Source organism: Streptomyces sp. NPDC002309 (assembly GCF_053593375.1).
Window position 1 is genome coordinate 57,672 of record NZ_JBSFCI010000005.1, and the last position, 56,499, is coordinate 114,170.

At 71.2% G+C, this 56,499-nt stretch carries 52 protein-coding genes and 1 riboswitch (1 of these 53 cut by a window edge); of the genes, 18 read left to right on the plus strand and 34 right to left on the minus strand.

Annotation, left to right across the window (positions count from 1 at the left end; all coding sequences use genetic code 11):
• Together ACWCPM_RS06270 and ACWCPM_RS06275 are read right to left on the minus strand one after the other, a co-directional pair.
• Positions 1-1,159, minus strand: the 5' portion of a protein-coding gene (locus ACWCPM_RS06270) for an AAA family ATPase (protein ID WP_450974959.1). Its footprint begins 14 nt before the window's first position; only the first 1,159 of its 1,173 coding nucleotides appear in the window; the start codon lies at positions 1,157-1,159; the stop codon falls past the left edge of the window.
• A 115-nt stretch (positions 1,160-1,274) separates the two neighbouring features.
• Positions 1,275-1,667 carry a cell division protein SepF gene (locus ACWCPM_RS06275; RefSeq protein WP_450974960.1) on the minus strand — a complete coding sequence of 131 codons (393 nt, stop codon included), beginning with the start codon at positions 1,665-1,667 and terminating at the stop codon, positions 1,275-1,277.
• Between the two features lie 253 nt (positions 1,668-1,920).
• Here ACWCPM_RS06275 and ACWCPM_RS06280 point away from each other — a divergent pair, with 253 nt between their 5' ends.
• Positions 1,921-2,337 (plus strand): VOC family protein, encoded by a 417-nt coding sequence (locus ACWCPM_RS06280; protein WP_450974961.1) that lies wholly within the window; start codon positions 1,921-1,923, stop codon positions 2,335-2,337.
• A 399-nt stretch (positions 2,338-2,736) separates the two neighbouring features.
• Here ACWCPM_RS06280 and ACWCPM_RS06285 read toward each other — a convergent pair whose 3' ends face one another.
• From ACWCPM_RS06285 to ACWCPM_RS06305, 5 genes are all read right to left on the minus strand, one after another.
• Positions 2,737-4,011 (minus strand): APC family permease, encoded by a 1,275-nt coding sequence (locus tag ACWCPM_RS06285; RefSeq protein ID WP_450974962.1) that lies wholly within the window; start codon positions 4,009-4,011, stop codon positions 2,737-2,739.
• A 383-nt stretch (positions 4,012-4,394) separates the two neighbouring features.
• Positions 4,395-4,787 (minus strand): type II toxin-antitoxin system death-on-curing family toxin, encoded by a 393-nt coding sequence (locus ACWCPM_RS06290; protein WP_450974963.1) that lies wholly within the window; start codon positions 4,785-4,787, stop codon positions 4,395-4,397.
• The gene (locus ACWCPM_RS06295; protein ID WP_037672007.1) at positions 4,784-4,978 is read right to left on the minus strand and encodes a ribbon-helix-helix protein, CopG family; all 195 of its coding nucleotides are present in this window, start codon (positions 4,976-4,978) and stop codon (positions 4,784-4,786) included. The genes ACWCPM_RS06290 and ACWCPM_RS06295 overlap by 4 nt, the downstream gene beginning before the upstream one ends.
• 98 nt (positions 4,979-5,076) lie before the next feature.
• The gene (locus ACWCPM_RS06300) at positions 5,077-5,985 is read right to left on the minus strand and encodes a TIGR02677 family protein (protein ID WP_450974964.1); all 909 of its coding nucleotides are present in this window, start codon (positions 5,983-5,985) and stop codon (positions 5,077-5,079) included.
• Between the two features lie 58 nt (positions 5,986-6,043).
• Positions 6,044-6,526, minus strand: a complete 483-nt coding sequence (locus ACWCPM_RS06305; protein ID WP_450974965.1) for an ATP-binding protein — start codon at positions 6,524-6,526, stop codon at positions 6,044-6,046.
• A 145-nt stretch (positions 6,527-6,671) separates the two neighbouring features.
• On the opposite strand from ACWCPM_RS06305, the gene ACWCPM_RS06310 reads away from it, so the two are divergent.
• Together ACWCPM_RS06310 and ACWCPM_RS06315 are read left to right on the plus strand one after the other, a co-directional pair.
• A complete protein-coding gene (locus ACWCPM_RS06310; RefSeq protein ID WP_450974966.1) occupies positions 6,672-7,520 on the plus strand; it encodes a helix-turn-helix domain-containing protein in 849 nt (282 codons plus the stop codon).
• The gene (locus tag ACWCPM_RS06315; protein WP_450974967.1) at positions 7,517-7,714 is read left to right on the plus strand and encodes a DUF397 domain-containing protein; all 198 of its coding nucleotides are present in this window, start codon (positions 7,517-7,519) and stop codon (positions 7,712-7,714) included. The genes ACWCPM_RS06310 and ACWCPM_RS06315 overlap by 4 nt, the downstream gene beginning before the upstream one ends.
• Here the strand turns inward: ACWCPM_RS06315 and ACWCPM_RS06320 are convergent.
• Positions 7,711-8,031 carry a 3'-5' exonuclease gene (locus ACWCPM_RS06320; RefSeq protein WP_450974968.1) on the minus strand — a complete coding sequence of 107 codons (321 nt, stop codon included), beginning with the start codon at positions 8,029-8,031 and terminating at the stop codon, positions 7,711-7,713. The genes ACWCPM_RS06315 and ACWCPM_RS06320 overlap by 4 nt on opposite strands.
• Positions 8,032-8,335: 304 nt before the next feature.
• Between ACWCPM_RS06320 and ACWCPM_RS06325 the strand changes: the two genes are divergently transcribed.
• The gene (locus tag ACWCPM_RS06325; protein ID WP_450974969.1) at positions 8,336-9,892 is read left to right on the plus strand and encodes a M28 family metallopeptidase; all 1,557 of its coding nucleotides are present in this window, start codon (positions 8,336-8,338) and stop codon (positions 9,890-9,892) included.
• Between the two features lie 415 nt (positions 9,893-10,307).
• On the opposite strand, the gene ACWCPM_RS06330 is transcribed toward ACWCPM_RS06325, so the two are convergent.
• Positions 10,308-11,648 (minus strand): class I SAM-dependent RNA methyltransferase, encoded by a 1,341-nt coding sequence (locus ACWCPM_RS06330; protein ID WP_450974970.1) that lies wholly within the window; start codon positions 11,646-11,648, stop codon positions 10,308-10,310.
• A 167-nt stretch (positions 11,649-11,815) separates the two neighbouring features.
• The gene (locus ACWCPM_RS06335) at positions 11,816-13,894 is read right to left on the minus strand and encodes an APC family permease (protein WP_450974971.1); all 2,079 of its coding nucleotides are present in this window, start codon (positions 13,892-13,894) and stop codon (positions 11,816-11,818) included.
• 544 nt (positions 13,895-14,438) lie between these two features.
• Here ACWCPM_RS06335 and ACWCPM_RS06340 point away from each other — a divergent pair.
• Together ACWCPM_RS06340 and ACWCPM_RS06345 are read left to right on the plus strand one after the other, a co-directional pair.
• Positions 14,439-15,110: a potassium channel family protein gene (locus ACWCPM_RS06340; RefSeq protein WP_450974972.1), complete on the plus strand. Its 672-nt coding sequence runs from the start codon at positions 14,439-14,441 to the stop codon at positions 15,108-15,110.
• A complete protein-coding gene (locus ACWCPM_RS06345; RefSeq protein ID WP_450974973.1) occupies positions 15,110-15,787 on the plus strand; it encodes a potassium channel family protein in 678 nt (225 codons plus the stop codon). The genes ACWCPM_RS06340 and ACWCPM_RS06345 overlap by 1 nt, the downstream gene beginning before the upstream one ends.
• A 199-nt stretch (positions 15,788-15,986) precedes the next feature.
• Here the strand turns inward: ACWCPM_RS06345 and ACWCPM_RS06350 are convergent, their stop codons facing one another.
• From ACWCPM_RS06350 to ACWCPM_RS06380, 7 genes are all read right to left on the minus strand, one after another.
• Entirely contained in the window at positions 15,987-16,706 is a 720-nt protein-coding gene (locus ACWCPM_RS06350) for a DUF3159 domain-containing protein (RefSeq protein WP_450974974.1), read from the minus strand.
• Positions 16,707-16,709: 3 nt separating this feature from the next.
• On the minus strand, positions 16,710-17,108 hold the full coding sequence (locus ACWCPM_RS06355; RefSeq protein ID WP_450974975.1) for an OB-fold nucleic acid binding domain-containing protein: 399 nt from the start codon (positions 17,106-17,108) through the stop codon (positions 16,710-16,712).
• Positions 17,109-17,232: 124 nt separating this feature from the next.
• Entirely contained in the window at positions 17,233-17,946 is a 714-nt protein-coding gene (locus ACWCPM_RS06360) for a response regulator (RefSeq protein WP_450974976.1), read from the minus strand.
• Entirely contained in the window at positions 17,940-20,480 is a 2,541-nt protein-coding gene (locus ACWCPM_RS06365) for an ATP-binding protein (protein WP_450974977.1), read from the minus strand. The genes ACWCPM_RS06360 and ACWCPM_RS06365 overlap by 7 nt, the downstream gene beginning before the upstream one ends.
• Positions 20,481-20,699: 219 nt before the next feature.
• Complete coding sequence (locus tag ACWCPM_RS06370; protein WP_450974978.1) at positions 20,700-21,464, minus strand: DUF3710 domain-containing protein; 765 nt, start codon at positions 21,462-21,464, stop codon at positions 20,700-20,702.
• Position 21,465: 1 nt separating this feature from the next.
• Positions 21,466-22,017, minus strand: coding sequence for a dUTP diphosphatase (gene dut, locus ACWCPM_RS06375; protein ID WP_450974979.1), 552 nt, complete (start codon positions 22,015-22,017; stop codon positions 21,466-21,468).
• Entirely contained in the window at positions 22,014-22,598 is a 585-nt protein-coding gene (locus ACWCPM_RS06380) for a PaaI family thioesterase (RefSeq protein ID WP_450974980.1), read from the minus strand. The genes dut and ACWCPM_RS06380 overlap by 4 nt, the downstream gene beginning before the upstream one ends.
• A gap of 110 nt (positions 22,599-22,708) precedes the next feature.
• On the opposite strand from ACWCPM_RS06380, the gene ACWCPM_RS06385 reads away from it, so the two are divergent.
• Complete coding sequence (locus tag ACWCPM_RS06385) at positions 22,709-23,179, plus strand: DUF3093 domain-containing protein (protein WP_450974981.1); 471 nt, start codon at positions 22,709-22,711, stop codon at positions 23,177-23,179.
• Positions 23,180-23,218: 39 nt separating this feature from the next.
• On the opposite strand, the gene ACWCPM_RS06390 is transcribed toward ACWCPM_RS06385, so the two are convergent.
• The 4 genes from ACWCPM_RS06390 to ACWCPM_RS06405 form a co-directional block, all read right to left on the minus strand.
• Entirely contained in the window at positions 23,219-24,157 is a 939-nt protein-coding gene (locus ACWCPM_RS06390) for a hypothetical protein (RefSeq protein ID WP_450974982.1), read from the minus strand.
• Positions 24,158-24,170: 13 nt separating this feature from the next.
• Positions 24,171-24,467: a DUF4193 domain-containing protein gene (locus ACWCPM_RS06395; protein WP_003993510.1), complete on the minus strand. Its 297-nt coding sequence runs from the start codon at positions 24,465-24,467 to the stop codon at positions 24,171-24,173.
• A 390-nt stretch (positions 24,468-24,857) separates the two neighbouring features.
• A complete protein-coding gene (locus tag ACWCPM_RS06400) occupies positions 24,858-26,090 on the minus strand; it encodes a sensor histidine kinase (protein WP_450974983.1) in 1,233 nt (410 codons plus the stop codon).
• A 6-nt stretch (positions 26,091-26,096) separates the two neighbouring features.
• Complete coding sequence (locus tag ACWCPM_RS06405; protein WP_009191109.1) at positions 26,097-26,750, minus strand: response regulator transcription factor; 654 nt, start codon at positions 26,748-26,750, stop codon at positions 26,097-26,099.
• Positions 26,751-27,219: 469 nt separating this feature from the next.
• On the opposite strand from ACWCPM_RS06405, the gene ACWCPM_RS06410 reads away from it, so the two are divergent.
• Positions 27,220-27,390 (plus strand): hypothetical protein, encoded by a 171-nt coding sequence (locus tag ACWCPM_RS06410; protein ID WP_450974984.1) that lies wholly within the window; start codon positions 27,220-27,222, stop codon positions 27,388-27,390.
• Positions 27,391-27,489: 99 nt separating this feature from the next.
• On the opposite strand, the gene ACWCPM_RS06415 is transcribed toward ACWCPM_RS06410, so the two are convergent.
• Together ACWCPM_RS06415 and ACWCPM_RS06420 are read right to left on the minus strand one after the other, a co-directional pair.
• On the minus strand, positions 27,490-28,305 hold the full coding sequence (locus ACWCPM_RS06415; RefSeq protein ID WP_450975088.1) for an inositol monophosphatase family protein: 816 nt from the start codon (positions 28,303-28,305) through the stop codon (positions 27,490-27,492).
• An 8-nt stretch (positions 28,306-28,313) separates the two neighbouring features.
• A complete protein-coding gene (locus ACWCPM_RS06420) occupies positions 28,314-29,441 on the minus strand; it encodes a ferrochelatase (protein WP_450974985.1) in 1,128 nt (375 codons plus the stop codon).
• 207 nt (positions 29,442-29,648) lie between these two features.
• Here ACWCPM_RS06420 and ACWCPM_RS06425 point away from each other — a divergent pair, with 207 nt between their 5' ends.
• The 3 genes from ACWCPM_RS06425 (at position 29,649) to sepH (ending at position 34,306) form a co-directional block, all read left to right on the plus strand.
• Positions 29,649-30,887, plus strand: coding sequence for an MFS transporter (locus ACWCPM_RS06425; RefSeq protein ID WP_450974986.1), 1,239 nt, complete (start codon positions 29,649-29,651; stop codon positions 30,885-30,887).
• Complete coding sequence (locus tag ACWCPM_RS06430) at positions 30,847-32,166, plus strand: D-arabinono-1,4-lactone oxidase (RefSeq protein ID WP_450974987.1); 1,320 nt, start codon at positions 30,847-30,849, stop codon at positions 32,164-32,166. The genes ACWCPM_RS06425 and ACWCPM_RS06430 overlap by 41 nt, the downstream gene beginning before the upstream one ends.
• 1,105 nt (positions 32,167-33,271) lie before the next feature.
• A complete protein-coding gene (gene sepH / locus ACWCPM_RS06435; RefSeq protein ID WP_450974988.1) occupies positions 33,272-34,306 on the plus strand; it encodes a septation protein SepH in 1,035 nt (344 codons plus the stop codon).
• Positions 34,307-34,409: 103 nt separating this feature from the next.
• On the opposite strand, the gene ACWCPM_RS06440 is transcribed toward sepH, so the two are convergent.
• Positions 34,410-35,261 (minus strand): sulfurtransferase, encoded by an 852-nt coding sequence (locus tag ACWCPM_RS06440; protein ID WP_450974989.1) that lies wholly within the window; start codon positions 35,259-35,261, stop codon positions 34,410-34,412.
• A 297-nt stretch (positions 35,262-35,558) separates the two neighbouring features.
• On the opposite strand from ACWCPM_RS06440, the gene ACWCPM_RS06445 reads away from it, so the two are divergent.
• Positions 35,559-36,362, plus strand: coding sequence for a VOC family protein (locus ACWCPM_RS06445; RefSeq protein WP_450974990.1), 804 nt, complete (start codon positions 35,559-35,561; stop codon positions 36,360-36,362).
• Between the two features lie 215 nt (positions 36,363-36,577).
• Positions 36,578-37,600, plus strand: a complete 1,023-nt coding sequence (locus ACWCPM_RS06450; RefSeq protein WP_450974991.1) for an LLM class flavin-dependent oxidoreductase — start codon at positions 36,578-36,580, stop codon at positions 37,598-37,600.
• 182 nt (positions 37,601-37,782) lie between these two features.
• On the opposite strand, the gene ACWCPM_RS06455 is transcribed toward ACWCPM_RS06450, so the two are convergent.
• From ACWCPM_RS06455 to ACWCPM_RS06470, 4 genes are all read right to left on the minus strand, one after another.
• A complete protein-coding gene (locus tag ACWCPM_RS06455; RefSeq protein ID WP_450974992.1) occupies positions 37,783-38,430 on the minus strand; it encodes a thymidine kinase in 648 nt (215 codons plus the stop codon).
• A 40-nt stretch (positions 38,431-38,470) separates the two neighbouring features.
• Positions 38,471-39,661 carry an alkaline phosphatase family protein gene (locus tag ACWCPM_RS06460; RefSeq protein WP_450974993.1) on the minus strand — a complete coding sequence of 397 codons (1,191 nt, stop codon included), beginning with the start codon at positions 39,659-39,661 and terminating at the stop codon, positions 38,471-38,473.
• Positions 39,661-40,257, minus strand: a complete 597-nt coding sequence (locus ACWCPM_RS06465; RefSeq protein WP_450975089.1) for a DUF5998 family protein — start codon at positions 40,255-40,257, stop codon at positions 39,661-39,663. The genes ACWCPM_RS06460 and ACWCPM_RS06465 overlap by 1 nt, the downstream gene beginning before the upstream one ends.
• Positions 40,258-40,322: 65 nt before the next feature.
• Positions 40,323-43,271, minus strand: coding sequence for a GNAT family N-acetyltransferase (locus tag ACWCPM_RS06470; RefSeq protein WP_450974994.1), 2,949 nt, complete (start codon positions 43,269-43,271; stop codon positions 40,323-40,325).
• Between the two features lie 175 nt (positions 43,272-43,446).
• Between ACWCPM_RS06470 and ACWCPM_RS06475 the strand changes: the two genes are divergently transcribed.
• Positions 43,447-43,728: an HPr family phosphocarrier protein gene (locus tag ACWCPM_RS06475; RefSeq protein WP_030021209.1), complete on the plus strand. Its 282-nt coding sequence runs from the start codon at positions 43,447-43,449 to the stop codon at positions 43,726-43,728.
• A gap of 182 nt (positions 43,729-43,910) precedes the next feature.
• Here the strand turns inward: ACWCPM_RS06475 and ACWCPM_RS06480 are convergent, their stop codons facing one another.
• From ACWCPM_RS06480 to ACWCPM_RS06495, 4 genes are all read right to left on the minus strand, one after another.
• Positions 43,911-44,606 (minus strand): GntR family transcriptional regulator, encoded by a 696-nt coding sequence (locus ACWCPM_RS06480; protein WP_450974995.1) that lies wholly within the window; start codon positions 44,604-44,606, stop codon positions 43,911-43,913.
• Between the two features lie 189 nt (positions 44,607-44,795).
• Entirely contained in the window at positions 44,796-45,548 is a 753-nt protein-coding gene (locus ACWCPM_RS06485; protein ID WP_450974996.1) for a M23 family metallopeptidase, read from the minus strand.
• Positions 45,549-45,560: 12 nt separating this feature from the next.
• A riboswitch (cyclic di-AMP (ydaO/yuaA leader) is annotated at positions 45,561-45,726 on the minus strand.
• Between the two features lie 198 nt (positions 45,727-45,924).
• Positions 45,925-47,313, minus strand: a complete 1,389-nt coding sequence (locus tag ACWCPM_RS06490; protein ID WP_450974997.1) for a M16 family metallopeptidase — start codon at positions 47,311-47,313, stop codon at positions 45,925-45,927.
• Entirely contained in the window at positions 47,310-48,665 is a 1,356-nt protein-coding gene (locus tag ACWCPM_RS06495) for a M16 family metallopeptidase (protein WP_450974998.1), read from the minus strand. The genes ACWCPM_RS06490 and ACWCPM_RS06495 overlap by 4 nt, the downstream gene beginning before the upstream one ends.
• A 319-nt stretch (positions 48,666-48,984) precedes the next feature.
• On the opposite strand from ACWCPM_RS06495, the gene ACWCPM_RS06500 reads away from it, so the two are divergent.
• The gene (locus ACWCPM_RS06500) at positions 48,985-51,438 is read left to right on the plus strand and encodes a DNA gyrase/topoisomerase IV subunit A (RefSeq protein ID WP_450974999.1); all 2,454 of its coding nucleotides are present in this window, start codon (positions 48,985-48,987) and stop codon (positions 51,436-51,438) included.
• Here the strand turns inward: ACWCPM_RS06500 and ACWCPM_RS06505 are convergent.
• On the minus strand, positions 51,435-52,562 hold the full coding sequence (locus ACWCPM_RS06505; RefSeq protein ID WP_450975090.1) for a CobW family GTP-binding protein: 1,128 nt from the start codon (positions 52,560-52,562) through the stop codon (positions 51,435-51,437). The genes ACWCPM_RS06500 and ACWCPM_RS06505 overlap by 4 nt on opposite strands.
• Before the next feature lie 327 nt (positions 52,563-52,889).
• Here ACWCPM_RS06505 and ACWCPM_RS06510 point away from each other — a divergent pair, with 327 nt between their 5' ends.
• Positions 52,890-53,441 (plus strand): DUF6082 family protein, encoded by a 552-nt coding sequence (locus tag ACWCPM_RS06510; protein ID WP_450975000.1) that lies wholly within the window; start codon positions 52,890-52,892, stop codon positions 53,439-53,441.
• Positions 53,442-53,538: 97 nt separating this feature from the next.
• Positions 53,539-53,775, plus strand: coding sequence for a hypothetical protein (locus tag ACWCPM_RS06515; protein ID WP_450975001.1), 237 nt, complete (start codon positions 53,539-53,541; stop codon positions 53,773-53,775).
• 170 nt (positions 53,776-53,945) lie between these two features.
• Here the strand turns inward: ACWCPM_RS06515 and ACWCPM_RS06520 are convergent, their stop codons facing one another.
• Entirely contained in the window at positions 53,946-55,112 is a 1,167-nt protein-coding gene (locus tag ACWCPM_RS06520) for a citrate synthase/methylcitrate synthase (protein WP_450975002.1), read from the minus strand.
• Positions 55,113-55,222: 110 nt separating this feature from the next.
• Between ACWCPM_RS06520 and ACWCPM_RS06525 the strand changes: the two genes are divergently transcribed.
• The gene (locus ACWCPM_RS06525; protein WP_450975003.1) at positions 55,223-56,479 is read left to right on the plus strand and encodes a citrate synthase family protein; all 1,257 of its coding nucleotides are present in this window, start codon (positions 55,223-55,225) and stop codon (positions 56,477-56,479) included.
• Positions 56,480-56,499: the final 20 nt, after the last annotated feature.

The following is a 56,499-nucleotide window of genomic DNA, read 5'->3' on the forward strand; positions in this document are numbered from 1 at the left end:
GTACCACCGTGATCCCGTCCTCCGCCGCCGCCCACGACGCGTCGCTCACCGTGCCGACCCAGCGGATGTGCCCCCGCTCCCCCATCCGGGCCGCCAGCCGCAGCAGTTCGGTGCGCTGCGGCACGTCGAGCGCGCGGTCGAAGCCGTCGGCCAGCACCGTGAGCGTCTGGAGCGCGGCGGGCACCTCCGCGACCGGGTCGACCTCCAGGACGCCGGGCCCGGTGAGCAGCACCAGAGCGAGCGCCAGATACCTCAACTCCCCGTCCCCCAGCCGCCCGAAGCCGGTCCGGTACCCGTCACCCCGGTCGAGGCTCCCCTGGATCGTGCCGTCGGCGCCCGCCTCGGCGAGCACGTCCGTGACGTTCCCGGCGCAGCCGGCCCGCACGGCCGCGACGAACAGTCCGTGCCGTCGCGCGCACTCCTCGCGGGTGCGCGCGAGGACGCCCGCGAGGTTGCCGCAGCCGCCGAGAAGGCGCCCGGCGCCGGCCGGCGCCGGGCCGCGCATCCGCTCCGGCAGCGGATCGCAGACGAACACCGACCGCAGCGCCACCACCATCTGCTCCGCGGCGGCGAGCACCTGCCGCTGCCCGTGGGTCCTGCCGGCCACCCGCAACGGCAGCAGCGCGGTGCCGAGCCGGTCGTCGGGCAGCGGCGCCCGCGTCACGGGCACCGAGCCCCCGTTGTGCCACGCGGCCTGCACGGCAGGCCGTCCCGGGTCGCGCAGCGCCGTCTCCAGCAGGACCACGGACCCGGACGTCAACCGCTCGCCGACAACCCGCAGTTCGGGCTCGGCCTGGACGGCGACGTCGAGTCGTACCGGGCCCGCGGGGCCGTTCGCCGTACAGCCGATCCGGAATCCGCGCCGTTGCTGGGCGTCCGGCCGTGCCCCCTCCGGCACACAGGCGGCCGGGTCCGGGAACACCTCCCCGAGCGCGGCCCCGCCGCCGAGCCGGGCCAGCGCCTCGTAGGCCCGCAGCGCGGTCGTCTTGCCGGAGCCGCTCGGCCCGGCGAGCACCGTGCACGGACCGAGCGGGAACCGGGCGCCGCGGTGCCCGGCGAACGCGGACAGCCGCAGCTCCGTGACGCAGGGCCGCTCCGGACATGCCGGGGCGGACGAGGAGGGAGTCGTGGGGGACGGGGTGCTCTCAGTCGCGGCCATGTCCGGACCGTAGGAGACGGCGCGACGGCCGAACCGTTCCGCCCGGCGGACCTTCCTACGATCGGGCGACGCCGGCCCGCGCCCACGCCCCTGGCGAACGCCCCCCTGGCCCCGTCTACATGCCCGGCCCTCCCGTGGCACCCTCCATCAGTCCCTGGACCTCGGTCCCGGGCGGGGTCAGCAGGAACACGTTGCGGTCCACCCGGTGCATCCCGCTGGCCCGGCCGAAGACGACGCCGGTGCTGAAGTCCAGGACCCGTTTGGCGACGTCGGTCTCGGCGCCCGAGAGGTCGAGCAGGACCGGGATGCCGGCCATCAGGGTCTCGGCGACCTCACGGGCGTCCGCGAAGACGTTGACCCGCAGCACGACGAAACGGCGGCGGGCCTCCGTCGGCGCCTCCGGCAGGGCACGGTGGCCCACCGCGGACGGCCAGGCGTCGCGTCCCCGCAACGGCACGACCTGGGCGAGCCCTTCCCACTGTTCATCGGTGACGTCGTGGCGGTTCACCGGCTCCCCCGATCTGCCTCGCACTCATCGCCTGCACCGACCAATTCTTACGCCATGTCACCCGTTCGGCCGAACAGCGACACGGTCGGCGAGGTCGAAGCAGCCGCTTCACGGCCCGCTGCCGGGACTCGGCGGGGACGAAGGCGATGGGGTGAGGACGAGGGACGCCGGCGCCCTCGGGTGCGGCGGGCCGTTGTCAGTGGCCGGGACTAGGGTGCGAAGCAATGACCGTCCGCCCTCTCGGGAGGTTCTCATGGCTTCGCGGCTCAATCCCTATCTCGTCTTCGACGGCGACGCCCGCCAGGCGCTGGAGTTCTACGAGGAGGTCTTCGGCGGCACCCTCGCGGTCAGCACGTACGCCGACCTCGGCGGCCAGTCCGGCCCCGCCGACGCCGACAAGGTCATGCACGGCATGCTGGAGACGCCGAGCGGTTTCACGCTGATGTGCGCGGACACCCCGCCCGGCGAGGAGTACAGCCGCGGCAACGCGTACTCGATCAGCCTGAGCGGCGAGGACGAGTCCGAACTGCGGGGCTACTGGGAGAAGTTGTCGGCCGGTGGCACGGTCACCGTGCCGATCGAGAAGCAGATGTGGGGTGACGTCTTCGGCATGTGCCAGGACCGCTTCGGCATCGCATGGATGGTCAACATCAGCGGGCAGCAGGGCTGAGCGGACCGCGCGCGGGCACGCACGCACAACACCGGGGCCGCACGGGACGAGCGGGCGGGGTGGTCCCGGCGGCGGCGCCCCTCCCGGCTCCGGACGGCGATCCGCCGGACGGCGATCCGCCGGACGGCGTGGGCAGGGATGTGGCTCTTTCCGCCTTGACTGCGGGGGAAGCGATCGGGTGCACCGGATCCCGGTGAGCGGAGGACGTCCGGTGCCTGCGCGACAGGGCGCGGAGGTGATCGCCTGCGGGCCGGCGGGCTCACGCGGTACGGCCCTGGGAGACGTGGGGTACCCCGAGCGGCGAAGCCCTGCGCAAGTGTGGTCGAGGTCTCGGCCGGACGCCCGTCGCCGCGAGGCCGAGCGGGGACGCCGGAGGACCCGGCGCCGAGGCACGTTTCCTCAGGTGGTGCCGCGCCCGATCGCACCGCGCACCGCGTAGGCGACGGCGCCGACGGCCAGCACGGCCGCTCCGGAGATCACCGAGGAGAGCGGCAGGGCGAACGCCAGAACGAGACAGCCGGCCAGCCCGACCACCGGGATCGCGGGGTGCGGGCGGCCCTCCGCCGGGGTCAGGGTCCAGGCGGACGCGTTGGCGACGGCGTAGTAGGCCAGGACACCGAACGAGGAGAACCCGATCGCGCCGCGCACGTCGGCCGTCGCCGCGACCACCGCGACCACCGCCCCGACGGCGAGTTCGGCGCGGTGCGGCACCTTGAACCGCGGGTGGACGGCCGCGAGGGCGTGCGGCAGATGCCGGTCGCGGGCCATGGCCAGGGTGGTGCGCGAGACGCCGAGGATCAGCGCGAGGAGCGAGCCGAGCGCGGCCACGGCGGCGCCGGCCGCGACGACCGGCGCCAGCCACTCCACGCCGGCGGCCCGGACGGCGTCCGACAGCGGGGCGGTCGCCCGCGCGAGGCCGACCGGGCCGAGGACGGTCAGGGTCGCGACGGCGACCAGGGCGTAGACGGCCAGAGTGATGCCGAGCGCCAGCGGTACGGCCCGGGGGATCGTGCGTGCCGGGTCGCGGACCTCCTCCCCCAGGGTGGCGATCCGGGCGTACCCGGCGAAGGCGAAGAACAGCAGGCCCGCGGCCTGGAGCACACCCCCGAAGGTCGCGTCGTCCCCGACGTCCAGACCGGCCGCGTCCGCCCCGCCGGAGGTGAGGGCGGCCACCACGACCGCGGCGAGCACCGCCAGGACGACGGCGACGATCACGCGGGTCAGCCACACGGACTTCCGCACGCCGGCGTAGTTCACCGCGGTCAGCGCCACGACCGCCGCGACCGCGACGGCGTGCGCCTGCCCGGGCCAGACGTACGCGCCGACGGTGAGGGCCATCGCGGCGCAGGAGGCGGTCTTGCCGACCACGAAGGCCCATCCGGCCAGATATCCCCAGAAGTCGCCGAGCCGCTCACGGCCGTAGACGTAGGTGCCGCCCGAGGCGGGGTGACGCGCGGCGAGCCGGGCCGAGGAAGTGGCGTTGCAGTAGGCGACCACCGCGGCCAGGGCGAGAGCGAGCAGCAGTCCGGAGCCGGCGGCCCGTGCGGCGGGCGCGAGCGCGACGAAGATCCCGGCGCCGATCATCGAGCCCAGCCCGATCACCACGGCGTCCGGCACACCGAGCCGGCGGTCCAGCTCGTCCGGCGTCCGCGCGCTGTTCGACTGCTCGCTCAAGACCACTCCTTCGACAGCGCCCCACGGACCACCAGACCTGGACCGAGGCCGACCGACCTGAGGCGACTGCGGCCGACGATACGTGAGGTGGGTTGCGGGTCCGTGAACGCGTTCGACCATGGCTCCCCGTGCTCGGCACGCCGTCGCGGTGTCGCCCTGATAGGGCGTGCGCGCACACGGTGACGATGGGGTCCTGGACCGATCCCGGAAGCTTTGCCAAGGTCCGCAAGGTCCTCGACGGTGTCACCGTCGCAGCCCCGGCCACCGCGGTCGAACCCGTCGGCGTGAACATCGAGGGCTCCAGCAGACCGACGTCCTCAAGACGCTGCTCGCCGTGCGAATCAACGAGGGCAGCGAGATCCCGTACCTCACGACGTCGAACGTCAGGAAACGGGGAACCAGGCCGCCAGACTCTTGGCAATGGCCGGTACATCGATGTGGTCCTGCGCGACTTCCTCGACGAACGGGCCGGCAAGGGAGACGGGTGGCGGGACGGTACCGGCGCTGACGCCGTTGAACCGCAGGAAGACACGCATGGCGAGCCAGGCGGTGCGCTTGTTGCCGTCGATCAGCGCATGATTGCGTGCGACGGAGTGCAGCAGCGCGGCCGCCTTCTCGTGCAGTGTGGGATACAGCTCGGCTCCGAACACGTTCGTCCGGGGCCGTTCGATCGCCGACACCAGAAGGCCCATGTCACGCACGCTGTGCTCGGTACCGTTGACCGTGCGGGCGATGGCCAGGATCTCGTCGATCTGGATGTAGCGCACGTCCGTCACTTCAGGTAGTCCAGAATCTCCGCATCGCTGTCCATCAGCTCGGCCAGGACGTCATCGACCTTCAGCTCGGCCCGGTTCTGGGCGTCGCGGATCGCCTCGATGGCAAGCTCCTGCTTGCTGCGACCCTCCCGACGGGCCCGCTCGGTGAGCTTCGCGTCAAGGTCGTCGGGGAGCCGAAGTGTCATCGCCATACAGAGATGATACCAGGCCGGTATCATCTGCCGTCGGGTCGCGCCCTCGGCTCCGCGGAGGCGCGGTAGAGACTTCCGTTTCGAGCGTGATCCGGACGTCAAGGATCCGTCGCGATCCTCGAGCCTGCGGTAAGGGTCTTTGACTCGCGGTTTTGTTGCTCTGGCGGCAGCCGGGCCTGCGACTCCCGCCCCTCCTCCGACACGAACCACTGGGCGAGCCCGGACCAGCGCGCGGCCCACCTCTCGTACGCCACCGTCTCCGCCCGCTCGGCCTCCTCGGGAGCGGCGTCGGCGGCCTCCCGCGCGGCGGCGAGGGCCAGCAGCGGCCCCACCCTCCCCTGTTCCTCCAGCTCGCCGATGAGCAGGGCGATCCGCCCGCCGAGCGTGATCAGATCCTGGATGAACCGCTCCAGGTACTGGATCAGCCGGTCCTTGTACGCGAGGAACGCCTCGACCTCGATGTCGTGCAGGTCGATGGTGCGCTGCAACGAGCCGATGAAGGCACGCGCGTTGCCCGCGAGGTCGGTGAAACGAGCCGTGAGGACGGACAGCGCGATGTACGCCTTCGCCGGATCCGGCTCGTCCTCCTGGGCGATCACCAGGAGCGCCCGCAACTGCGTGACGATGTCGTGCAGCGCGACAGCCTGGAGTTCCCCACGGCGCCCGAGCGTCGTGTCGTACGTCCCGAGCGCCGCCTCGGCCGCCTCGCCGGCCCGGGTGAGCTGGTAGATGAACCGCCTGCGGTAGAAGTCCTCGACGGCCGTCACGCGGGCGTGGTCAGGATCGGCCCGCAGGTTCCCCCACCCCACAAGCCTGTCCAGCGCCGTCACCACCGCCTCGACATCACCGGGCCGGGCGTCCGCGTCCATCGCCGCGAACACGTCCTCCGGCCGCAGATGCACCGCGAACCGCTCCTTGGCCGCCAGGAATGCCCGCATCACCTGACGGTAGAGGGCGGAGTGGGGCACGGTGAGGTGCGCGAACGGGCTGTAGTCCTGCGAGGTCATCGTGGGTCCATTGTCCCCGACGGCCACCCTCGCCGGAGCACGATGTCTGGTTTTCGTCTCACGCCGGAGGCATGGCCGCGCACTCCGCCCACACCGTCTTGCCCGGCCCGTCGGACCGCGCGTGCCAGCCCCAGCGGGACGCCAGCCCCGCGACGATGACCAGCCCACGGCCCCCGGTGTCCTCGGGGTCCGCCGCGCGCAGCGTCTCCGGGCGGGGCGGTGTGCGTTCGGCGCGGGTGTCGGAGACCTCGATCCGGACCACGGCACCGGGGGCTCCGGTCTCGTAGAGGCGCAGATGGAAGTCCCGGCCGGACACGTGCCCGTGCCGCACCGCGTTGGCGGCCAGTTCGCCGACGACGAGAGTAATCGCCTCGTGCGAGCCGCCGCCGTACGGGATCCCCCAGGTGTCCAGCCGGTGGGCGGCCAGCCTGCGGGCGAGCCGGGCGCCGCGCGGGGTGGAGGTGAAGCGCATCTCGAAGGCACGGCCAGGCACGAGGGCGGGGGCCGGGCCGTCCGGTGGGCAGGCGGGTTTGTTCGTCATGCCGACGACGGTGCCGCCGGTCGCGTAGCGTGACCAGTGGTGACTCACTGACGCGGGCCGGTTGTACGCGCGTTGGCGGTACGAGTACGAGCGGTGCGGCGTGACGCCCTCCCTGGACGGGCGTTGGGGCAGGGAGGCGGTAGGGGTGACCGAGGCAACGGAAGAAGAGAGCACCGCGGGCCAGGCGGCGGACGCCTCGGGCCGGGGCGTGGTCGCCGCGTTCGGCCAGACCATGAAGACGCTGCGGGCACGGGCGGGCCTGGAGCGCGAGGAGTTGGGGCGGCGGATCGGCTACTCGGCGTCCACGGTCGCGTCGTTCGAGCAGGGCCGGCGGATCCCGTCCCCGAGGACCATCGACAAGGCGGACGAGGCGCTGGGGGCGGAGGGGCTGCTCACGGTGTGGAAGGAGCAGGTGGAGAGGGCGCAGTATCCGGTGTTCTTCCAGGGGATGGCGAGGCTGGAGAAGGAGGCCATCGAGCTGCTTGCGTACGACACTCTTATGGTCAAGGGCCTACTCCAGAGCGAGGAGTACATGAGGGCCGTACTCGCCATGCGACGACCGCCTCTGGATCAGGAGACGATCGAGCAGCGGGTTACGGCGCGCCTCGCCCGGCAGGACATCTTCGACCGCCAGCCCGCTCCGCTCCTCAGCTTCGTGATGGACGAATCAGTACTACGGCGTCCGCTCGGCGGTAGGGATGTACTGCGAGGCCAGTTGGAGCATCTGCTTCTCGTCGGGCAGAAGCGGAACGTCGAGATTCAGTTCATGCCACTCGACTGTGAGGAAAGCGCGGGCGTGGACGGGCCGTTCACAGTCGTCACGCGGGATGACGGCAAGAAGTTCGCGTATACCGAGGCACAGGGATCCAGCACCCTTCAGACCGATGCGCAACAGACAGCGCTGGCCGCCGCCCGCTATGGGATCATCCGATCGCAGGCTCTCAGTCCGCGAGAGTCCCGGGAGTTCATCGATAGGTTGCTGGGAGAGCTATGAACACCGCTGAGTCCTCGGCCGTCGCGTCCGACCTCGCCTGGTTCAAGAGCAGCTACAGCGGAGCTGAGGGCGGCGACTGCGTAGAGATCGCGCCCGGCCCCGAAGTCGTGCACATCCGTGACTCCAAGGCCGTGGCCGGACCTGTGATGCGTGTGTCGCGTGCGGCTTGGGCGGGGTTCCTCGGGCGCCGCTAGACCGGCAGGTACGGGCTCGGCTTGCCGTACCAGCTGACGCGCAGGGCGTCAAGGGCCCGGGTCGCCGCGAAGAACAGCAGGGAACGGGCCTTGAGTTCCTCGCGGGCGAATCCCCACGGGTCCGCGTCACGGTAGCGCTGGACGACCGAGGCACGGGGGATCACGCCGTCCATGGCACCGACGATGGCGAGCCGCTGGTATTCAAGGCCCTTGAAGCGGTGCATGGTGCCGACGTGGATATCCCCGTCCCCCTTCGCGCCGTCCTTGGTGAGTTCGGCGACGGTGAGGCCGGCCTGGGACACGATCCGGTGGTTCACCCGCACCTTGCGGGAGGTCGCGTCCAGGCAGCGCGAGGGAAAGCGTGTGTGCTCCAGCGGCCGGACCCCGGAAGACGGAGAGCGCAGGGACCCCAGCACGCGAACGAGGACCGGCGGAATCGGCACACCGGCCCTGGCACCCGCACTCCCGTTGACCGTCTTCCCGCATTTCATACCGTCAGATATGCGGAGAGAACGACGACTTCGTGTTCAAGACCCTGTTCACAGCGACCGAACGGGGCCTAACGTGCCTCGACCTGATCGATCCCGGATGCTTTTCTCCAACCGGCGTGAAAGGACTTCCATGCCCCTACGCCAGACAGCCGCAGCCATCGCCACCCTGTCGGTCGCGGCTCTGATCTCCCCGCTCCTGCTCGCCGGACCGGCCACCGCCGGCAGTGGCGCAGAATCCGCCTCCCACAAGGGGGACGCACTGGCCCGCAAGCTGGTCAAGAAGTCCACGGCCAAGGACGCGTACCGGCACCTTCAGGTGCTGCAGCTGATTGCCGACCACAACGACGGCCACCGGGCCGCCGGTTCCTCGGGGCACCAGCGCTCCGCCCAGTACGTCGAAGCCCTGATGAGACTGGCCGGCTACAAGGTCTCCAGACACGAGTTCGACTTCGTGTACACCGAGACGATCGAGGAGAGGCTCAAGGTCGTCTCGCCCGAGCCGCGCGAGGTACCGGTCAAACTCATGACGTACACGGCCAGTTCGCCCGCGGGTGGGGTGACCGCGCCACTCGCCGTCGCTCCCGTCGACGCCGACGGCACGAACGGCTGCGAGGCCGGCGACTTCGCCTCAGGCGCCTTCACCGGGAAGATCGCCCTGATCAAGCGTGGCGGTTGCTCCTTCGCCATCAAGCAGGCCAACGCCGCGGATGCGGGCGCGGTCGGAGCGGTAATCTACAACAACACAGCGGGCGACCTCAACGGCACCATCGGCGACCCGGGACTCGGCAAGGTCCCGACCGGTGGCGTCACCCAGGCCGACGGCGAAGCACTCGCTGCGCAGGCCGCCAACGGCCCCGTCAGCGTCACACTGGACATCCGTGAGCTGCGGGAGAACCGCAAGACGTACAACGTCGTCGCGGAGACCCGAGGCGGGAATGCGGACAACACCGTCTTCCTCGGCGCCCATCTCGACTCCGTCGCCGCGGGTCCGGGTATCAACGACAACGGCTCCGGTTCAGCCGGCATCCTCGAGGTCGCCCTGGAACTGGCCAAGTCCCATGCCAAGCCGACGAACAAGGTGAAGTTCGCCTGGTGGTCGGCCGAGGAGTTCGGGCTGCTCGGTTCGGAGGCGTACGTGGCCTCCCTGACAGAGGAGCAGAAGAGGCAGATCAAGCTCTACCTGAACTTCGACATGATCGCCTCTCCGAACGCCGGCTACTTCGTGTACGACGGTGACGACTCCGACGGCGTCGGCGCCGGTCCGGGCCCGGAGGGCTCCGCGCAGCTCGAGAAGGGCATCAACGACTTCCTCGACTCGAAGTCGATCCCACACGAGGGCACCGACTTCACCGGCCGCTCCGACTACGGGCCCTTCATCGAGGTCGGCATACCCTCCGGCGGCACCTTCACCGGCGCCGAAGGCATCAAGACCGCAAGCCAGGCCGTCAAGTTCGGCGGCACGGCAGGACAGGCGTACGACCCGAACTACCACGCCGCCGGTGACGACATCAAGAACATCGACATGAAGGCGTTCGACATCAACATCGACATCATCGCCGACGCCGTGGGCCACTACGCCCACGACCTCAGCCCGCTGTCCGCCCCCGTCAAATCGGTCCCGACCGACGGCGACGCGGGCAGTGGCGGCGGCCTGCACGACGGTCACGGGCACGAGGTGACCGAGTAATCACTCTGGAAGGCAACGGCATGCAGAGTTGAGGCGCATCGAGTTTTCCGGACAGGGGACCCGATGAGGTCCTCCCGGCCACACGAAGGTTACGGTGTGTCACGGGAGGCAGGTGCCCCCTCGCGGCCTGGATCGTGCTTCAGAGGTAGCGTCGGTCACTCGAAGGGCGGTTCCCGCGGCGTGCCGCCTCAAGGTGAGGGTCGTCCGCGTACTGAGCGTACGCGGGCGACCCGACGATGCAGCGAGGGTGCGTGCCGGACGCCGGGGAACATGGGCCACCGCCTGATCATCATGCCGGGCAAACCGACATCCCATCAGAACGAGCGTCAAATGAGCGTCACGCGCGTCATTTCAGCGTCAAGACATCGCCCGTAACGCCCACACCGCACATAATGCGCAGACACGAAACCGCAGGTCAGCCGTCCTTCTTCACCGGCTCCAGAATCGCCACGCACTCCACATGATGCGTCATCGGAAACAGATCGAACGCCCGCAGCGTCCGCACCCGATAACCCCCGTCGCGGAAGTACCCGATGTCCCGGGCCAGCGCCGCCGGATCGCAGGCCACGTACGCGATCCTCCGCGCCCCCAGCGACGCCAGATGCTCCACCGTCTTGCGTCCCGCGCCCGCCCGCGGTGGGTCCAGGACGATGAGGTCGACCTCGGTGATGCCCGTGCGCGGCAGGACCGACTCGACCTTGCCCTGCTCGATCCGCACCCGGTCGAAGTCCGCGAGGTTGTGCCGCGCGTCCTCCACCGCCCGCTTGCCGGACTCGATGCCGAGGACCGCGCCCTGCTCCCCCAGCCGGTCCGCGAGCGCGCCCGCGAACAGGCCGACCCCGCAGTAGAGGTCGAGCGCCATCTCGCCCTTGCGGGGAAGCAGGCCCTGCATGACCGCCGTGACGAGCGTGTCCGCCGCCTTGGGGTGGACCTGCCAGAAACCGCCCGAACCGACCCGGTACGTGTGGTCGTCCGCCCGCTCGCGGACGAAGGGCCGGCCGTGGACGCGGTGCACGCCGCCGTCCTTCTCCTCGACCCGCATCACCGACACCGGCCGGTCGAGCTCCACGATCGGGAGCCGTGCCCCCGGCCTCGGCGTCAGGATCACCTGCCGGTCCTGCGACCCGGTCGCGGCGATCGCCTCGACCGACGCCATCCCGGGCCACTCACGCTTCTCGATGCCCAGCTCGCTGACGCCCTCGGCCGCGATCATGCAGTGGTCGATCGGCTCCACCTCGTGCGAGCGGTGCCGGCGCAGACCCGCGCGGCCCGAGGCGTCCACCGCGTACTGCACGCGCGTCCGCCACTGCGGCACCTGGCCCGCCGGCAGCTTGTCGCCCTCGGCCGGCACCACCGTGCCGTCCCAGCCGGCCTCCTCCGGCGTGAGCCCGGCGAGCCGCTGCAGCTGCTCGGCGACGACCTCGCCCTTGAGCCGCCGCTGCGCCCCCGGCTTCGCGTGCTGCCAGTCGCAGCCGCCGCACCGGCCGGGACCGGCGTAGGGGCACGGTGCCTCGACACGGTCCTTGGACGCCGTGAGCACCTCGACCGCGTCCGCCCGGAGGAACCGCGCGCCCTCCTCGCCCTCGGTCACCCGGGCGACGACCCGCTCACCGGGCAGCGCGTGCCGGACGAAGAGCACCTGGCCCGCCTCTGTGCGCGCGATGCAGTGCCCGCCGTGGGCGACGGGGCCGACCTCGACCTCGTACGTCTCCCCGACGAGCGACCCCACCTGCGGTTTCTTCGGTTCTTCCTGCATGGCGGGGGCGCTCCAGTGACGAGAGGGGGTACGACCGGACAACAGCCCACCAGTCTACGTGCTCCGAAGGACACCCGAACCGCCACGACCGGGCGGCCAGGCGACCCGGCGACCCGGCGACCCGGCGACCCGGCGGTCCAACGCCCCGGACCCGCCCCCCGGCCCGCTCACTCCTTGCCGCTGCCGCTCCGCTCCCTCGCCTGCTCCCTGGACCGTTCCTTGCCCTGGTCCTGCTTCGGCCCCCGCCGCACCGCGCCCGGCGCGTTCCAGTCCTGGCGCTTGCCGGCCCGCTTCTTCGCCGCCTCCGACGACTCCAGCTGGTACGGCACCGACGTCACCATCACACCCGGCGTGAACAGCAGCCGGCCCTTCAGCCGCAGCGCGCTCTGGTTGTGCAGCAGGTGCTCGTACCAGTGCCCGACCACGTACTCCGGGATGATCACGGAGACCACGTCCCGCGGCGACTCCCGGCGCAGGCTCTTCACGTACTCGATGACCGGCCGCGTGACCTCGCGGTACGGCGAGTCCAGGACCTTCAGCGGCACGGTGATCCCACGCCGCTCCCACTCGTCGCGCAGGGCCTTGGTGTCGGCCGGGTCGACGTTGACGCTGAGCGCCTCCAGGGTGTCCGAGCGCAGCAGCTTGGCGTAGGCCAGGGCACGCAGAGCCGGGCGGTGGATCTTGGAGATGAGGACCACGGAGTGGACCCGCGAGGGGCGGACACTGTCGTCGCTGGGACCGTCGGGGGCGGCGAGTTCCTTGGCGACATGGTCGTAGTGGCGCCGGATCGCGGTCATCGTCGCGTAGAAGATCACCATGCCGAGCAGCGCGACCCAGGCGCCGTGCGTGAACTTGGTGACCAGGACGACGACCAGGACCAGCCCGGTGAAGAAGGCACCGAAGGTGTTGATCGCGCGGGAGCGGACCATGTGGCGGCGCTTGGCGAGGTCGGTCTCCGTGGCCAGCAGACGGTTCCAGTGCCGGACCATGCCGATCTGGCTGAGCGTGAAGGAGACGAACACGCCGACGATGTACAGCTGGATCAGCCGCGTGGAGTCGGCGCCGTACACCCAGACCAGCAGCGCGGCGGCGCCGGCCAGCAGCACGATGCCGTTGGAGAAGGCGAGGCGGTCGCCGCGCGTGTGCAGCTGGCGCGGGAGGTAGCGGTCCTGGGCGAGGATCGAGCCGAGCACCGGGAAACCGTTGTACGCCGTGTTCGCGGCGAGGAAGAGCACCAGCGCGGTGGCCGCGGCGAGCACGATGAACAGGAAGCTGCCCTTGCCGAACACCGCCTCGGCGACCTGCGAGATCACCGGGTTCTGGACGTAGTCGGGGCCGACCGGGACGCCGTTCTTCAGCAGGTCGTGGGCCGGGTTCTCGGCCATCCGCACGTTGGACGCCATCGCGAGGCCGATGATGCCGCAGAACATGGTGACGGCCAGCAGGCCCATCAGCGCCAGCGTGGTGGCCGCGTTCCGCGACTTGGGCTTGCGAAAGGCGGGGACGCCGTTGGAGATCGCCTCGACGCCGGTGAGCGCGGCACAGCCGGAGGAGAAGGCGCGCAGCAGCAGGAAGACCAGCGCGAAGCCCGCGAGGCCCTGGTGCTCCGGTTTGATCTCGAAGTCGGCCGTCGGCGCCCGCAGGGTGTCGTCCAGCACGAGACCGCGGAACGAGCCCCACGCGATCATGAGGAAGACGCCCGTGACGAAGACGTACGTCGGGAACGCGAACAGCTTGCCCGACTCCTTGACCCCGCGCAGGTTCATCAGGGTCAGCAGCAGGATCACGGCGGAGGCGCAGAGCACCTTGTGTTCGACGACGAACGGGAAGGCCGAGCCGAGGTTCTCGATTCCCGAGGAGATGGAGACGGCGACGGTGAGGACGTAGTCGACGAGCAGGGCGCTGGCGACGGTCAGACCGGCCTTGGGGCCCAGGTTGGTGGTCGCGACCTCGTAGTCACCACCTCCGCTCGGGTAGGCGTGGACGTTCTGCCGGTAGGACGCGACGACCGTGAACATCAGCACGACGACCGCGGCGGCGATCCAGGGACTGAAGTGGTAGGCCGACAAACCCGCGATGGACAGGACGAGCAGCACCTCGCCTGGCGCGTAGGCCACGGAGGAGAGCGGGTCGGAAGCGAAGACGGGGAGTGCGACGCGCTTCGGCAGGAGCGTTTCTCCCAGCCGATCACTGCGCAGCGCGCGCCCGATCAGGATCCGTTTGGGCACGTCGGTCAGTTTGGACACAACAGAGGATCGTAAGCCTTCGAACAGGGGGCCGCCTACCGGCCTCCCCGCATCTGCCCCCCGAGTGAAATACCCGGCAGGTCAGGCCACGGATCCGGCCGACACGACCGTCCACATGCCTATATGACAAAACCCTTCCTGCATGACCGTTTCGATCACCTTTTCGTACGGTCTTCCCGAACGTACCTCCCTTACGCCTCCCCCGACGCCCTACCGCGATCCCTTATCGGGACGCCTTCCCGGCACCACCGTCCCCTCGACCCCGGAGGTCCCATGCCCGCGACCGCAGAGCTCATCGGCGCCCTTGCCTCGCTGGTGGTCCTCGGCATCCTCACCGTTCTCAGCGTCTGGAGCATCAGCCGACGTTGACACCACCATGGAGATCAACGTTGATCGTGACCTTGATCTCGACGTTGATCTCGACGTTGATCTGCGCAAGCCGTGCACAGGGGTCCCCGCCGCGGACCGCGCGTGTGTAGCTTGGTCGGCGGTCTGAGACCCTGTTCCAAGCCAAGTCAACATCCCTGACCTCGGAAGGACGGTCGTGCACATCGTCATCATGGGCTGCGGCAGAGTGGGTTCCGCTCTCGCCCAGACCCTGGAGCAACAGGGGCACACGGTCGCCGTGATCGACCAGGACCCCACCGCCTTCCGACGACTGGGCTCCTCTTTCGGTGGCCGCAGGGTCACCGGTGTCGGCTTCGACCAGGACACCCTGCGCGAGGCCGGCATCGAGGAGGCGGGCGCCTTCGCCGCGGTCTCCAGCGGCGACAACTCCAACATCATCGCCGCCCGGGTGGCCCGCGAGATGTTCGGTGTCGAGAACGTCGCCGCCCGCATCTACGACCCCCGCCGCGCCGAGGTCTACCAGCGCCTCGGCATCCCGACGGTCGCCACGGTCCGCTGGACGGCGGACCAGATGCTGCGACGGTTGCTGCCGTCCGGCTCCGAGCCGCTGTGGCGCGACCCCACCGGTGGCGTCCAGCTCGCCGAGGTGCACGCCTCCAGCGCCTGGGTCGGCCACAAGATCAGCAAGCTGCAGGAGGAGACGGGTGTCCGTGTGGCGTTCCTCACCCGGCTCGGTGAGGCCATACTGCCCACCTCGCAGACCGTGCTTCAGGAGGGCGACCTCGTGCACGTGATGATGCGCAGCGACGATGTCGAGAAGGTCGAGGCGTCGTTCGCCGAGGGACCCGAGTCGGAGGGCGGTCACTGATGCGCGTCGCCATTGCCGGAGCCGGTGCGGTCGGCCGGTCGATCGCCGGTGAGCTGCTGGAGAACGGCCACGAGGTACTGCTCGTCGACAAGGCGCCGACCGCCATCTCGGTCGAGCGCGTCCCGCAGGCCGAGTGGCTGCTGGCCGACGCCTGCGAGATCACGTCCCTGGACGAGGCGGCGCTCCAGCGCTGCAACGTCGTGATCGCCGCGACGGGCGACGACAAGGTGAACCTGGTCGTCTCCCTGCTGGCCAAGACGGAGTACGGCGTCCCACGCGTCGTCGCCCGCGTCAACAATCCCAAGAACGAGTGGCTGTTCAACGAGTCCTGGGGCGTCGATGTCGCCGTCTCCACACCTCGCCTGATGTCAGCCCTGGTCGAGGAGGCGGTCAGCGTCGGGGACCTGGTCCGCCTGCTGCGGTTCAGCCACGGCGACGCCAACCTCGTCGAGCTGACGCTGCCGGAGGAGTCGGCCCTGGCCGGCACACAGGTCGGCGACGTGGAGTGGCCCGAGGACACGTCCCTGGTCACGATCATCCGCGGCACCCGCGTCCTCACCCCCTCCCGAGAGGACTCCCTGGAGGCGGGCGACGAACTGCTCTTCGTGGCCGCGCAGGCCCGTGAGGAGCAGCTGGAGGACCTGTTGTCGGTCCGCCGCGAGCACCCGGCGGACTAAGGCCTGACACGGCAGTCGCCTACTGCCGTGGCTGCCGCGACGCAGCCCCCACGCCACGACGACGAGGGCGCCCCGCAACCCGCGGGGCGCCCTCACTCGTCCAGTCTTCCAGCCCGACCCAGCCGGGCCACCAGAGCGCAGACCCTGTCCCACCGTCGACGGAGGGCGTCGGCAGCACCCCCGCCCGACCGCCGGAGGTCTACTCGCCGGACCGCGCCTCCGCCTCACGGCGCTTCTCCTCCGCCTCCATCTCGGCGAAGACGTCGATGGGCGGCGGCGCCTTGGCAAGGAAGACCCAGGTCAGCCATACCGCCAGCAGGAAGGGCGGGATCTTCAGCGAGACGAGTACCCAGCCGAGCTGCGTGGTGTCGGCCCACCAGTACAGCGGGAAGAGGATCGCGCACTTGGCGAGCAGGATCAGACCCCAGGCCCAGCTGGCCTTGGCGTACGCCTTCTTGCGGCCCGGGTTCCGGGTGCGCCAGGAGAGGTTCTCCTTGAAGACCGGGCCGAGCATCAGACCGATCAGCGGCACGCCCGCCAGCGTCGTGATGATGTACGCGAGCGACAGGCCCAGCGTGTAGAGCATGCCGGGCAGATAGAAGTCCTTGGCGTTGCCGGTCATCATCGCGAAGACGACACCGAAGGCCACGCCGAAGACACCGCTGAAGGCGTGCTTGACCGTGTCCTTCGTCGCGAGACGGACGACCACGAGCAGCACGGAGACACCCAGCGCGGCGAGCGCCGAGAGGTGCAGATCCTTGTTGATCGTGAAGATGGTCACGAAGAGGAGACCCGGCAGCACCGTCTCGATCATGCCCCGCACGCCGCCGAAGGCCTCGAACAGCGCGGCCTCCGTCACTGCCCTGGCTTCGTGCTCCGTGTCTTCGGTGTGTTCAGTCGGCTTGTCGAGCGACGTCACCGGCTACTCCCGTCCGAGGGGTCTCAGTTCGTACTTGGGGTTGAACAGCACCCGGCGGCCCCGGCTCATCGAGATCCGGCCCGATGCGATCAGCTTGCGCCCCGGTTCTATTCCGACGATGGAACGCCGGCCGAGCCACACGACGTCCAGTGCGGCCGAGCCGTCGAACAGCTCGGCCTCCAGAGCCGGGACTCCCGCGCGCGGACGCAGCGTGACCGTGCGCAAGGTACCAGTAACGGTGACTATCTCGCGGTCGTGACAGTCGCCGATGCGCGTACAGCCCGCGGTCTCGGTGTCCTCCCGCAGCTCCTCGGACTCCAGGTCCTCCTGCGAAGAGGAGAGCCGGTCGAGCATGCGCCGGAACCGGCCCACCGGCTTGTCGGAACGAGGAACAGCACTCATGTCTGAAGCCTACCGGGGTGACTGACAGCAACGTACCCCCAGTCACCTACCCCGGTGCGACCGCCCGAACCGAGGGGCACGGCCCCGACGCGTGCCTGCCTCCCGGCCCGGCTCGGGAGCCGGCTCATTTCTCGAAGCGGTAGCCCATCCCCGGCTCCGTCATGAAGTGCTTCGGGTGCGACGGGTCTGCCTCGAGCTTCCTCCGCAGCTGTGCCATGTACACGCGCAGATAGTTCGTCTCCGTGCCGTACGACGGCCCCCACACCTCCTGGAGCAGCTGCTTCTGGCTGACCAGGCGGCCGGTGTTGCGCACCAGCACCTCCAGCAGATGCCACTCCGTGGGCGTCAGCCGTACGTCCCGGCCCCCGCGGTTGACCTTCTTCGCGGCGAGGTCGACGGTGAACTCGTCGGTCTCCACGATCACCTCGTCCTCACCGGGCCCGGCGGGCTCGGCACGGCGCACGGCGGCCCGCAGCCGGGCGAGCAGCTCGTCCATGCCGAACGGCTTGGTGACGTAGTCGTCGGCGCCCGCGTCGAGCGCCTCGACCTTCTCGTCGGAGGAGTGCCGGGCCGAGAGCACGATGATCGGCACCCGCGTCCAGCCGCGCAGCCCTCTGATCACCTCGACGCCGTCCATGTCGGGCAGCCCCAGGTCGAGGACGACGACGTCGGGGTGGCGTGCGGCGGCGAGCTGAAGGGCGGACGCCCCGTCGTGGGCCGCGTCGACCTCGTACTTGCGTGCCCTGAGGTTGATCACCAGAGCACGCACGATCTGCGGCTCGTCGTCGACCACGAGGACTCTGGGGGTCTGGGGGGCACCCCCAGTGGAACTCACCATGAGACCTGCCTTTCTGAACGTACGGAGAGGGACTCGGGGCGCGCCCCCGCGCGCAGGGAGAGGACCATGGTGAGGCCGCCGCCGGGTGTGTCCTCGGCGTTCAGGGTGCCGTCCATCGCCTCCGCGAAACCGCGGGCGACCGCGAGGCCGAGACCGATCCCGGTCCCGCGCGGGGCGTCACCGTAGCGCTGGAAGGGCTCGAAGATGCGTTCCTTCACCTCGTCCGGCACACCGGGGCCCCGATCCACGACGCGCAGCTCGACACGGTCGGCGATGGCACTGGCGGCGACCAGCACGGGGGTGCCGTCCGGGCTGTACTTGACGGCGTTCTCCACGACGTTCGCCACCGCCCGCTCCAGCAGCCCGGCGTCCACCCGGACCATCGGCAGGGCCTCGGGCACGTCCAGCGTCACGCTGTCCTCGGGTACGCCGCCCAGCGCCATCGGCACGACCTCGTCGAGGTCGATCTCGCGCAGGATCGGTGTGACCGTGCCGGTCTGCAGGCGGGACATGTCGAGCAGGTTGCCGACCAGGTGGTCGAGCCGGTCGGCGCCCTCCTCGATGGCTTCGAGGAGCTCCGCCTCGTCCTCATCGGACCACGCCACGTCATCCGACCGCAGACTGGAGACGGCCGCCTTGATCGCGGCCAGGGGGGTGCGCAGGTCATGGCTGACGGCGGCCAGCAGCGCCGTGCGGATGCGGTTGCCCTCGGCCAGGGCGCGCGCCCGGTCGGCCTCCTCCTGGAGCCGGCGGCGGTCGAGGGCGACCACGGCCTGGGCGGCGAACGCGGCCAGCACCCGGCGGTCCTCGGCAGGCAGGACCCTGCCGGTCAGGGCCAGCGCCATATGGTCCCCGACGGGCATGTCCACGTCCGCGTCCTCCGGGCGCTCCACCGGCCCGCCGACGCCGGCGCGGCTTACGCAGGTCCACGGCTCGACGTCGCTCTGGCGCTCCAGGAGGGCGGCCGAATCCATGCCGAAGGTCTCGCGCACCCGCTCCAGCAGGGCCTCCAGGCTGGTCTCGCCGCGCAGCACGTTGCCCGCGAGGAAGGAAAGGATCTCCGACTCCGCCCGCAAGCGGGCCGCCTGGTGGGTGCGCCGGGCCGCGAGGTCCACCACCGACGCCACCGACACCGCGACGGCCACGAAGATGACCAAGGCGACGATGTCCCTGGAGTCGGAGATGATCAGCCGGTGCAGGGGCGGGGTGAAGAAGTAGTTCAGCAGAAACGATCCGAAGGCCGCCGCACCGAGTGCCGGGAGCAGCCCGCCGAGCAGCGCGGCGGCCACCGTCAGCGCCAGGAACAGCAGCACGTTGTTGGCGAGGCCGAGGTCGACGCTGTTCAGCACCACCGCGAGGACCGCCGGACCGGCGAGGCCGACGGCCCAGCCCCAGAGGATCCGCGCCCGGCCCAGCCGCGCGCCGCGGGCGACGGGCAGTCCCCGTCCCTTGCCCGCCTCGTCGTGCGTCACGATGTGCACGTCCAGGTCGGGTCCGGACTCGCGGGCCACGGTCGCGCCGACGCCCGGGCCGAACACGTACTGCCAGGTCTTGCGCCGCGAGGAGCCCAGCACGATCTGTGTGGCGTTCACACCCCTTGCGAAGTCCAGAAGCGCGGCCGGTATGTCGTCCCCGACGACATGGTGAAACGTCCCGCCCAGGTCCTCCGCGAGTGTCCGCTGCACCGCCAGCTCCTTGGGCGAGGCGGCCGTGAGCCCGTCGCTGCGCGCTATGTAGACGGCCAGCACCTCGCCCCCGGCGCCCTTCTCGGCCAGCCGCGCCGCCCGACGGATCAGGGTCCGCCCCTCCGGACCGCCGGTCAGCCCCACCACGATCCGCTCCCGCGAACCCCAGATCTTCGACACCCGGTGCTCGTTGCGGTACTGCTTCAGGTACTCGTCGACCCGGTCCGCCACCCACAGCAGCGCCAGCTCGCGCAGCGCGGTGAGGTTCCCCGGCCGGAAGTAGTTCGACAGGGCAGCGTCCACCTTGTCGGGCTGGTAGACGTTGCCGTGCGCCATACGACGGCGCAGCGCCTGCGGCGACATGTCGACGAGCTCGATCTGGTCCGCCCGTCGCACCACCTCGTCCGGCACCGTCTCCTGCTGCCGCACCCCCGTGATCGACTCCACCACGTCACCCAGCGACTCCAGATGCTGGATGTTGACGGTCGACACCACGTCGACGCCCGCCGTGAGCAGTTCCTCGACGTCCTGCCAGCGCTTGGCGTTGCGCGAGCCCGGGACGTTCGTGTGGGCGAGCTCGTCGACCAGCGCGACCTGCGGGTGGCGGGCCAGGACGGCGTCCACGTCCATCTCGGTGAAGGACCCGCCGCGGTACTCCAGCCGCCTGCGCGGGATCTGCTCCAGGCCGTGCAGCATCACCTCGGTCCGTGGCCTGTCATGGTGCTCGACGAAGGCCACCACGCAGTCCGTGCCCCGCTCCAGACGGCGATGAGCCTCGGACAACATGGCGTACGTCTTGCCCACTCCCGGTGCCGCACCGAGGTGGATCCGTAGCTTGCCGCGTCCCATGGCCTCATTGTCCGTCTTTCACAAAATACTGCGTACGCAGCGTCGACCTTACGGCCAACGTTCTGGACAAAAGGGACGACTGGGCGGTCGGGGGACGCCCTTGACGCAACCCTGACGCGCCGGACACGAGCCGTAGAGGCGATCCGGAGGTACGGCGAAAGGACGACATGGCGAGGGCCGCACCCCGTCGGGATGCGGCCCTGGCCATGTCGTTCCGTCTCAGCGGACCTCGGTGATCTCCGGTCCGCGCTGGAGCTGCCCCATGCCGCCGGAGAAGCGCGAGTTGCCCTGGTCGTCCTGCTGGACGCCCTCGGGGACCATCTGCGCGTCGTTCGGCAGCTTGAGGACGATGGGGTCACGGGGGGCCATCGGGCCCTCGCCGCGGACCACGACCGTGTCCCGGAAGATGTTCTCCAGCAGCCCGGCCGCCTGCGGCTGCACCGCGCCCTGGCCCGAGATCACACCGCGCAGGAACCAGCGGGGCCCGTCCACTCCGACGAACCGGACGACCTGGAAGCCGCTCGTGCCGTCCGGCAGCTGTACGGGCACCTGGGCCCGCAGCTCCCAGCCGAGCGGGCCCTCGACCTCGTCGACGATGCCGCCCTGCTGCGTGATGCCGCCGGCGATCTCCTCGCGCACCTCGACCCAGATGCCCTCGCGCTTGGGCGCGGCGAACGCCTGGAGCTGGACGGCGCTGTCCCGCAGGACCACCGTCGCCGCGACGATCGCGTCGCCCGCGACCTCCACCCGCAGCTCCATGCCGTCGACTCCCGGCACCAGCAGCCCGCCCAGGTCGACCCGGCCCTCGGCGGGGTCCCGGACCTCGGTGCTGTCCCACGGTCCGTCGGGCCGCGGCTCCGGCTCCAGCCGCACCCGCTCGCGCCCGACCTCTTCGTCCGCCTCGGTTTCGACGCTGTCGACGACCTGCTCGGCCTCGCCGGCCGCGTCCTCGGCGGCACCCTTCTTGTTGCGACGTCCGAACACGTCACTGTCCTTCCCGGTCGGATACGACCGAAGCGTATCGATTCCCACCCGCCATGCCGCCGACGGCGGCATGACCGTTTGTGCCGCTCTCGTCGCCCACCGCGGCATGGCCGCCGGTGGACCCGAAGCCCCCCTCGGCCCGCACCGAGCCGGGAAGCTCCGCGACCTCTTGGAAGCGGACCCTCTCGACCTGCTGGACGACCAGTTGGGCAATCCGGTCGAAGCGCTCGAACCGCACGCTCTCGCGCGGGTCGAGATTCACCACGATCACCTTGATCTCCCCACGGTACCCGGCATCAACCGTCCCCGGGGCATTCACCAGGGCGACGCCGCAGCGGGCGGCCAGACCGGACCGGGGGTGCACGAAGGCCGCGTACCCCTCGGGCAGCGCGACAGACACCCCGGTGGGCAGTACGGCCCGCTCGCCGGGCGCCAGTACACGGGCCTCGGTGGTACGCAGATCGGCTCCCGCGTCACCGGGGTGCGCGTAGCCCGGAAGCGGTACGTCCGCATCGACGCGCCTGATCAGCACGTTCACGGGATCGCGGGTCACGGGTTCACCTCGAAGGCGCGGGCGCGCCTGGTCTGGTCGGGGTCGTTCATGGCTGCGTGGATCTCCTCCTCGCGGCCGTGGTCGATGAAGTGATCGACCTTGACCTCGACGAAGAGGGCGTCGGCGCGGACGGCGACCGGGCCGTCGGGGGCGCCTATGCGTCCGGTGGCGGAGGAGTAGATCTTCCGTCCGGCCACCGCGGTCACCTCGGCCGCGAGATGCAGCGTGGCACCCACCGGCACGGGCCGCACGAAGTCGGACTCCAGCCGGCCGGTCACGGCGATGGTGCGCAGCAGCCAGTTCAGCGAACCGAGGGTCTCGTCCAGCGCGGTCGCGAGCACCCCGCCGTGCGCGAGGCCGGGAGCGCCTTGGTGTTCGGGCCGAACGGTGAACTCCGCGGTGATCGACACCCCTTCGCCGGCCCGTGCCTCCAGATGCAGTCCGTGAGGCTGCTCTCCGCCGCAGCCGAAGCACTGGCCGTAGTGCGCGCCGAGGAGCTCACCGGGGGCGGGGGCGTCGGCGTGCCGCACAGGCTTCGTCGCGTCGGTCGGAGGCGTCAGAGCCGGGGATGTACCACTCACAGCCGCAGACCTTACCCGCCCGCCCGTCTCCCACCACCGCCCCGCCTGACAGCGCCACGCGCCGACCCCTGATCCTGGTGGTGCGCGGGCACCGTGCCAAGCTTGACGGCATGCAGCCCTCCGCCGCCTCTTACGAAGAACGCCTCACCGCGCCCCGCTCCTGGTGGCTGATCAGCTTCCTGGTCGGGGCCTCGTTCGCGCTGATCCTGCTGCCCTTCGGCACGCTGCCGATGCTGGGCGGTCTGGTCGGCGGGACGGCCGTCGCCGCGGTGGCGGCGAGTTCGTACGGCTCGGTCCGCATCCGCGTGGTCGGCGGTGCGCTGATCGCGGGCGAGGCGAAGATCCCGGTCACGGCACTGGGGGACGCGGAGATCCTCGACCAGGAGGAGGCCCGGGCCTGGCGTACGTACAAGGCCGACACCCGCGCCTTCATGCTGCTGCGCGCCTACGTCCCCACGGCCCTGCGGGTCGAGGTCAGCGACCCCGCCGACCGCACGCCGTATCTGTATCTGTCGACCCGCGAGCCGCTGAGGCTGGCGGAGGCGATCAGGACGGCGCGCGAGGCCGCCGCCGCGGCCTAGACGGGCCAGGGACGGCCGGGACGGCCCCTGAGGGGCCTCTCAGCGCCCTGGGTCCTTGTACCGGCCGTTCTCCATCGGCAACGCGTCCGCGGGCCGCTCCAGACGCGGCAGCTCCGTCAGGTCGTCCCAGGGCACCTGCGTCTTGCGCAGGTCCGCCCTGATGCGGGCGGCGAGTTTCTTCGTGTCGCGCCGGTTCATGACCGCGCCGACCGCGGCGCCCACCATGAACGGCATCAGGTTCGGCAGGTTGCGCACCATGCGCTTCATGATCTGCTGGCGCAGCTCGCGCTTCATCTGCCCGCCGAGAGCGGCGTTGACCGTGTTCGGCTTCATGGGGTCGATGCCGCGTTCCTCGGACCACGACTTCAGATAGGCGCCGCTGCGGTCCTTCAGGCCGCCCACCGGCCGCACGCCGTAGACCTCGTGGAGCTCGGCGATCAGCTTCAGCTCGATCGCGGCGACCCCGGTGATCTCCGCGGCCAGCTCCGTGGGCATCGCGGGCGGAATGGGCAGCATCGCCGCCGCTCCCACACCCGCCCCGACCGTCGCCGAGGCGTTCGCCGCGCCCGCGACGAGCTTGTCCGCGAGCTGCTCGGGACCGAGCCCCGGGAACTGCGCGCGCAGCGTCGCGAGGTCCCGTACGGGGATCCGCGGGGCGATCTCGATGAGCCGGTCGGCGAGGAGACCGAGGCCGGCCCTGGCGTGCCGGCCGCCCTTGCGGACACCGTCCTTCGCCAGGTCCCGGGCTCTGTCCCGGATCACCGCCGCCCGTCGCCGGGCGGCGGGTGCGGGGCCCTGGGCCGGCACCGGGAGGTCAGCCCGGTCACCGGCCGGTTCGAGCGAGGCCGACCCGGTGGGGACGTGTCCCGCACCGGAAGAGCCTCGCTCGTCGTCACGCGCGCCGTGAGGGCCGTCGTACGGCCCCGAGTCCGCTCCCCAGGGGAAGCGGCGCTTCCGAGGTGGGGTCGAGCCGGTCACGGCCGACCCCTCCTCAGTCGCAGTCGCGGCAGATCGGCTGACCGTTCTTCTCCCTGGCCAGCTGGCTGCGGTGGTGCACCAGGAAGCAGCTCATGCAGGTGAACTCGTCCTGTTGCTTGGGCAGTACGCGGACCGCCAGTTCCTCGTTCGAGAGGTCTGCGCCGGGGAGTTCGAGGCCCTCTGCGGCCTCGAACTCGTCGACGTCGACGGCCGAGGCGGACTTGTCGTTCCGCCGGGCCTTCAGTTCCTCAAGGCTGTCCGAGTCGACGTCGTCGTCGGTCTTGCGTGGGGTGTCGTAGTCGGTTGCCATGTCGCTCTCCCCCTCCGGGTGTCTGCGGTGTCTCCAGCGCACGTAACGCGTGAGAGGCCGGACTTGTGCCCGACCTGAGGCGGAGATTTTGCCTCACATCAAGGTCTGTTACTCAATCGACACCCAACCGAACTCCTCGTGAGTGATCGGCTTGGATGGCGATCGGGACCGTACACGGTCCTAATGTCGCACTTCAAAGGGGTCCCATCGTGTACTTCCCGTGATCAGGGCCCTGGAAAACCCGGATTTTCCGGGCTTTACGGGACTCTCATGATCACGGAAAGTAGATGGCCGGAATATCGCCTTTGTGATCGATCGCACAAAGGACCCCTCGACGAGTGCCCCAAAAATTCCGCGCAAAGCGAACAAGCTCGGGTGTGTCGTCGAATCTCAGATCGGGAACGTGACGCGCATCACGAGACCACCTCCCTCCCGGGGACGAGCCGCGATGTGCCCGCCGTGCGCCCGGGCCACGGACCGGACGATCGACAGGCCGAGGCCGACGCCCTTGTCGCTGCCGGTGCGCTCCGTGCGCAGCCTGCGGAAGGGCTCGAAGAGGTTGTCGACCTCGTACGCCGGGACCACCGGCCCGGTGTTCGCGACGACCATGACGGCCTGACCGTGCTGGATCTCGGTGGTGACCTCGACCCAGCCGCCCTCGGGGACGTTGTACCGCACCGCGTTCTGCACCAGGTTCAGGGCGATCCGCTCCAGCAGGATGCCGTTGCCCTGCACGACCGCGGGCTCGCGGGTGCCGCGCATCTGCACGCCCTTGGCGTCCGCCTCGGCATGCACCTGGTCGATGGCCTGCGAGGCGACCTCGGCGAGGTCCACGGGCCCCCGCTCGACGATCTGGTTGTCGCTGCGGGCGAGCAGCAGCAGACCCTCCACGAGCCGCTCGCTGCGCTCGTTGGTGGCCAGCAGGGTCTTGCCCAGCTGCTGGAGCTCCACGGGCGCCCCCGGGTCGGAGAGGTGGACCTCGAGGAGCGTGCGGTTGATCGCGAGAGGCGTCCTGAGCTCGTGGGAGGCGTTGCCCACGAAGCGCTGCTGGGCGGTGAAGGCCCGCTGGAGCCGCTCCAGCATGTCGTCGAAGGTGTCGGCCAGCTCCTTGAGCTCGTCGTCCGGGCCGTCCAGCTCGATCCGCCGGGACAGGTCCGACCCGGCGACCGCGCGCGCGGTGCGGGTGATCCGGCCCAGGGGCGACAGCACGCGGCCCGCCATCGCGTAGCCGAAGGCGAAGGCGATCACGGCGAGGCCGAGGAGGGCGAGCAGGGAACGGCTGAGCAGGTTGTCCAGGGCGTGCTGGCGCTGCTCGTTGACGCAGGCGTTCATGGCCTGGTTGAGCTCGGCCGCCGTCGGCGAACCGGGGAAGTTGCAGGTCTCGCTGGCCACCTGGCCGGAGAGGATCTTGAACGGCAGGTCACTGCCGACGTTCATGGCGTTCGCGGCGAACAGGTAGAAGATCGACAACAGCATGATGCCGGCGATCAGGAACATGCCGCCGTAGAGCAGCGTGAGCCTTATCCGGATGGTCGGCCGCAGGAGGGGGAACGGCGGGGCCGCCTTCCTGGGGTCCCAGGTGGGCTTCGGGGGCGCCTGGGGAGGCGCGGGGTGCGCGGCCACCGCCGGTCAGATCCGGTAGCCGGAGCCGGGCACGGTCACGATGACGGGCGGTTCGCCCAGCTTGCGGCGCAGGGTCATGACGGTCACACGCACCACGTTGGTGAAGGGGTCGGTGTTCTCGTCCCAGGCCTTCTCCAGGAGCTGCTCGGCCGAGACGACCGCCCCCTCGCTGCGCATGAGAACCTCCAGGACCGCGAACTCCTTCGGCGCGAGCTGCACCTCCTTGCCGTCCCGGAAGACCTCGCGGCGGTTCGGGTCCAGCTTGATCCCGGCGCGCTCCAGGACCGGCGGCAGCGGCACGCTGGTCCGGCGGCCCAGGGCACGCACGCGTGCGGTCAGCTCGCTGAACGCGAACGGCTTGGGCAGGTAGTCGTCGGCGCCGATCTCCAGGCCCTCCACCCGGTCGCTGACGTCGCCCGACGCCGTGAGCATCAGCACGCGCGTGGGCATGCCGAGCTCGACGATCCTGCGGCAGACGTCGTCGCCGTGCACCAGCGGGAGATCGCGGTCGAGGACGACCACGTCGTAGTCGTTGACGCCGATGCGCTCCAGGGCGGCCGCACCGTCGTACACGACGTCGACGGCCATGGCCTCCCGGCGCAGTCCGGTGGCCACCGCATCGGCGAGCAACTGCTCGTCCTCGACGACGAGTACGCGCACGTGGCTGTCCTTCCTGTGTCCGCCCACGGAGCGCCGGCGGGCGCACGCGAGCAGGGGCTTCGGGGGTGTGTGGACCTCCATCCTGCCCTTTTCGGCCATAAGTCGGCAGTAAGGCGGGGAAGCGGCGGCAGCGGCGATCCGGGGGGCCGCCACCGGCGATCCTGTCGGCGGCTCCCGCGGGAACGCGCGGAAACCGGGGCCCGATCCGGGAATACGAGATTTTCTCCTCCGGCTGAGGTTTCTGGGGGAGGGACCGGGGGGAGGACGCATTACACCCCGCGATCACGCTCTGCTCGTGCCGCAGCACCACGCGGCAGTCATCGGTCCGCTTCCGCAGAGTGGGCGTGGGTGTCCGGCACCGTCGCCGCCCGGCGAGGCAGCGCCGGGCACTCATGCCAGACGTGATCGCCCCTTCCGAACGGCACACCCCCGTGCCATCGACCCACGACCCAGGACGAGGGGGCGCAGCATGGACGCATTCACCGCAGGACTTCTGCAGCGCATAAGGACGACCGAGTCCGACCTGACGCGGGCCCGGGACGAAGGCGACGACTTCCTCGTCGACGTGGAGCAGGGCGAGCTCGACGACCTGCGTCGTCTCGCCGCCGAACACGGTGTGGAAGTCGCGACCGGCGTCTGATCCGGCACGACGGCGGGCCCCCGGCGAGTCCAGCGCCGGGGGCCCGCCGTCGTGCTGTGCCGGGCCCGGGCGGGCGGCGCCCGGCCCTGCCCCGGTCCCTCAGTCGTGCCAGGCGCCGAACTCCTCCAGGAGCCGCTGGAGGGGCTCGAAGACGCCCGGGGTGCCCGCGACCGTCAGCTCGCGTGACAGGCGCTCTGAGGGCCGCCCCCCGGTCAGGGCGCCCGCCTCCCGGGCGATGAGGTCGCCCGCCGCGTAGTCCCAGGCGTTCAGTCCGCGCTCGTAGTAGCCGTCGAGGCGGCCCGCGGCGACATCGCAGAGGTCGACGGCGGCGGAACCGCTGCGCCGGATGTCCCGGACCAATGGGATCAGCTTCCGGGCGACCTCGGCCTGCCGGGTGCGGACGGTGGTGACGTAGTTGAAGCCGGTGGAGACCAGCGCCTGGTCCAGGGGCGCGGACGGCCGGCAGGCCAGCCTGCGCTCGCCGTCCCAGGCTCCCGTCGCCCAGGCCCCACCGCCGCGCACCGCGTGGTACGTCTCACCGCGCATCGGTGCCGCGACCACCGCGGCGACGGTCTCGCCGTCCCGCTCCGCCGCGACGGAGACGGCCCAGGTGGGGAGGCCGTAGAGGTAGTTCACCGTGCCGTCGAGCGGGTCGATCACCCAGCGGACACCGCTGCTGCCCTCGCTGGAGGCGCCCTCCTCGCCGAGGACGCCGTCGTCGGGGCGGTGGGCTGAGATCAGATCGGTGATCAGCTTCTCCGCCGCGATGTCCATCTCGGTCACCACGTCGATCGGACTGGACTTCGTGGCGGCCACCGCGAGGTCGGCCGGGCGGCCGTCACGCAGCAGCTCCCCGGCACGGCGGGCGGCCTCCCGGGCGAGCGCGAGCAGTTCCAGGTGGTGGGCGTCGGTCACGTCGCTCCTCATGCGTAGGGACTGTCGGCGCCCGCGGCGGCGGGACGCGGGGCGCGGGCCGGGCAGCACCCCACCGGGCAGAGGTCGTGACTCGCCCCCAGGGCGCCCAGGGCGCACGGCGTGACCTCCTGACCACGCTCGGCCGCGGCCCGCTCCTGGACGAGGTCGCGGATCGCGGCGGCGAACCTCGGGTCGTCGCCGACTGTGGCCGAACGGCGCACCGCCAGGCCCAGTTCCTCGGCCTTGGCCTTGGCCTCCGTGTCGAGGTCGTAGAGCACCTCCATGTGGTCGGAGACGAAGCCGATCGGCACCATCACGACCGCGGGGACGCCCGCCGCGTGCCGCTCCTCCAGGTGGTCGCAGATGTCGGGCTCCAGCCACGGGATGTGGGGGGCACCGGACCGCGACTGGTAGACGAGCTGCCAGGGGTGGTCGACGCCGGTCCGCTCGCGTACGGCGTCGGCGATCAGCCCGGCCACGTCCAGGTGCTGGCGGACGTAGGCCCCGCCGTCCCCGTGCTCCTCGACCGGGCCGGAGGCGTCGGCGGCCGACAGGGGGATGGAGTGGGTCGTGAACGCCAGCTGCGCGCCGTCGCGGACGTCCTCGGGCAGGGAGGCGAGCGCCTGGAGCACACCGTCCACCATGGGTTCCACGAAGCCGGGGTGGTTGAAGTAGTGCCGCAGCTTGTCGATCTCCGGCAGGTCCAGGCCCTCGGCCTGGAGGGCGGCCAGCGAGTCGGCGAGGTTCTCGCGGTACTGGCGGCAGCCCGAGTACGAGGCGTAGGCGCTGGTGGCGAGGACGAGGACGCGGCGGCGGCCGTCGCGGACCATGTCGCGCAGGGTGTCCGTGAGGTACGGCGCCCAGTTGCGGTTGCCCCAGTACACCGGCAGGTCCAGCCCGTGGTCCGCGAACTCCTTGCGCAGCGCGTCCAGCAGGGCGCGGTTCTGTTCGTTGATCGGGCTGACCCCGCCGAACAGGAAGTAGTGCCGGCCGACCTCCTTGAGGCGTTCCTTGGGGATGCCGCGCCCACGCGTCACGTTCTCCAGGAACGGGACCACGTCCTCCGGCCCCTCCGGGCCGCCGAACGAGAGCAGGAGCAGGGCGTCGTACGGGGTGGCATCGAGCGCGTCTGGCATGCCTCCGATCCTGCCACCCGGCACCGGCGGAGCGGCGACAGCAGGGTGGTGCTCGGGTGTGGGGCCATACCCCCGGGTGCGTTAGGGTCACCTAACTCGTAAGCTGTATCCGCCGACTTCACGCCTTACCCACCCATACAAGCCGTGCCGCGCCCCCTGCGGCGGTATCGGTCGTTCGCCGTTCCTTCCGAGCCGCCCGGAGACCCAGTGCCCAGCCCTTACCGCGCCCTCTTCGACGCCCCCGGCTCCAAGGGCTTCTCCGCTGCGGGGTTCCTGGGCCGGATGCCCCTGTCGATGATGGGCATCGGCGTGGTCACGATGATCTCCCAGCTCACCGGGCGCTACGGGATGGCGGGCGCCCTCTCCGCGACCATCGCGCTGTCGGCGGCGGTCGCGGGCCCCCAGGTCTCGCGGCTGGTCGACCAGTACGGGCAGCGGCGGGTGCTGCGCCCCGCGACCCTGCTGGCGCTGGTCGCGGGCGCCGTGCTGCTGCTCGCCGCCCACTACCGGTGGCCGGACTGGGTGCTGTTCGTGTCGTGCGTGGGCATCGGGTGCGTGCCGAGCGTCGGCGCGATGATCCGGGCCCGCTGGGCGGCCCTGTACCGGGGCACCCCGCGACTGCACACCGCGTACTCCTTCGAGTCCGTGGTGGACGAGGTCTGCTTCATCTTCGGGCCGATCATCTCGATCGGCCTGTCCACCGCGTGGTTCCCGGAGGCCGGGCCGCTGCTGGCGGCCTGCTTCCTGGCCGCCGGCGTCTTCTGGCTGACCGCGCAACGCGCCACCGAGCCCGCCCCGCACCCGCGCGAGCGGCGCGGCGGCGGCTCCGCGCTGCGCTCCCCCGGTCTCCAGGTCCTGGTGAGCACCTTCGCGGCCACCGGCGCGATCTTCGGGTCGGTGGACGTGGTCACCGTGGCCTTCGCCGACGAACAGGGCCACAAGGCGGCGGCCAGCGTCGTACTCGCGGTCTATGCGCTGGGCTCCTGTGTGGCGGGTGCCGTTTTCGGGCTCCTGCACTTCAAGGGAGCGCCGGAACCCCGGTGGCTGCTGGGTGTGTGCGCGATGGCCGTGAGTATGATCCCCCTCCTACTGGTCGGGAACTTGCCGTTTCTGGCCGTGGCGCTCTTCGTCGCGGGTCTGTCCATCGCTCCCACGATGATCACGACGATGTCCCTGATCGAAGAGCACGTACCACGCGCGCAACTGACCGAGGGCATGACCTGGGTGAGCACCGGGCTCGCGGTGGGGGTCGCGCTCGGCTCCTCCGTGGCCGGCTGGGTGATCGACGCCGCCGGTGCGCGCGCCGGGTACGGGGTTCCGGCGGTGTCCGGAGCCGTCGCGGTCGCGGTCGGTTTCCTCGGGTACCGCCGGCTCAAGCGGCCGGCTCCGGGTCGGGGAGGCACCGTTGAGCAGCACAGCGAGCGGGAAGAACGGCACGTGGCGTAACTGGGGCGGCAATGTCGCCGCCCGCCCGGCACGGGAGGTCACGCCCGCCTCCGTGGAGGAGCTGAGCGAGGCGGTGCGGCGGGCGGCCGAGGAAGGCCTCACCGTGAAGGCCGTCGGCACCGGGCACTCCTTCACGTCCATAGCGGCCACGGACGGGGTGTTGATCCGGCCTCAACTGTTGACCGGCATTCGCGATATCGACCGGGAGGCCGGGACCGTCACGGTCGAGGCCGGTACTCCGCTCAAGAGACTCAACCTCGCCCTCGCGCGCGAGGGGCTGTCGCTCACGAACATGGGCGACATCATGGAGCAGACGGTCTCGGGGGCCACCAGTACCGGCACCCATGGCACCGGCCGCGACTCCGCCTCGATCGCCGCCCAGATCCGGGGCCTGGAGCTGGTCACCGCCGACGGCTCCGTGCTCACCTGTTCCGAGAAGCTGAATCCGGACGTGCTCGCGGCCGCCCGGATCGGCCTCGGCGCCCTGGGCGTCGTCACCGCGATCACCTTCGCCGTCGAGCCGATCTTCCTGCTCACCGCGCGCGAGGAGCCGATGACCTTCGACCGGGTGACGAGTTCCTTCGACGAACTCTGGGCCGAGAACGAGCACTTCGAGTTCTACTGGTTCCCGCACACCGGGAACGCCAACACCAAGCGCAACAACCGCAGCGCCGGCCCGGAACGCCCTGTGGGGCAGGTCAAGGGCTGGTTCGAGGACGAGTTCCTCTCCAACGGCGTCTTCCAGGTGGCCAACTGGGTCGGCCGCGCGGCCCCGGCGACCATCCCGCCGATCGCCCGGGTCTCCAGCAAGGCCCTCTCCGCGCGCACCTACACGGACATCCCGTACAAGGTCTTCACCTCCCCGCGCCGGGTGCGTTTCGTGGAGATGGAGTACGCCCTCCCGCGCGAGGCCGTCGTGGAGGCGCTGCGCGAACTGAAGGCGACGGTCGACCGGTCCCGGATGCGGATCAGCTTCCCCGTCGAGGTGCGCACCGCCCCGGCGGACGACATCACCCTGTCCACGGCGTCGGGACGGGACACCGCGTACATCGCCGTCCACATGTTCCAGGGCACCCCTCATCAGGCGTACTTCACGGCCGCGGAACGGATCTTCACCGCACACGCGGGACGACCGCACTGGGGCAAGGTGCACACCCGGGACGCCGAGTACTTCGCCGGGGTCTATCCGCGCTTCGGGGAGTTCACGGCGCTGCGGGACCGGCTGGATCCGGACCGGCGGTTCCAGAACGACTACCTGCGGAGGGTGCTGGGTCCGTAGCGGACGCGCCGGGCGCGGGGGCGGCCGCCGGTTCCTCGCCGGTGTCCGGTTCCCCCGGACCGCTCTCGTCCGGTGCGGGAGGCGGCGCCGAACTGCCCGTGGTGTCGGCGTCGCCGCCACGGGACGAGGCGCCGTCGTCCGGGGTGGCGGAGGGGTACCGGACGGGGCGGGTGCCGAACCGTCCCCGCCGGAACCGGAGTCGAGGCCCCCGGAACCGCCGGGGGCCCGGCCCTCGCGGGAGTCCGGCGACGACCCACCGCCGTCGGCAACGAACGCTCCGGGCCTCCGGCCCGCGCACAATGGATCGCGGCCTCCGTGAACTCCCGTGGAGCGCATGGCACTTGTCGCGCAACCGGAGCAGCCCCCGGATCAAGGGCCGGCACCGCGGCGTCGCGGAACTGCTCGCCGGTCCGCGCGAAGAAGTACTGGAGCACCGAACCACCGCAGGTGGCGACGACGCTGACGAGACCCGCGCCCAGGATGGTGCCGTACACCCCGAAGTACGGGGCGGGTCCGACGGCCACCACCACGGTCGAGGCACTGTCCGCGACCTGAGGCACGCTCAGATCGCTCCGCTTCCGCTTCGCCTCCTCCACGGCGCTCGACTCCAGTACGGCATCGGGCCTTTCGCGCATTCCGGCGCGCTACATGCCTTTACCGCACTTGAACGGCCAGGTGTGCGAGAGGGGGACGTACGGCCGAAAGCGGCAGTTCCGCATCCGGGGATTCCGTGAAGTACGCCACGCGCGTGATCGCGCAAGCCCGTCGGCGGTGGCGAAGTAGCGCCCCTCACGAGAAGTTGAGCGGCGCGCCAATCCACGCACGTGGTCCGAATGGAGTACTGTTGCGAGCCCTGGGTCCGGTCTCCAGCCTGGGCGTCCGCGACTTCGAAGGACCGCCGAGAAGGGGCTCGTTGCACAGGGTGACGGAGTTGGTCACTTAGCGTTGCGAAAAGGTAACCGTGTCATAACGGCGTCGCAGGGCCCGCGCCCGACACGCCGGGCAACTCGGCAAGGTTGTGGCAGGCTGCACCCGGGCAGGCCACACTCGACTAGCGGAAGCAGCGACGCACGTGACGTCGGCAGGCACCACCCGGGAGGTCCCCATGCCCGAACTGCGTGTCGTGGCCGTCTCCAATGACGGCACACGGCTGGTGCTGAAGGCTGCGGACAGCACGGAGTACACGCTTCCGATCGATGAGCGGCTCCGCGCCGCCGTGCGCGGCGACCGTCCCCGTCTCGGCCAGATCGAGATCGAGGTGGAGAGCCATCTCCGCCCCCGAGACATCCAGGCGCGGATACGCGCGGGCGCGAGCGCGGAAGAGGTCGCCCACATGGCGGGCATCCCCGTCGACCGCGTGCGTCGCTTCGAAGGCCCCGTGCTGGCCGAGCGCGCCTTCATGGCCGAGCGGGCCCGCAAGACCCCGGTCCGCCGCCCCGGCGAGAACTCCGGCCCGCTGCTCGGCGAGGCCGTGCAGGAGCGGCTGGTGCTGCGCGGCGCCGACAGGGACACCGTGCAGTGGGACTCCTGGCGCCGTGACGACGGCACCTGGGAAGTGCTGCTCGTCTACGTCGTCGCGGGCGAACCGCACTCGGCGAGCTGGACGTACGACCCGCCCCGGCGGCTCGTGCAGGCCGTCGACGACGAGGCCCGCTCGCTGATCGGCGAGGCCGACGACCTCGGTGCGCCCGAGCCCAGCTTCCCGTTCGTCCCGCGCATCGCACGGCTGCCGCGCGAGCGCACGCTGGAGCGGCCCCTCGAACGGGAGCGGCCGGGCCTGCCGCCGTCCCCGGCCGAGCCGGGCGAGGAGGGCGTGAGCGAGCGGGACTCGCTGACCAGTCTGCTGGAGGCGGTGCCGAGCTTCCGGGGCGACCTGGTGGTCCCGGAGCGACCGGCGCCCGAGCCGGTGGAGGAACCCGTCGCCGAGCCCGAGGCGGAGGAGCCTCCGGCGCCCGCGGCCTCGGCGGGTTCCGCCTACGCGGACGTCCTCATGCCGCGCTCCGTCGGCAGCCACCGTGACCGCCTCGTCGGCGCCACCGACCGCCAGGCCGAGGCCGACGGCGTCCGCCCGGGACGCAGAGCGGCGGTTCCCAGCTGGGACGAGATCGTGTTCGGGACACGGCGCAAGAAGCAGGAGTAGTCCCCGGAACAGCCCGAAGCACGAGGGCCCGCACCGCGACGATCGGGGTGCGGGCCCTCGGCGTACGGGTGAGCGGACCGCCCCGCCCCCGCGCGAGCCCGCGTCACTGCGGATCCGGGCCCACCGCCACCGGCCGCGACGGGTCCGAGGACCACTCCGACCACGACCCCACGTAGAGCGCCGCCGGGATCCCCGCCACGGCCAGCGCCAGCACCTCGTGCGCCCCGGAGACACCGGAACCGCAGTAGACGCCCACCTGTTCCCCGTCGCGCGCCCCCAGCGCGTCGAAGCGCGCCCGTAGCTCACCCGCGGGCAGAAAGCGGCCGTCCGCCCCCACGTTCTCGTTCGTCGGCGCCGACACCGCCCCGGGAATGTGCCCACCCACCGGATCGATCGGTTCCACGTCGCCCCGGTAGCGCTCCGCCGCCCGCGCGTCGAGCAGTACACCCGAACGGGCCAACGCCGCGGCCGCGTCCGCGTCGAGAAGTCCTTCGGCGCCGGGCTCCGGCCGGAAGTCGCCCTCCGTCGGCACCGGCAGCGCGGCCGACAGCGCGCCTTCCCAGGCGTGCAACCCCCCGTCCAGGACCCGTACGTCCGGGTGACCCGTCCAGCGCAACAGCCACCAGGCGCGGGCCGCGGCCCAGCCCTGGCCGCCGTCGTACACGACGACCCGGCGTCCCGAGGACACACCCGCACGGCGCATCGCCGCGCCGAACCGCGCGAGGTCAGGCAGCGGGTGGCGCCCGTGAGCGCCTGCGGCGGAGGCCAGCTCGCGGTCCAGATCGACGTAGACCGCGCCGGGGATGTGCCCGGCGGCGTACTCGGTGCGGCCGTCGAACGGCTGCTGACCGGCCGCCTTTGCGACGCTCAGCTGCCAGCGGACGTCGAGCAGGACGGGGGGACGGGTTCCCGCCAGGTCGCTCGCGAGTTCGGATGCGGTGATGATGGCGTTCATGGTCACCATCCTTGCGCACGGGGTGGCCTCATCGTCCAGGCCCGGCTACTCTGCTCGGCCGGACGCACTCGATCACCAGGCGTACGGGATCGAGCACAAGCGGTAGAGCCGATCGACATCCGAGAGCAATCCCCCGGAAACGAACAAGCAACCGCAGACCGGACAACTGCCGGGCGTGGAGCGGAATGCGGCGGTGCGCCCGGAGAGCGGGACAGCGAGGGCGGTGCGAGCATCGGGCACGGGGGTCCGAGAGCGGAAGCGACGCGGCCACCGCGAGGGGCCGAGGGGAGAGTGACGATGACCGAGGCACGGGGGTCGGCCGACCGCGAGGGCGAGGCGCACGCCCGGTGCACGCCCGGCGCACCCTGCTGGGTGAGCCTGATGGTGCACGGTCTGGCCGCGACCGAGGAGTTCTACGGGACCCTGTTCGGCTGGGAGTTCCGCCCCGGGCCGCGGCAGCTCGGCCCCTATGTGCGGGCTCTGCTCGACGGCCGCGAGGTGGCGGGCATCGGGCGGCTGCCGCCGGACCGGCATCTCCCCGTCGCCTGGACGCCGTACCTGGCCTCCGACGACATCGGCCGGAGCGCCGAGACGATCCGGCTGTGCGGCGGCACGGTCGGCGTGGGCCCCCTCGACGCGGAGGACGCCGGGCGGCTCGCCATCTGCTCGGACCCCTCGGGAGCCGTTTTCGGCGTCTGGCAGGCGGCGGCCCATCACGGCATCGGCATCGCGGGGTTGCCGGGGACCCCGGCCTGGCACGAGCTGCTGACGTTCGAGTCGGAGCGCATCGCCAAGTTCTACGGCAGCGTCTTCGGCCACGAGCCGGAACCGGTCGTCTCCGCCGACATCGACTACCTCACCCTGCACCTCGACGGCCGCCCGGTCGCCGGCATCCACGGCATGGGCACGGCGCTCCCCCGGGACCGGGGCCCGCACTGGCTGACGTACTTCGAGGTCGACGACACGGACGAGGCGCTGCACCATGTCACGGGACTGGGCGGCCATGTCCTCAAACCGGCGCGCGAGAGCGCGCACGGGCGGGTGGCCACCGTGACCGACCCCGAAGGCGCGCGCTTCGCCCTGATCCAGAGCCGGCGCTGACGCCGGCGCGCGGCTCAGGCCGACCCCGGAGCCCTCTGCCGGCGCGCGTGACGCGTGGGCGTCCGGTGTGATCCGCGTCCGCGTGGGGCGTCGGCGGGGTGGTCGCGGCAGTGGCCGGGGGCGGGGGCGTCCCGACGGCCGCCCGGCCGGTCGGGCCTGGTCACCGCGTACCGATGGCGGGAATAAGCAGGGGTCGCCGGACGCTTTCCGCGCGCATGAAGAAGATTGGTTTTCTCTCGTTCGGCCACTGGTCGCCGAGTCCGCACTCCCAGACGCGGTCCGCGGCGGACTTCCTGCACCAGTCCATCGACCTGGCGGTCGCGGCCGAGGAAATCGGGGTGGACGGTGCGTACTTCCGCGTACACCACTTCGCGCGGCAGGCGGCCGGCCCGTTCCCGCTGCTCTCGGCCATCGGTGCACGGACCTCGAAGATCGAGATCGGCACCGGCGTGATCGACATGCGCTATGAGAACCCGATGTACATGGCCGAGGACGCCGGTGCCGCCGACCTCATCTCGGGCGGCCGACTGCAGCTCGGCGTCAGCCGTGGGTCACCGGAGCAGGTGATCGACGGCTGGCGCCACTTCGGTTACGTCCCCGCCGAGGGCGAGACCGGGACGGACATGGCCCGCCGGCACACCGAGGCCTTCCTCAAGGTGCTCGACGGCGAGGGCTTCGCCGAGCCCAACCCGCGGCCGATGTTCCCCAACCCGCCGGGGCTGCTGCGCATCGAGCCGCACTCCGAGGGGCTGCGCGAACGGATCTGGTGGGGGTCCGGCTCCAACGCGACCGCGGTCTGGGCGGCGAAGCTGGGGATGAACCTGCAGAGTTCCACGCTGAAGAACGACGAGACGGGTGAGCCGCTGCACGTCCAGCAGCGCAAGCAGATCGAGGCGTACAAGGAGGCGTTCAAGGCGGCAGGCCACGCGCGCGAGCCGCGGGTGTCGGTCAGCCGCAGCATCTTCGCCCTGACCGACGACGTCGACCGGGCCTACTTCGGCCATGACCGCAACTCGCGGGACCAGATCGGCAGGATCGACGACACGACCAAGGCGATCTTCGGCCGCTCGTACGCCGCCGAGCCGGACGTGCTGGTGAAGCAGCTCCAGGAGGACGAGGCGATCCAGGCCGCGGACACCCTGCTGCTGACCGTCCCGAACCAGCTCGGCGTCGACTACAACGTCCATGTGCTGGAGAGCATCCTCACCCACGTGGCACCCGGGCTCGGCTGGCGCTGAGTGGTGCGCCCGCCGTGTGCGCCCGCCGCGTGCGGTCGGGGCGGGCGCACGCGGCGGGGCGGTCGTCGGGCGCCCCGCCGGGTGCGTGACTGCGTATGGGCTGAACGTCGAGCCCGCCTGGCGCGGGTGCTTCCGGGCGCCCGCCCCACAAGACGCGGTCGGCGAGGGGCCGGGGACCCTCGTCAGGCCGAAGTGATGGGCAGCACGTCGGGCGACAGTGGCGCCGCGTGCGCGGAGGCGGCCGTCATACGGCGCCGGTGATGCCGGCGACACAGCACCTCGTAGCCGACGGTGTCCGCCTGGTTGACATCGCCGACGACCACCTGGGCACCCTCGACGACCATCTGACCGCCGACCGTGCGGGCGTTGTGCGTGGCCCGGGCGCCGCACCAGCACAGGGCCTCGACCTGGAGCACCTCCACCCTGTCGGCCAGCTCCACCAGCCGCTGGGAGCCCGGGAAGAGCTTGGTGCGGAAGTCGGTCGTGATGCCGAAGGCGTAGACGTCCAGGCCCAGGTCGTCGACCACGCGCGCGAGTTGGTCGATCTGCTCCGGCGCCAGGAACTGCGCCTCGTCCGCGATCACGTAGTCCGCGCGCCCGCCCTGCGAGAGCCGGTCCACGATGTAGGCGTACAGGTCCATGCCGTCGGCGACCTCGACCGCGTCCGTGACCAGGCCGAGCCGGGAGGACAGCTTGCCCTCGCCGGCGCGGTCGTCACGGGTGAAGATCACGCCCTGCAGTCCGCGCGTGGAACGGTTGTGCTCGATCTGGAGAGCCAGTGTCGACTTCCCGCAGTCCATCGTTCCGGAGAAGAACACCAGCTCGGGCATGGGAAGTCGAACACCTTTCGGCAAGAGGTCGGGGTGGGGGTCAGGAACGTACTTCGAACAGCGGGACCAGCTGCTCGGCAGGGGTCATCGAGCCGTGGTTGCCCACCATCAGGGACTCCTTGGGCTCCCGCTGGGAGGCGATGAGCAGCACGTCGTCGCAGGCGGCCGCGACCACGTCGCCGATGCGCGCGTACACCCGGTCGTCGATGTGCGGCCCGAACCAGCCCGCCGCGATCGCCTCGTCCCGCGAGGCCACCCAGAACTGCTCGCCGAGCACCTCGCGCCAGCAGGTCAGTACGTCGTTGCCGGCGCCCGGCACCGCGTACACGTGCCGGGCGCGGCCCTCGCCGCCGAGCAGGGCGACGCCCGCGCTCAGCTCCCAGTCCTCGTCGAAGTCGATGCGGTGCTGCTCGTCGAAGGGCACGTCGACCATGCCGTGGTCGGCGGTGACGTAGAGCGCGCTGCGCGGCGGCAGTTGCTCGGCCAGGCGCTGGACCAGGCGGTCGACGTGCATGAGCTGACCGACCCAGGTGTCGGAGGCGACGCCGTAGCGGTGACCCGCGCCGTCGAGTTCGGCGTAGTACGTGTAGACGAGACTGCGGTCGCCGGCGGCGAGCTGCTCGGCGGCGAGGTCCATGCGCTCCTCACCGGTCAGCCGCCCGTGGAACGTTCCTCCGCTGAGCGCGACCTTCGTCAGCGGGGTGTTCTGGAAGGCGGGCGACGAGACCTGCGCGGCGTGCACCCCGGCGCGCTCGGCCAGCTCGAAGACCGTGGGATAGGGCTGCCAGACGGCCGGCGGGGTCCAGGGGTGCCAGCGGAGCTGGTTCATCAGCTCGCCGGTGTCCGGGTTGCGTGCGGTGTAGCCGGGCAGGCCGTGCGCGCCCGGCGGGAGGCCGGTGCCGACGGAGGCCAGGGAGGTCGCGGTGGTCGCCGGGTAGCCGGTGGTGAGGGGACGGCCCGTGCCGCCGCGCGAGGAGGGGAGCAGCGAGGTCAAAAAGGGCGCCTCCTGCGGGTGTGCCTTCACCTGTTCCCAGCCGAGCCCGTCGATCAGGAACACGCAGACCCGGTCCGCGGGAGTGAGCTCGGTGATCGCCGCGGTCATGCCGGGTACGCCCATGCCGGCGGCCAGGGTCGGCAGGAGGTCGGCGAGCGAGCCCGTGCCGTACTCGGGGCGCGGGGCGGACTCGACTGCGAGGGGCTCGGGGTGTTCCCAAGCGGCGGGCTGAGCCATCAGCGCGTGGGGTCCGCGGTCGCCTCGGAGATGGCCTGCGCGAAGACCAGCGCCTGGCGGACCGTCTCCGGGCCGTCCCCGGCCTCGCTCACGCGCAGGCTGAGGTCGTCCGCGGTCGAGCTGCCCGTGTAGCCGTGGTCGGCCTCGCAGTTGGGGTCGCCGCAGGCGGCGGGCTCCAGGTCGATGCGGGAGACGGCACCCCAGCCGATGGTCAGCACCACCTCGCGCGGGAGGGTGCCCGGCGTGTACGACTCGGGGTTCGCGACGACGCGGCTGACCACGACCGAGGAGATCCGGTCGAGCTTCACCGACTCCGTCGAGGTCGTGGCGTACGGCGCCGGCGAGGTGCTGTCGGCGGCCTGCTCATCGGTGTGGCTGACGATGAAGCGGTGGTCGGTCAGCACGAGCACGGTCACATGCCGCCGCACCTCGTTCTGGTCGAACGTCGTCTCCTGGTGGACCAGGTACGACCGGATGGGCTCGCCACCCACAGCGGCCTCCACCGCCTCGGCCACGAGTGCCGGGTAGTAGCCGCTGCGCTCGATCGCCGCACGCAGCCCCTGGGTCGTCGTAGTGGTCTTGGCCATGCCGTCCATCCTACGGGGACCCACTGACTGCGAGGCACCGCTCGGGCGCGGCCGGGTGGTGCCGGACTCCGGACTCAGTACGTCGGCAGGGTCCGCGGGCCCAGGTCGCCGCGGACGGGGGGCGGGGCCAGGCGGACGGAGGCGCCCAGGACGCTCAGGCCGTGCGACGCGACGACCACGGGCTCGAGGGTGACCGCGACCACCTCCGGGTGGTCGTCGACCAGACGGGAAACCCGCAGGAGCAGCTCCTCGAGGGCCGGGGTGTCGACGGGGGTGGAGCCGCGCCAGCCGAAGAGGAGCGGCGCGGTCCTGATCGAGCGGATCATCGAGGTCGCCTCCCGGTCGGTGACCGGGACCAGCCGGTGCGCGGTGTCACCGAGCAGCTGCGAGGCGGCCCCGGCGAGCCCGAAGGAGAGCACCGCTCCGACGGCCGGGTCGATCACGGCCCTGACGACGGTGTCCACCCCGCGCGGGGCCATCCGCTGCACGACCGGTCGCAGCTGCTCAGGGGCGCCGAACATCTCCGCCAACTCGGCGTATGCCCGGCGCAGTTGCTCCTCGTCCGCGAGATCGAGCCGGACACCGCCGAGGTCGGCACGGTGACGCAGGTGGGGCGCGGTGGCCTTGAGGGCGACGGGGTAGCCGAGGGCGCGGGCCGCGGCCGCCGCCTCGTCGGGGGTCGGGGCGGGCAGGGCACGGTGCACACGGACGCCGTACCGGCGCAGCAGCTCGCAGGTCTCCTCCGTGCCGAGCGTGAGCCCCTGTCCGCGCGCGAGCAGCCCGCCGATCAGCTCCGCCGCTCCCTTCTCGTCGATGTCGTCGTACTCGGGCACCTTCCCGGGGTCGGCGGCCTCCCGACGCCACTGCCCGTAGTTGACGGCCTGCGCGAGCGCGCGGACGGCGCGTTCGGCGGCGGGATAGGCGGGGATCAGGCGGGAGTCCCTGGGGGGCAGGGGCGTGGAAGTCGTGGGGGTTTCCTCACCTGCGGTGACGTTCGACGTGCGTGTCCGTGGGGGCTGCGAGGGCTGCGGGGCCTGCGAAGGACTCGCCGCGCGCGTGGACCACGGCCTCGACGGCTCCGGGCGTGAGGGTTCGGCGACTCGCCCGGCGCTCGGCGACGCCTGGGGTGCGGCGCTCAGCGACGCCTGGGGTGCCGTGCTCGCCGCCGCCGAGAGCGCGTCCGCGAGTCCGCCCAGCTCCACGTGCACCACCAGCACGGGCTTGGCCGGTACCGCCGCCGCGCCCGCCCTGAGCGCCTCCGCCAGCGCCGCGTCCCCCGCCTGTCCCTCCCCCACCATGGGTATCGCGGTCACCACGACCGCGTCGCACGTTTCGTCGGCCAGCGCCCGCGCCAGCGCCTCCCGGAAGTCCTCGGGCGACGCCGCGGTGGTGAGGTCCCGCGGCGCCTGCGGCCGCAGCCCCTCGGCCAGGCACGCGTCGTAGGTGAGCAGCCCCAGGGATTCGGAGTTCCCGAGGATCGCCACCCTCGGCCCCGCCGGCAGCGGCTGGCGCGCGAGCAGCAGACCGGCGTCCACCAGTTCGGTGATCGTGTCCACCCGGATCACCCCGGCCTGCCGCAGCAGCGCGGACACCGTGGTCTGCGGCAGCCGGGTGGCCCGTACCGCGTGCCCCTGCGGCGCCCCACCCCCGTGGAGCGCGCCCTGCACCACGACGAGCGGCTTCGTCGCCGCGGTCCGCCGCGCCAGGCGGGTGAACTTGCGCGGGTTGCCGATGGTCTCCAGGTACATCAGGACGACATCGGTGTCCGGATCGTCGTACCAGTACTGGAGCAGGTCGTTGCCGGAGACGTCCGCGCGGTTGCCGGACGCGACGAACGTCGACACACCCGTGACGCCGGTGACCCCGCCGCCGCGCCGGTGCAGCCGGGACAGCAGCGCGATACCGATCGCTCCCGACTGCGCGAACAGCCCGATCCGTCCGGGCCGGGGCATCTCCGGTGCCAGCGAGGCGTTCAGCTGCGCCCCCGGGGAGGTGTTGATGATCCCGAAGGCGTTCGGCCCGATGATCCGCATGCCGTACGCGCGCGCGTGCCGCACGAGTTCACGTTGCCGCTCGCGTCCTTCGGGCCCGCTCTCGGCGTACCCGGCGGAGAGCACGACGAGTCCCTGGACCCCGTGTTCGCCGCACTCGGCGACCACCTCGGGAACGTGTTCGGCGGGCACCGCCACCACCGCGAGGTCGACGGGCTCGGCGATGTCGCGCACCGACCGGTACGCCGGCACCCCGTCGAGTTCCTTCCGCCCCTCGGGCAGCGCCCTGTTCACGGCGTAAAGGCGGCCGGTGAATCCCGCCTCCCGGATGTTGCCGAGCACACTGCGGCCCACGCCCCCGGGCGTGCGCCCGGCGCCGACGACCGCGATCGCACCGGGCGTCAGCAGTCGCCGGACCGACCGTCCCTCGGCGCGCTGCTCACGCGCGCGCTGCACCGCGAGCGAGCGGTCGGTGGGTTCCAGGTCGAACTCCAGGCGTACGACGCCGTCCTCGAAGCTGCGCTTCTGGGTGTACCCGGCGTCCGTGAACACCTTGATCATCTTGTTGTTGGCGGGCAGCACCTCGGCGGCGAAGCGACGGACGCCACGCTCCCGGGCGACGGCGCCTATGTGCTCCAGCAGGGTGGAGGCGACGCCGCGCCCCTGGTGGGCGTCCTGCACCAGGAAGGCGACCTCGGCCTCGTCGGCTGGGGCGGACGCGGGCATGCCGTCGGCGCCGATGCGGTCGTAGCGTACGGTGGCGATGAACTCGCCGCCGATGGTGGCCGCGAGTCCCACCCGGTCCACGAAGTCGTGGTGCGTGAAGCGGTGGACGTCCTTCGCGGACAGGCGCGGGTAGGGCGCGAAGAACCGGTAGTACTTCGACTCGTCCGACACCTGCTCGTAGAAGCTGACCAGGCGCTCGGCGTCGTCGACGGTGATGGGCCGGATGCGTGCGGTGCCGCCGTCGCGCAGCACCACGTCGGCCTCCCAGTGGGCGGGGTACTCGTGCCGGTCCGACGGGCTCTGCATGGGCCCCAGAGTACGGCTCGCGTACGACAGCGGCGCGAGGCAGTGTGTGGAGGGGCACACCGGACCGAGGCCGCGGTCCGGTGCCGTCCGGACGTGACGCAGGTCCCGTCCGGGCACGCTTCGCGATATGGGAAACTGGTCTAGACAACCCTGAACACCCGAAGGGCAGCATCACATGGCTGAGCGCCGCGTCAACGTCGGCTGGGCCGAGGGCCTCCACGCCCGCCCCGCCTCCATCTTCGTCCGAGCCGCCACGGCCGCAGGCGTCCCGGTGACGATCGCCAAGGCGGACGGCAACCCCGTCAACGCGGCCTCCATGCTGGCCGTCCTGGGTCTGGGCGCCCAGGGTGGCGAGGAGATCGTCCTGGCCTCCGACGCCGAGGGCGCGGACGCCGCGCTCGACCGTCTGGCCAAGCTGGTGGCGGAGGGTCTCGAGGAGCTCCCCGAGACCGTCTGAACCCGCTGACGGCATTTCTGCGGCCGCGTCGCCCATTCCGGGCGGCGCGGCCGCGCCGTTTTCCCGCCGGCCCGCTCGACCGTACTTTCGCCACGCGGTCCGAGGGAATTCCAGGCATGACGAAAAGGGCAGCGGAAATACACCGCCACCGATTATCACTTTCTTTGTATACGGTGCCCGTGTTAATGCCGGAGGCCCGACATGTTTACGGCATGTTGCGAGGTCCTCACACGGTCCGCGCGATCGCCGCCGCCGGGGAGGCGGAGCCGGTGCGCGCCGGTCGCGCGCTCGGCGTGCACCGCCGTGACCGCGCGCGCCCGCTCGCCGTCGCCGCGCGCCACCGCGTCCACGATCGCGCCGTGCTCCGCCCAGGACTCCGCGAGGCTGGCGGGCGCCTCCACCGCGTACGTCCAGGCGATCTTGTGCCGCAACTGGGTCAGCATCGCGATCAGCGCGGGGCTCCCGGAAGCCTGGGCGAGCGTCTCGTGGAACCAGCCGCCCAGGGAGCGCAGATCCTCGCTGCCGCCCCGCCTGGCCCGCTCCTGACCCAACCGGACCAGGCCCCGCAGCACCTTCAGATGGGCCTCGGTGCGCCGTTGCGCGGCCCGCGCGGCGCCGAGCGGCTCCAGCAGCAGGCGCATCTCCAGAAGGTCGGCGGCCTCCTGCTCGGTCGGCTCCGCGACGCACGCGCCCGCGTGCCTCCGGGTCACCACGAAGCCCTCGGCCTCCAACGTGCGCAGGGCCTCGCGGACGGGGACGCGCGAGACGCCGTAGCGGCGCGCGAGGAGCTCCTCGGTGAGCCGGCCGCCACGCTCGTAGACACCCGCGACGATGTCGTCCCGGATGGCCGTGCACACCGAATGCGCCGGAATACGCATGACCGACCTCCGCCTTAATCCCCGTGAAACGCCGACGACTGACGTGTGTTCCGTGACTCTATTGCAATGAGCCGGAATTTCCGATGGCGGGCCGGAATCCATGCATATTTTTTGGACATACAGGTGGACGAAACGCCGAAAGCCCCGGCTCGGGGAGAGCCGGGGCCACGGGAGGCGGGGACGGCGCCGTCAGACGCCGACGCCGTGCGAGCGGAGGTAGGCGAGCGGATCGATGTCCGTGCCGTACTCCGCCGTCGTCCGGGCCTCGAAGTGCAGGTGCGCCCCGGTGACGTTGCCGGTGGCCCCGGACAGGGCGATCCGCTGCCCCGGGGTGACCGTCTGGCCCACCGAGACCGAGAAGGACGACAGGTGACCGTACTGGGTGTACGTGCCGTCGTTCATCTTGATCACTACTTGATTGCCGTACGCACCGCCCCAGCCGGCCTCGACGACCGTGCCGGAGCCGACCGCGCGCACGGGCGTGCCGCTCGCCGCGTGGAAGTCGACACCGGTGTGGCTGCCGGAGGACCACAGGGCACCGCCGGCCCGGTAGCCGGTGGAGACGTAGGAACCGCCGATCGGCGACACGAAGGTGTTGAGGCGCTTGCGCTCGGCCGCACGGGCGGCGCGCTCCTCGGCCTCGCGGGCCTCCTCGGCGCGCTTCTTGGCGGCGGCCTCGGCCTTCTTCTCGGCCTCGGCCTCCGCGGCCGCCTGCCGCTGGGCGACGGCTTGGGCGTCTATCTGCGCGGCGACGGCGTCGCCGATGCTGATGACCGGGAGCAGGCCGGTCTGCTCGGCCACGGGCTCGTCGGCGAGCGCGGGAACGGCCAGGGTGCCGAGGACGCCGGTGGTGGTGAGGGCCGCGACTCCCGCGGCGCGGGCGGTGGTGCGCTTCGTCCGGCTGGGACGACGATGCTTCCCGGTGGCGCGCGTGAACGCCATGTAGTGGCTGGTCCTTTCCTTCCCTCTCGCCTACCGGGTTAGCTGACGGGTTCGGAGCAGGAAGGTCTCCTACGGACTCCCTCGCCGTGCGCGGGCGTCCGATTCACCCCAGGGACTTCATGGTTGGGTCCCCGGCTCCCCTGGCTCGCGCCGTACGGGGACTCGGCGATGACTGCCCGGTGCCGCGGACGCGGCGCACTGCGTGACGGACAGCCCGGACGACGCTAAGCGGGACATCTTTCAATCCCCAAACACATTCGGGCTTTTGTAGCGCATCCCACAGGTCAGACAGGAAACCTCTCCCCCAATTGGGACATAAGGGGGCCCTGGTGACACATCAGTCACCAGGGCCCCACGCGCGTGCCGGTCGCCGGCCCTACTCGGCCGACACGACCGTGACTTCGCCGATGCCGAGGGCCTCGACGGGCGCCTTGATCTGCGCCGCGTCACCCACGAGGATCGTCACCAGACGATCCGCCGGGAAGGCGCTGACGACAGCCGCGGTCGCCTCGACGGTGCCGGTGGCGGCGAGCTGCTGGTACAGCGTCGCCTGGTAGTCGTCGGGGAGGTGCTGCTCGACCTGGTCGGCCAGGGTCCCCGCGACGGCCGCCGCGGTCTCGTACTTCAGCGGCGCCACACCCACGAGGTTCTGCACGGCGACGTCCCGCTCGGCGTCCGTGAGCCCCTCCGCGGCGAGCGTGCGCAGCACCGTCCAGAGGTCCTCCAGAGCGGGACCGGTGTTCGGTGTGTCCACGGAACCGCTGATGGCGAGCATCGCGGCACCGCTGCCGTCGGGCGCGGAGCGCAGCACCTGACCGAACGAACGCACCCCGTAGGTGTAGCCCTTCTCCTCGCGCAGGACGCGGTCCAGACGGGAGGTGAGGGTGCCGCCCAGGCTGTATGTGCCGAGTACCTGGGCCGCCCAGACGCGGTCGTGCCTGTCGGGCCCGACGCGGCCGATCAGCAGCTGGGTCTGGACGGCGCCGGGACGGTCGACGATCACCACGCGGCCGGTGTCGTCGGCCGTCACCGGCGGCAGGGGACGCGGCTGCGCCTGCGAGCCGGCCCAGGCGCCGAGGGTCTCGCCGAGCAGCACCTCGACGTCGATGCCCGTGAGGTCGCCGACCACCACGGCGGTGGCCGTGGCGGGGCGGACGTGCCGCTCGTAGAAGGCGCGGACGGCGACGGAGTCGATCTTCGCGACCGTCTCCTCGGTGCCCTGGCGCGGGCGGGCCATGCGCGAGGCGGCCGGGAACAGCTCCTTGGAGAGCTCCTTGGCGGCCCGCCGGGCGGGGTTGGCCAGCTCGTGCGGGATCTCGTCGAGGCGGTTGCGGACCAGCCTCTCGACCTCGCTGTCGGTGAAGGCGGGCGCCCTGAGGGCGTCGGCCAGCAGTCCGAGGGCCTTGGGCAGGCGGGAGACCGGCACCTCCAGGCTCAGCCGGACGCCGGGGTGGTCGGCGTGCGCGTCCAGGGTGGCACCGCAGCGCTCCAGCTCGGCGGCGAACTCCTCGGCGGAGTGCTTGTCGGTGCCCTCGGAGAAGGCCCGGGCCATGATCGTGGCGACGCCGTCGAGACCGGCCGGTTCGGCCTCCAGAGGCGCGTCGAGCAGCACCTCCACGGCCACGACCTGCTGGCCGGGGCGATCGCAGCGCAGCACCGTCAGGCCGTTGTCGAGCGTCCCGCGCGCGGGAGCCGGGAACGCCCAGGGGCGGGCCACGCCCGCCTGCGGCCGGGGGTGGAAGTTCATCGTGGCGAGCTCGGTCACTTGGCCGCCTCCTCGGTGTCGTCGTCTGCGTCGGTCTCGGCGGCTTCCGGAGCAGTGGGCTCGTAGACGAGCACCGCGCGGTTGTCGGGCCGCAGGCGTGCCTTGGCGACCTCCTGGACCTCCTCGGCCGTCACCTCCAGCAGGCGCCGCACGGCGGTGAAGGCGAGCTTCGGATCTCCGAACAGCACCGCGTAGCGGCAGAGTTCGTCGGCGCGGCTGGCAACCGTGCCCAGCCGGTCCAGCCACTCCCGCTCCAGAAGGGCCTGCGCCCGCTCCATCTCCTCGGCCGTCGGGCCCTCCTCGGCGAACCGGGCGAGCTCCTCGTCGATGGCGGCCTCGATCACCGGCACCTCGACGTCACCGGACGTCTTCACGTCCAGCCATCCCAGGGACGGCGCTCCGGCCAGCCGCAGCAGGCCGAACCCGGCCGCCACCGCCGTGCGGTCGCGGCGTACGAGCCGGTTGTACAGGCGGGAGGACTCGCCGCCGCCGAGGATGGTGAGCGCGACGTCGGCCGCGTCGCACGCGCGTGTGCCGTCGTGCGGAAGCCGGTAGGCACCCATCAGGGCACGCGCCGGGACCTCCTCCTCGATCACCTCACGCAGTTCCTCGCCGATGACCTCGGGCAGCGAGCCGTCGCGCGGGGCGGGCTTGCCGTCATGGGCGGCGATGGAGCCGAAGTACTTCTTGATCCATTCGAGCGTCCGCTCGGGATCGATGTCGCCCACCACCGACAGCACCGCGTTGTTCGGCGCGTAGTACGTGCGGAAGAACTGGCGGGCGTCCTCCAGGGTCGCCGCGTCCAGATCGGCCATCGAACCGATCGGCGTGTGGTGGTACGGGTGGCCGTCCGGGTACGAGAGGGCGGCGAGCCGCTCGAAGGCGGTGCCGTAGGGGACGTTGTCGTAGCGCTGGCGGCGCTCGTTCTTGACGACGTCCCGCTGGTTCTCCATCGACTCGTCGTCCAGGGCGGTGAGCAGCGAGCCCATGCGGTCCGCCTCCAGCCAGAGCGCGAGCTCCAGCTGGTGGGTGGGCATGGTCTCGAAGTAGTTGGTGCGCTCGAAGCTGGTGGTGCCGTTCAGGGAGCCTCCAGCGCCCTGCACCAGCTCGAAGTGCCCGTTCCCCTTGACCTGGGCGGAGCCCTGGAACATCAGGTGCTCGAAAAGGTGAGCCAGCCCGGTACGCCCCTTGACCTCGTGGCGCGAGCCGACGTCGTACCACAGGCACACCGCGGCGACCGGGGTCAGGTGGTCCTCAGAGAGCACCACACGCAGGCCGTTGTCCAAGCGGTGCTCTGTCGCTGTCAGCCCGCCGGAGCCTGCCTCGGCTGTGGCCGTGTGACCCATGGGCATGTACGTCCCTTCGATCGCTGTGCGGTCGGGAAACCGCAGTATTCCTGCCAGTCCTGCCACTGTATGCAAGCGTGCCGAGCCGGTGTGAAGTTCCCGGATCGCGTACGCCCTGAGCGAGAATCCGGTTGCCCTCCGGGAAGGCGTAGCCTGCGGGTCAGCGCGGGGCCGGGCGGCCGACGTCGGGTCCAGCGTCCGCGCTGTCAGTGGCGCGGTCCACAATGGTCCGCGTCAGATGCCGTTCACGCTTCAGCACGAGTGAGCCGCAGGGACCTGAGCGTCCCATGGGCGAACGACCAGAAAACAGGAGGAGCCGGCAGCGATGGCCCGCCGCAGCACGAAGACCCCGCCGCCCGACGACTCGTACGAGGAGCGGATCCTCGACATCGACGTCGTGGACGAAATGCAGGGCTCCTTCCTCGAGTACGCGTACTCGGTCATCTACTCCCGGGCCCTGCCGGACGCCCGTGACGGTCTCAAGCCTGTGCACCGCCGCATCGTCTACCAGATGAACGAGATGGGCGTCCGCCCCGACCGCGGGTACGTGAAGTGCGCCCGCGTCGTCGGCGAGGTCATGGGCAAGCTGCATCCGCACGGCGACGCGTCGATCTACGACGCCCTGGTGCGCATGGCCCAGCCGTTCTCCATGCGGGTGCCGCTGGTGGACGGCCACGGCAACTTCGGCTCGCTGGGCAACGACGACCCGCCCGCCGCCATGCGGTACACCGAGTGCCGGATGGCCGAGGCCACGAGCCTGATGACGGAGTCGATCGACGAGGACACGGTCGACTTCGCTCCCAACTACGACGGCCAGGAGCAGGAGCCCGCGGCCCTGCCCGCCGCGTTCCCGAACCTGCTGGTCAACGGCGCTTCCGGAATCGCCGTCGGCATGGCCACGAACATGCCGCCGCACAACCTGCGCGAGGTCGTCGCGGCCGCCCGCCACCTGATCAGGCATCCGAGCGCCGACCTCGACGCCCTGATGCGGCACGTCCCGGGCCCCGACCTGCCCACCGGCGGCCGGATCGTCGGCCTCACCGGGATCCGCGACGCCTACGAGACGGGCCGCGGCACGTTCAAGATCCGCGCGACGGTCTCCGTGGAGGACGTGACGGCACGCCGCAAGGGCCTGGTCGTCACGGAGCTGCCCTTCACGGTCGGCCCGGAGAAGGTGATCGCGAAGATCAAGGACCTGGTCGGCTCGAAGAAGCTCCAGGGCATCGCCGACGTCAAGGACCTCACCGACCGCCAGCACGGGCTGCGCCTGGTCATCGAGATCAAGAACGGCTTCGTGCCGGAGGCGGTCCTGGAGCAGCTCTACAAGCTGACGCCGATGGAGGAGTCCTTCGGCATCAACAACGTGGCGCTGGTCGACGGCCAGCCCCTCACGCTGGGCCTGAAGGAACTCCTGGAGGTCTACCTCGACCACCGCTTCGAGGTCGTGCGCCGCCGCTCGGAGTTCCGCCGCGGCAAGCGGCGCGACCGGCTGCACCTGGTCGAGGGCCTGCTGACGGCGCTGGTGGACATCGACGAGGTGATCCGCCTCATCCGCTCCAGCGACAACTCCGCGCAGGCCAAGGAGCGTCTGATCGAGCGCTTCGGGCTGAGCGACATCCAGACGCAGTACATCCTGGACACGCCGCTGCGCCGCCTGACCAAGTACGACCGCATCGAGCTGGACGCCGAGAAGGAGCGGCTCACCGCGGAGATCGAGGAACTGACCCAAATCCTGGAGTCGGACACCGAGCTGCGCAAGCTGGTCTCCACCGAACTGGCCGCCGTGTCGAAGAAGTTCGGCACCGACCGGCGTACGGTGCTGCTGGACTCGACCGCCACACCGGTGGCGGCCGTTCCGCTCCAGGTGGCCGACGACCCCTGCCGGATCCTGCTGTCCTCGACGGGACTGCTGGCACGCACGGCGAACGCGGAGCCGTTCCCGGAGGACGCCTCCGCCAAGCGCGCCAAGCACGACGTGATCATGTCGGCGGTGCCGGCCACGGCCCGCGGCGAGGTGGGCGCGGTGACCTCGGCGGGCCGGCTGCTGCGGATCAATGTCGTCGACCTCCCGCAGCTCCCGGAGGCGACGGCACCGAACGTGTCCGGCGGGGCGCCGCTGACCGAGTTCGTCTCCCTGGAGGGCGACGAGACGGTGGTCTGCCTGACCACGCTCGACGAGTCCTCGCCCGGGCTCGCCCTCGGCACGGAGCAGGGCATCGTCAAGCGCGTCGTTCCCGACTACCCGGCCAACAAGGAGGAGCTGGAGGTCATCACCCTCAAGGAGGGCGACCGGATCGTCGGCGCGGTGGAGCTGCGCACCGGCGAGGAGGACCTGGTCTTCGTCACGGACGATGCCCAACTCCTGCGCTACCAGGCCTCGCAGGTGCGTCCGCAGGGCCGTCCGGCGGGCGGTATGGCGGGCATCAAGCTCACCGAGGGCGCCAAAGTCATCTCCTTCACGGCGGTGGACCCGGCGGTGGACGCGGTCGTCTTCACGGTCGCCGGCTCGCGCGGCACACTCGACGACTCCGTGCATACGACGGCCAAGCTGACGCCGTTCGACCAGTACCCGCGCAAGGGCCGGGCGACCGGTGGCGTGCGCTGCCAGCGGTTCCTGAAGGGCGAGGACTGCCTGTCCTTCGCCTGGGCGGGCGCCACGCCTGCCCTCGCCGCACAGAAGAACGGCTCGCCCACCGAGCTGCCCGAGATGGACCCGCGCCGCGACGGCTCGGGCATCTCCCTGGCGAAGCCCGTCGGGGCGGTGGCGGGGCCGGTCTAGGCCGAGGGCTCCTCGGGATCCGTCGCGTACGGATCCCGAGCGTCCGCGTCCGGTACGTCCGGATCCTGGACGTCCGGATCATGCGCGTCCGCCACGAAGCGCAGGACGCCCCACATGCCGTGCTCATCGGCGTGCGGGGCGTCGCTCCCGCACGCCGCGAGTTCCTCGTCGAGGGCGGAGGCGTCGATGCCGGAGCCGATGAGGACGAGTTGGGTGAGGCGCTCGGCGTCGGCAGCCCACGGCTCCGGGTAGAAACGCAGGAACCGCCCGACGGCGTGCACGGCGTACCGGTTGCGCGCGTCGTGCGGGCCGAAGTCGACGTACCCCTTGATGCGGTAGAGCCCTTCGGGCCGACTGTCGAGGAACACCATCAACCGGCGCGGGTCGAACGGCACCTCGGAGACGAAGGAGAGGCTGTCGTAGGCGCTGTGCAGATGCCCGGCGTGCTCGTGCTCGTGCTCAGCGCCCGCACCGTGATGATCGTGCAGATCGTCGAAGGACAACTGCCCGACGCGCTCGCCCGAGGGCCGGCAGTCGAAGAGGAACTCGGGGTCGACACGGCCGTACGTCGCCGGTACGACGGCGGCGCGGTCGGCCAGGGACCGGACCAGCGCGAGGACGCGCTCGGGATCCGGCGCGCGGTCGGTCTTGTTGACGACGACGAGGTCGGCGAGCGCGAGGTGCCGGTCGATCGCGGGGTGCTTCGCGCGTGTGTCGTCGAACTCGGCGGCGTCGACGACCTCGACGAGCCCGCCGTAGACGATGCCCGGATGCTCGCTGGCCAGCAGCATCCGCACCAGTTCCTGGGGCTCGGCGAGTCCGCTCGCCTCGATGACGATCACGTCGATCCCGGCGCCGGGGTGGGCCAGCCGTTCGAGGTAGACGTCCAGCTCACCGGCGTCGACGGCACAGCACAGGCAGCCGTTGCCGAGGGAGACGGTGGAATCCCCCAGCGCGCCCGCCACCGCCATGGCGTCGATCTCGATGGATCCGAAGTCGTTGACGAGGGCACCGATGCGGCTGCCGCCGCTGCGGTGCAGGAGGTGGTTGAGCAGTGTCGTCTTGCCGGAACCCAGGAATCCGGCGAGTACGACGACCGGGATCTGCCGGGAACTCGGGCTCAGGCCCACCGTGCGACCTCACTCACGCCTACGCGCACACCGGTTCACACCCCGGCGCACCTTACGGAACATGTATGCCGGGCCAGGATACGAGCACGCAGAATCTCCGCGTAGTGAACGATTGTTAGCAGTGCGAGCGGGGCAGACGTTGGGCATGGCGCCGGTTTGTGCGACCCTCGCTTCCTTCCGTGCGCCTCCTCTCCGCCTCCCCGCCGATCAGAGCCGCTCGGCACCCTGGGAGACGGCAAGCGCCGCCCACCGCTCGCCGGTCCCCATCCGTCGACCCGCACCCCGACGACCGGCGGGCGGCCGCCTGAATCGGGGGTTGACATGGCCACACGGAAAAACACCGCGGGGAGGCTCGGCTCGGCCGCAGCCGGACTGCTGCTCGCAAGCGCCACAGTGACGCTGATCGTGCACCACCGGCGCCTTGAGGAGGCCCGCCTGCAGGTGAAGCGACAGGAACTCGAAGAGCTGGCCTCCCGGCGTGCGGCTGTGGCGCATCAGCAGCGCATGCACTGGGAACTGCTGGCCAAGGCGATAGACGACCCCTCGCTGGCCGCGGTGATCGACACCTACGACAAGCGTATTCCCGCAGAGAAGCGACGCCAGTTCTTCTACGCCAACGCCTGGTACGTCAACCTTTACCACCTCTACGAAGCGGGGATCCTGGACCAGGAAGAGCTGTTCGGACGACTGCGCGAGATCTTCCAGAGCTCCGTACTGCGGGAGTACTGGGAAGCCTCCAAGGGCCAGCGCGCGACACTGAAGGAGTCGTCCACCGAGGCGAGGATCGGACGCATGGTCGACGGTCTCATCAGGGACCTCGACGAGGCCGACACGGAAGAGTGGTGGGTGGTCGGCAACCCGCCGTCAACCTGACGACCTCGGCGCGTTTCCCGGCACATACCGGCAACCACACCTGTCACAATGCAGCGCGATAGTGTGCCCAAAAAACTTCTGTAAGGAGCGGTAGCCCTTGAAGATCGTGCGCCGCATCGGTGTGCCTCCGAGTGCCCGTGGCAGTACTTCCGGTGCCAACTGCCCCGACCTCTTCGAGCTGAGCGACGGCAATTTCGCTGTCATCGGCACGGAGGCCACGGAGACGCTGGAGCGTGAACTGCCTGCAGACGCCTCCCGCGCCGACTACGAACGCATCGTCATTGTGAGCCGGGAGACCTTGATCCGCGCCAAAGCAGACATCCCCGACTCCTGACATACCGGCACGAGCAGGCGTCCGCCCCAGGCTCGTCCCGCCCCCGCCCGGCCGCCCGCAACCGTTGGACGAGCCGGAGCCAGTCTGGCGAGCAGCCCGGCATCCCGGTCCCTGCTCGGTACCCACCGATGAGGCCTGGCGTCAGAACGGCACCAGGCCACAGACGTTTCTCAGGCCGCCCGCGGCACCCTCACCGGTGCCCCAGGCCCCACATACCGCGCCGCGGGGCGGATGATCTTCGAGTCCTGGGACTGTTCCAGGATGTTCGCACTCCACCCGACCGTGCGCGCCGCGGCGAAGGTCGGGGTGAACATCTCGCGGGGCAGACCGCAGAGTTCCATGACCACACCCGCGTAGAACTCGACATTGGTGTGCAGTTCGCGGCCGGGCTTGAGTTCGGCGAGGATCGCCTCCACCCGTCGCTCCACCTCCACCGCGAAGTCGACCAGCGGCCCGCCGAACTGCTGGGCGATGCCGCGCAGCATGCGCGAACGCGGGTCCTCCGTGCGGTAGACGGGGTGCCCGAAGCCCATGATCCGGTCTCCGGCGAGGATCCGCTCCCGGATCCAGGGGTCGATACGGTCCACGGTGCCGATGGCGTCCAGGGTGTCCAGTGCCCGGCTCGGGGCACCTCCGTGCAGCGGACCCGACAGCGCGCCGACCGCCCCCACCAGGCACGCGCCCACATCCGCACCGGTCGACGCGATCACCCGCGCCGTGAAGGTTGATGCATTGAATCCGTGATCAATGGTTGAGATGAGGTAGCGCTCGACCGCACGGGCCCGCCGCGGATCCGGTTCCTCGCCCGTCAACATGTACAGGTAGTTCGCGGCGTACGAGAGGTCCTCGCGCGGCGGCACCGGCGCCAGCCCCCTGCCGAGCCGATACAGCGCGGTGAGCACGGTGGGTACGGCCGCGGTCGCCACCAGCGTGTCCTGACGCCGCCGGTCCGCGTCGATGTCGTACAGCGGGCGGAAGCCCTCCGCGGCGCCCAGCAGGGACAGTGCGGTGCGCAGACCGGCGAGCGGGCCGGAGCGTCCGCCGGCCGCCGCGACGACGGGCAGTGCCGCCGACACCTCTTCGGGCAGCTTTCGCAGCGCCGCGGTCTCGGCGGCGAAGGCCGCCGCGCTCGGACCGCTCGGCAGTTCGCCATGGACCAGGAGATGCCAGACGTCCTCGAACGAGCGAGTCTGGGCCAGGTCGACGGCCGAGTACTGCCGGTAATGGTAGAAGCCCTCAAGGCCCCGTACGTCACCGATCTCGGTGTCGGTCACGACGACGCCCGCGAGTCCTCGCGGCACCTCGACGGAAGGGGATGCGGACCTATTGACGGACATGTTTCCTCCCTGGACTTGATGTGACTGTCCATGCTTGACTCAATCTCTGTCAATATTGATTGAATCAATGAATGAGTCGATGTCCCGACCGGACCGCTACGGTGACCCCCATGCGCGATCAAGAACCCGGACCCGTCCCGCCGGGCCGGCGGCTGAGCACCAAGGAGGCCGCCGAGGTGCTCGGCGTGAAGCCGGAGACCGTGTACGCCTATGTGAGCCGACGCCAGCTGAGCAGCCACCGCACGCCCGGCGGCCGGGGCAGCATGTTCGACGCCGAGGAGGTCGCGGCGCTCGCGCGGCGCAACAGACGTGAGGGCGCGGCGAGTTCGTCCGCCGGCACCGACATGGCCGTCCGCACGCGCATCACGCTGATCGAAGAGGACCGGTACTACTTCCGGGGTGTCGACGCCACCGAGCTCGCCGCGCGCCACAGCTACGAGGAGATCGCCGAGTGGCTGTGGACGGGGAGAATGCGCCCGGGGATCACCTTCGCCGCGCCGTCGGCCTCCGTCGCCGTCGCCCGGCACGCGGTCGACTCGCTGCCCGAGCACAACGGCCCCACCGACCGTCTGCGCGTGGCCCTGGCCGCCGCCGCCTGCGCGGACCCGCTGCGTTTCGACCTGTCCCAGGAAGCGGTCCTCGGCACCGCGCGCGTGCTCATCCCCACGCTCGTCGCCGCCCTGCCCCCGTGCCGCCCCACGCGTCGCGACGAGGGCTCCCTGGCCCGGCGCCTGTGGCGGCGGCTCAGCCCGCGTGACCCTGACGAGGCCTCGCTGCGCGCGCTGGACATGGCGCTCGGCCTCCTCGTCGACCACGATCTCGCCGCCTCGACGCTCGCGGTGCGCGTCGCCGCGTCGGCCCGGGCACACGCCTACGCGGCCGTGTCGGCCGGGCTCGGCGTGATCGAGGGCCCCCTGCACGGCGCGGCCAGTGGCCTCGCGCACCGGATGCTGGTCGAGGTCCTGGACCAGGGTGACCCGGCACCCGTCGTCGCCGAGGAGCTGCGCGCGGGTCGGCGGATCCCGGGCCTCGGCCACCGGCTGTACCCGGGTGAGGACCCGCGCGCGCGGGCACTGTTCGCCGTCCTGGAGGAGATGCCGGACGCCGAGCCCGCGCTGGCCGCGGCCCGCGACGTCATGGCCGTCGCCGCCCGGCACACCCCGCTGCACGCCAACGTCGACCTGGCCCTCGCGGTGCTCACGGTGGCCGGCGGGATGCTCCCCACCGCGGGCGAGACGATCTTCGCGTTGGGCCGCACCGCGGGCTGGATCGCACACGCGCTGGAGGAGTACGGCGAGCGTCCCCTGCGGATGCGCCCCAGCGGCCACTACGTCGGGGCGCGACCGCCGCAGCCCCTGCCGGAGTAGCGCGCGTGCCCGTCCGGAAG

Excerpts from the sequence above, each read along its gene's own strand:
- ACWCPM_RS06280 (WP_450974961.1), top strand. The coding sequence starts at position 1,921 with ATGGCTTCGCGGCTCAATCCCTATCTCGTCTTCGACGGCGACGCCCGC.
- ACWCPM_RS06295 (WP_037672007.1), bottom strand. The coding sequence starts at position 4,978 with ATGGCGATGACACTTCGGCTCCCCGACGACCTTGACGCGAAGCTCACC.
- ACWCPM_RS06300 (WP_450974964.1), bottom strand. The coding sequence starts at position 5,985 with ATGACCTCGCAGGACTACAGCCCGTTCGCGCACCTCACCGTGCCCCAC.
- ACWCPM_RS06305 (WP_450974965.1), bottom strand. The coding sequence starts at position 6,526 with ATGACGAACAAACCCGCCTGCCCACCGGACGGCCCGGCCCCCGCCCTC.
- ACWCPM_RS06315 (WP_450974967.1), top strand. The coding sequence starts at position 7,517 with ATGAACACCGCTGAGTCCTCGGCCGTCGCGTCCGACCTCGCCTGGTTC.
- ACWCPM_RS06325 (WP_450974969.1), top strand. The coding sequence starts at position 8,336 with ATGCCCCTACGCCAGACAGCCGCAGCCATCGCCACCCTGTCGGTCGCG.
- ACWCPM_RS06330 (WP_450974970.1), bottom strand. The coding sequence starts at position 11,648 with ATGCAGGAAGAACCGAAGAAACCGCAGGTGGGGTCGCTCGTCGGGGAG.
- ACWCPM_RS06345 (WP_450974973.1), top strand. The coding sequence starts at position 15,110 with ATGCGCGTCGCCATTGCCGGAGCCGGTGCGGTCGGCCGGTCGATCGCC.
- ACWCPM_RS06355 (WP_450974975.1), bottom strand. The coding sequence starts at position 17,108 with ATGAGTGCTGTTCCTCGTTCCGACAAGCCGGTGGGCCGGTTCCGGCGC.
- ACWCPM_RS06360 (WP_450974976.1), bottom strand. The coding sequence starts at position 17,946 with ATGGTGAGTTCCACTGGGGGTGCCCCCCAGACCCCCAGAGTCCTCGTG.
- ACWCPM_RS06365 (WP_450974977.1), bottom strand. The coding sequence starts at position 20,480 with ATGGGACGCGGCAAGCTACGGATCCACCTCGGTGCGGCACCGGGAGTG.
- ACWCPM_RS06385 (WP_450974981.1), top strand. The coding sequence starts at position 22,709 with ATGCAGCCCTCCGCCGCCTCTTACGAAGAACGCCTCACCGCGCCCCGC.
- ACWCPM_RS06395 (WP_003993510.1), bottom strand. The coding sequence starts at position 24,467 with ATGGCAACCGACTACGACACCCCACGCAAGACCGACGACGACGTCGAC.
- ACWCPM_RS06410 (WP_450974984.1), top strand. The coding sequence starts at position 27,220 with ATGGACGCATTCACCGCAGGACTTCTGCAGCGCATAAGGACGACCGAG.
- ACWCPM_RS06420 (WP_450974985.1), bottom strand. The coding sequence starts at position 29,441 with ATGCCAGACGCGCTCGATGCCACCCCGTACGACGCCCTGCTCCTGCTC.
- sepH (WP_450974988.1), top strand. The coding sequence starts at position 33,272 with ATGCCCGAACTGCGTGTCGTGGCCGTCTCCAATGACGGCACACGGCTG.
- ACWCPM_RS06440 (WP_450974989.1), bottom strand. The coding sequence starts at position 35,261 with ATGAACGCCATCATCACCGCATCCGAACTCGCGAGCGACCTGGCGGGA.
- ACWCPM_RS06445 (WP_450974990.1), top strand. The coding sequence starts at position 35,559 with ATGACCGAGGCACGGGGGTCGGCCGACCGCGAGGGCGAGGCGCACGCC.
- ACWCPM_RS06450 (WP_450974991.1), top strand. The coding sequence starts at position 36,578 with ATGAAGAAGATTGGTTTTCTCTCGTTCGGCCACTGGTCGCCGAGTCCG.
- ACWCPM_RS06455 (WP_450974992.1), bottom strand. The coding sequence starts at position 38,430 with ATGCCCGAGCTGGTGTTCTTCTCCGGAACGATGGACTGCGGGAAGTCG.
- ACWCPM_RS06460 (WP_450974993.1), bottom strand. The coding sequence starts at position 39,661 with ATGGCTCAGCCCGCCGCTTGGGAACACCCCGAGCCCCTCGCAGTCGAG.
- ACWCPM_RS06465 (WP_450975089.1), bottom strand. The coding sequence starts at position 40,257 with ATGGACGGCATGGCCAAGACCACTACGACGACCCAGGGGCTGCGTGCG.
- ACWCPM_RS06470 (WP_450974994.1), bottom strand. The coding sequence starts at position 43,271 with ATGCAGAGCCCGTCGGACCGGCACGAGTACCCCGCCCACTGGGAGGCC.
- ACWCPM_RS06475 (WP_030021209.1), top strand. The coding sequence starts at position 43,447 with ATGGCTGAGCGCCGCGTCAACGTCGGCTGGGCCGAGGGCCTCCACGCC.
- ACWCPM_RS06480 (WP_450974995.1), bottom strand. The coding sequence starts at position 44,606 with ATGCGTATTCCGGCGCATTCGGTGTGCACGGCCATCCGGGACGACATC.
- ACWCPM_RS06485 (WP_450974996.1), bottom strand. The coding sequence starts at position 45,548 with ATGGCGTTCACGCGCGCCACCGGGAAGCATCGTCGTCCCAGCCGGACG.
- ACWCPM_RS06495 (WP_450974998.1), bottom strand. The coding sequence starts at position 48,665 with ATGCCCATGGGTCACACGGCCACAGCCGAGGCAGGCTCCGGCGGGCTG.
- ACWCPM_RS06500 (WP_450974999.1), top strand. The coding sequence starts at position 48,985 with ATGGCCCGCCGCAGCACGAAGACCCCGCCGCCCGACGACTCGTACGAG.
- ACWCPM_RS06510 (WP_450975000.1), top strand. The coding sequence starts at position 52,890 with ATGGCCACACGGAAAAACACCGCGGGGAGGCTCGGCTCGGCCGCAGCC.
- ACWCPM_RS06520 (WP_450975002.1), bottom strand. The coding sequence starts at position 55,112 with ATGTCCGTCAATAGGTCCGCATCCCCTTCCGTCGAGGTGCCGCGAGGA.
- ACWCPM_RS06525 (WP_450975003.1), top strand. The coding sequence starts at position 55,223 with ATGCGCGATCAAGAACCCGGACCCGTCCCGCCGGGCCGGCGGCTGAGC.